57 protein-coding genes (2 of these 57 running past the window's edge) are annotated in these 56280 nt (G+C 67.9%); 34 read left to right on the top strand and 23 right to left on the bottom strand.

All coding sequences use genetic code 11. The annotated features are described in order from the left end of the window. A protein-coding gene (locus ON33_RS34945) for an ABC transporter ATP-binding protein (RefSeq protein ID WP_051153349.1) crosses the window boundary here: on the bottom strand, positions 1–1350 show its 5' portion. The gene continues 432 nt to the left of window position 1, outside the view; the window shows 1350 of its 1782 coding nt (coding positions 1–1350); it begins with the start codon at positions 1348–1350; its stop codon lies off the left edge, out of view. Between the two features lie 85 nt (positions 1351–1435). Here ON33_RS34945 and ON33_RS34950 point away from each other — a divergent pair, with 85 nt between their 5' ends. The 12 genes from ON33_RS34950 (at position 1436) to ON33_RS35005 (ending at position 12426) form a co-directional block, all read left to right on the top strand. Then, positions 1436–1927, top strand: a complete 492-nt coding sequence (locus ON33_RS34950) for a MarR family winged helix-turn-helix transcriptional regulator (RefSeq protein WP_051153368.1) — start codon at positions 1436–1438, stop codon at positions 1925–1927. Positions 1928–2031: 104 nt separating this feature from the next. Then, positions 2032–2676 (top strand): pentapeptide repeat-containing protein, encoded by a 645-nt coding sequence (locus ON33_RS34955; RefSeq protein WP_040863436.1) that lies wholly within the window; start codon positions 2032–2034, stop codon positions 2674–2676. A 40-nt stretch (positions 2677–2716) separates the two neighbouring features. After that, positions 2717–4969 carry a molybdopterin-dependent oxidoreductase gene (locus ON33_RS34960; RefSeq protein ID WP_040863437.1) on the top strand — a complete coding sequence of 751 codons (2253 nt, stop codon included), beginning with the start codon at positions 2717–2719 and terminating at the stop codon, positions 4967–4969. After that, positions 4966–5469: a winged helix-turn-helix transcriptional regulator gene (locus tag ON33_RS34965; protein WP_051153350.1), complete on the top strand. Its 504-nt coding sequence runs from the start codon at positions 4966–4968 to the stop codon at positions 5467–5469. The genes ON33_RS34960 and ON33_RS34965 overlap by 4 nt, the downstream gene beginning before the upstream one ends. Before the next feature lie 84 nt (positions 5470–5553). Then, the gene (locus ON33_RS34970; RefSeq protein ID WP_040863438.1) at positions 5554–6096 is read left to right on the top strand and encodes a YaeQ family protein; all 543 of its coding nucleotides are present in this window, start codon (positions 5554–5556) and stop codon (positions 6094–6096) included. Between the two features lie 79 nt (positions 6097–6175). Beyond that, on the top strand, positions 6176–6838 hold the full coding sequence (locus tag ON33_RS34975; protein WP_245551089.1) for a L,D-transpeptidase family protein: 663 nt from the start codon (positions 6176–6178) through the stop codon (positions 6836–6838). A gap of 288 nt (positions 6839–7126) precedes the next feature. Then, positions 7127–7852: a response regulator transcription factor gene (locus ON33_RS34980; RefSeq protein WP_040863526.1), complete on the top strand. Its 726-nt coding sequence runs from the start codon at positions 7127–7129 to the stop codon at positions 7850–7852. A gap of 109 nt (positions 7853–7961) precedes the next feature. Continuing rightward, positions 7962–8498, top strand: coding sequence for a diaminobutyrate acetyltransferase (gene ectA, locus ON33_RS34985; RefSeq protein ID WP_051153370.1), 537 nt, complete (start codon positions 7962–7964; stop codon positions 8496–8498). A 2-nt stretch (positions 8499–8500) separates the two neighbouring features. Beyond that, positions 8501–9775, top strand: coding sequence for a diaminobutyrate--2-oxoglutarate transaminase (gene ectB, locus ON33_RS34990; RefSeq protein ID WP_040863439.1), 1275 nt, complete (start codon positions 8501–8503; stop codon positions 9773–9775). A gap of 1 nt (position 9776) precedes the next feature. After that, positions 9777–10166 carry an ectoine synthase gene (locus ON33_RS34995; RefSeq protein WP_040863440.1) on the top strand — a complete coding sequence of 130 codons (390 nt, stop codon included), beginning with the start codon at positions 9777–9779 and terminating at the stop codon, positions 10164–10166. Positions 10167–10175: 9 nt separating this feature from the next. Beyond that, entirely contained in the window at positions 10176–11060 is an 885-nt protein-coding gene (thpD, locus tag ON33_RS35000; protein ID WP_040863441.1) for an ectoine hydroxylase, read from the top strand. A gap of 286 nt (positions 11061–11346) precedes the next feature. Next, entirely contained in the window at positions 11347–12426 is a 1080-nt protein-coding gene (locus ON33_RS35005) for a calcium:cation antiporter (protein WP_245551109.1), read from the top strand. Between the two features lie 6 nt (positions 12427–12432). Here the strand turns inward: ON33_RS35005 and ON33_RS35010 are convergent, their stop codons facing one another. After that, a complete protein-coding gene (locus ON33_RS35010; RefSeq protein WP_157184906.1) occupies positions 12433–12831 on the bottom strand; it encodes a hypothetical protein in 399 nt (132 codons plus the stop codon). Between the two features lie 66 nt (positions 12832–12897). After that, positions 12898–13113, bottom strand: coding sequence for a hypothetical protein (locus ON33_RS38880; protein ID WP_051153351.1), 216 nt, complete (start codon positions 13111–13113; stop codon positions 12898–12900). A gap of 550 nt (positions 13114–13663) precedes the next feature. Between ON33_RS38880 and ON33_RS35020 the strand changes: the two genes are divergently transcribed. From ON33_RS35020 to ON33_RS35045, 6 genes are all read left to right on the top strand, one after another. Further along, positions 13664–13948 carry a hypothetical protein gene (locus ON33_RS35020; protein WP_040863528.1) on the top strand — a complete coding sequence of 95 codons (285 nt, stop codon included), beginning with the start codon at positions 13664–13666 and terminating at the stop codon, positions 13946–13948. A 142-nt stretch (positions 13949–14090) separates the two neighbouring features. Continuing rightward, positions 14091–15461, top strand: coding sequence for a cytochrome P450 (locus tag ON33_RS35025; RefSeq protein WP_083869541.1), 1371 nt, complete (start codon positions 14091–14093; stop codon positions 15459–15461). Continuing rightward, positions 15458–16360 carry an alpha/beta fold hydrolase gene (locus tag ON33_RS35030; protein WP_040863444.1) on the top strand — a complete coding sequence of 301 codons (903 nt, stop codon included), beginning with the start codon at positions 15458–15460 and terminating at the stop codon, positions 16358–16360. Before ON33_RS35025 ends, ON33_RS35030 begins: the two co-directional genes overlap by 4 nt. Continuing rightward, complete coding sequence (locus tag ON33_RS35035; protein WP_040863445.1) at positions 16344–17201, top strand: SDR family NAD(P)-dependent oxidoreductase; 858 nt, start codon at positions 16344–16346, stop codon at positions 17199–17201. Before ON33_RS35030 ends, ON33_RS35035 begins: the two co-directional genes overlap by 17 nt. Beyond that, on the top strand, positions 17198–18691 hold the full coding sequence (locus ON33_RS35040; protein WP_040863446.1) for a flavin-containing monooxygenase: 1494 nt from the start codon (positions 17198–17200) through the stop codon (positions 18689–18691). Before ON33_RS35035 ends, ON33_RS35040 begins: the two co-directional genes overlap by 4 nt. A 17-nt stretch (positions 18692–18708) precedes the next feature. Further along, positions 18709–19332, top strand: coding sequence for a TetR/AcrR family transcriptional regulator (locus ON33_RS35045; RefSeq protein ID WP_083869542.1), 624 nt, complete (start codon positions 18709–18711; stop codon positions 19330–19332). A 3-nt stretch (positions 19333–19335) separates the two neighbouring features. Here ON33_RS35045 and ON33_RS35050 read toward each other — a convergent pair whose 3' ends face one another. After that, a complete protein-coding gene (locus tag ON33_RS35050; RefSeq protein ID WP_085996891.1) occupies positions 19336–19920 on the bottom strand; it encodes a helix-turn-helix domain-containing protein in 585 nt (194 codons plus the stop codon). Between the two features lie 82 nt (positions 19921–20002). Between ON33_RS35050 and ON33_RS35055 the strand changes: the two genes are divergently transcribed. After that, a complete protein-coding gene (locus ON33_RS35055; RefSeq protein WP_040863448.1) occupies positions 20003–20968 on the top strand; it encodes an NAD(P)/FAD-dependent oxidoreductase in 966 nt (321 codons plus the stop codon). Positions 20969–21000: 32 nt separating this feature from the next. Here ON33_RS35055 and ON33_RS35060 read toward each other — a convergent pair whose 3' ends face one another. Continuing rightward, positions 21001–21348 (bottom strand): SecDF P1 head subdomain-containing protein, encoded by a 348-nt coding sequence (locus tag ON33_RS35060; protein WP_040863449.1) that lies wholly within the window; start codon positions 21346–21348, stop codon positions 21001–21003. Between the two features lie 90 nt (positions 21349–21438). On the opposite strand from ON33_RS35060, the gene ON33_RS35065 reads away from it, so the two are divergent. Then, the gene (locus tag ON33_RS35065; RefSeq protein ID WP_040863450.1) at positions 21439–22320 is read left to right on the top strand and encodes an alpha/beta fold hydrolase; all 882 of its coding nucleotides are present in this window, start codon (positions 21439–21441) and stop codon (positions 22318–22320) included. Positions 22321–22360: 40 nt separating this feature from the next. Here ON33_RS35065 and ON33_RS35070 read toward each other — a convergent pair whose 3' ends face one another. Beyond that, positions 22361–23383, bottom strand: coding sequence for a nucleotidyl transferase AbiEii/AbiGii toxin family protein (locus ON33_RS35070; RefSeq protein WP_218001559.1), 1023 nt, complete (start codon positions 23381–23383; stop codon positions 22361–22363). A gap of 301 nt (positions 23384–23684) precedes the next feature. On the opposite strand from ON33_RS35070, the gene ON33_RS35075 reads away from it, so the two are divergent. Continuing rightward, positions 23685–23966, top strand: coding sequence for a hypothetical protein (locus tag ON33_RS35075; RefSeq protein WP_040863451.1), 282 nt, complete (start codon positions 23685–23687; stop codon positions 23964–23966). Positions 23967–24131: 165 nt separating this feature from the next. Then, positions 24132–24668 carry a hypothetical protein gene (locus ON33_RS38885; RefSeq protein WP_157184907.1) on the top strand — a complete coding sequence of 179 codons (537 nt, stop codon included), beginning with the start codon at positions 24132–24134 and terminating at the stop codon, positions 24666–24668. On the opposite strand, the gene ON33_RS35085 is transcribed toward ON33_RS38885, so the two are convergent. The 3 genes from ON33_RS35085 to ON33_RS35095 all read right to left on the bottom strand — a co-directional run bounded on the left by ON33_RS35085 (position 24641) and on the right by ON33_RS35095 (position 27970). Continuing rightward, on the bottom strand, positions 24641–25489 hold the full coding sequence (locus tag ON33_RS35085) for a ParA family protein (RefSeq protein ID WP_051153356.1): 849 nt from the start codon (positions 25487–25489) through the stop codon (positions 24641–24643). The two genes, ON33_RS38885 and ON33_RS35085, sit on opposite strands and share 28 nt — an antisense overlap. Positions 25490–25713: 224 nt before the next feature. Then, entirely contained in the window at positions 25714–26781 is a 1068-nt protein-coding gene (locus tag ON33_RS35090) for an alcohol dehydrogenase catalytic domain-containing protein (protein WP_040863452.1), read from the bottom strand. Between the two features lie 4 nt (positions 26782–26785). Then, positions 26786–27970, bottom strand: coding sequence for an LLM class flavin-dependent oxidoreductase (locus tag ON33_RS35095; protein WP_040863453.1), 1185 nt, complete (start codon positions 27968–27970; stop codon positions 26786–26788). Positions 27971–28212: 242 nt separating this feature from the next. On the opposite strand from ON33_RS35095, the gene ON33_RS35100 reads away from it, so the two are divergent. Together ON33_RS35100 and ON33_RS35105 are read left to right on the top strand one after the other, a co-directional pair. After that, positions 28213–28860 (top strand): TetR/AcrR family transcriptional regulator, encoded by a 648-nt coding sequence (locus ON33_RS35100; RefSeq protein WP_040863454.1) that lies wholly within the window; start codon positions 28213–28215, stop codon positions 28858–28860. Positions 28861–28933: 73 nt separating this feature from the next. Next, positions 28934–29146, top strand: coding sequence for a hypothetical protein (locus ON33_RS35105; RefSeq protein WP_040863455.1), 213 nt, complete (start codon positions 28934–28936; stop codon positions 29144–29146). A gap of 37 nt (positions 29147–29183) precedes the next feature. Here the strand turns inward: ON33_RS35105 and ON33_RS35110 are convergent, their stop codons facing one another. Continuing rightward, entirely contained in the window at positions 29184–29603 is a 420-nt protein-coding gene (locus ON33_RS35110; protein WP_040863456.1) for a MarR family winged helix-turn-helix transcriptional regulator, read from the bottom strand. Positions 29604–29674: 71 nt separating this feature from the next. On the opposite strand from ON33_RS35110, the gene ON33_RS35115 reads away from it, so the two are divergent. From ON33_RS35115 to ON33_RS35125, 3 genes are all read left to right on the top strand, one after another. Then, positions 29675–30403, top strand: a complete 729-nt coding sequence (locus ON33_RS35115) for an alpha/beta fold hydrolase (protein ID WP_051153371.1) — start codon at positions 29675–29677, stop codon at positions 30401–30403. Positions 30404–30650: 247 nt separating this feature from the next. Then, complete coding sequence (locus tag ON33_RS35120) at positions 30651–31832, top strand: lipase family protein (protein WP_083869543.1); 1182 nt, start codon at positions 30651–30653, stop codon at positions 31830–31832. 201 nt (positions 31833–32033) lie between these two features. Further along, the gene (locus ON33_RS35125) at positions 32034–33719 is read left to right on the top strand and encodes an enoyl-CoA hydratase-related protein (protein WP_040863459.1); all 1686 of its coding nucleotides are present in this window, start codon (positions 32034–32036) and stop codon (positions 33717–33719) included. A 281-nt stretch (positions 33720–34000) separates the two neighbouring features. On the opposite strand, the gene ON33_RS35130 is transcribed toward ON33_RS35125, so the two are convergent. Beyond that, positions 34001–37192 (bottom strand): helix-turn-helix transcriptional regulator, encoded by a 3192-nt coding sequence (locus ON33_RS35130; protein WP_281033269.1) that lies wholly within the window; start codon positions 37190–37192, stop codon positions 34001–34003. A 173-nt stretch (positions 37193–37365) separates the two neighbouring features. Between ON33_RS35130 and ON33_RS35135 the strand changes: the two genes are divergently transcribed. The 4 genes from ON33_RS35135 (at position 37366) to ON33_RS35150 (ending at position 40410) form a co-directional block, all read left to right on the top strand. Then, positions 37366–37893 carry an LppU/SCO3897 family protein gene (locus ON33_RS35135; RefSeq protein WP_040863534.1) on the top strand — a complete coding sequence of 176 codons (528 nt, stop codon included), beginning with the start codon at positions 37366–37368 and terminating at the stop codon, positions 37891–37893. A gap of 85 nt (positions 37894–37978) precedes the next feature. Then, positions 37979–39100, top strand: coding sequence for an ABC transporter permease (locus ON33_RS35140; RefSeq protein ID WP_040863461.1), 1122 nt, complete (start codon positions 37979–37981; stop codon positions 39098–39100). Continuing rightward, a complete protein-coding gene (locus ON33_RS35145) occupies positions 39097–39786 on the top strand; it encodes an ABC transporter ATP-binding protein (protein ID WP_040863462.1) in 690 nt (229 codons plus the stop codon). Before ON33_RS35140 ends, ON33_RS35145 begins: the two co-directional genes overlap by 4 nt. Before the next feature lie 24 nt (positions 39787–39810). Next, positions 39811–40410, top strand: coding sequence for a TetR/AcrR family transcriptional regulator (locus tag ON33_RS35150; protein ID WP_040863463.1), 600 nt, complete (start codon positions 39811–39813; stop codon positions 40408–40410). A gap of 104 nt (positions 40411–40514) precedes the next feature. Here the strand turns inward: ON33_RS35150 and ON33_RS44190 are convergent, their stop codons facing one another. The 3 genes from ON33_RS44190 to ON33_RS35160 form a co-directional block, all read right to left on the bottom strand. Beyond that, on the bottom strand, positions 40515–40643 hold the full coding sequence (locus tag ON33_RS44190; protein ID WP_281033266.1) for a hypothetical protein: 129 nt from the start codon (positions 40641–40643) through the stop codon (positions 40515–40517). Next, the gene (gene ctaD / locus ON33_RS35155) at positions 40640–42379 is read right to left on the bottom strand and encodes an aa3-type cytochrome oxidase subunit I (protein WP_083869544.1); all 1740 of its coding nucleotides are present in this window, start codon (positions 42377–42379) and stop codon (positions 40640–40642) included. Before ctaD ends, ON33_RS44190 begins: the two co-directional genes overlap by 4 nt. A gap of 133 nt (positions 42380–42512) precedes the next feature. Continuing rightward, entirely contained in the window at positions 42513–43706 is a 1194-nt protein-coding gene (locus ON33_RS35160) for a 3-ketosteroid-9-alpha-monooxygenase, oxygenase component (RefSeq protein ID WP_040863465.1), read from the bottom strand. A 208-nt stretch (positions 43707–43914) separates the two neighbouring features. Here ON33_RS35160 and hsaA point away from each other — a divergent pair, with 208 nt between their 5' ends. Then, positions 43915–45078: a 3-hydroxy-9,10-secoandrosta-1,3,5(10)-triene-9,17-dione monooxygenase oxygenase subunit gene (gene hsaA, locus ON33_RS35165; protein ID WP_040863466.1), complete on the top strand. Its 1164-nt coding sequence runs from the start codon at positions 43915–43917 to the stop codon at positions 45076–45078. Between the two features lie 25 nt (positions 45079–45103). Here hsaA and ON33_RS35170 read toward each other — a convergent pair whose 3' ends face one another. Beyond that, positions 45104–45424 (bottom strand): DMT family transporter, encoded by a 321-nt coding sequence (locus ON33_RS35170; RefSeq protein ID WP_040863467.1) that lies wholly within the window; start codon positions 45422–45424, stop codon positions 45104–45106. Between the two features lie 47 nt (positions 45425–45471). Beyond that, complete coding sequence (locus tag ON33_RS35175) at positions 45472–45840, bottom strand: DMT family transporter (protein WP_040863468.1); 369 nt, start codon at positions 45838–45840, stop codon at positions 45472–45474. 143 nt (positions 45841–45983) lie between these two features. Here ON33_RS35175 and ON33_RS35180 point away from each other — a divergent pair, with 143 nt between their 5' ends. Continuing rightward, positions 45984–46433, top strand: coding sequence for a MarR family winged helix-turn-helix transcriptional regulator (locus tag ON33_RS35180; RefSeq protein ID WP_040863469.1), 450 nt, complete (start codon positions 45984–45986; stop codon positions 46431–46433). Positions 46434–46473: 40 nt separating this feature from the next. Here ON33_RS35180 and ON33_RS35185 read toward each other — a convergent pair whose 3' ends face one another. From ON33_RS35185 to ON33_RS35200, 4 genes are read right to left on the bottom strand one after another with little or no spacing between them, the layout of a single operon-like run. Further along, the gene (locus ON33_RS35185; RefSeq protein ID WP_040863470.1) at positions 46474–47394 is read right to left on the bottom strand and encodes a glucosyl-3-phosphoglycerate synthase; all 921 of its coding nucleotides are present in this window, start codon (positions 47392–47394) and stop codon (positions 46474–46476) included. Continuing rightward, a complete protein-coding gene (locus ON33_RS35190; RefSeq protein ID WP_083869545.1) occupies positions 47391–49046 on the bottom strand; it encodes a glycosyltransferase family 39 protein in 1656 nt (551 codons plus the stop codon). Before ON33_RS35190 ends, ON33_RS35185 begins: the two co-directional genes overlap by 4 nt. Beyond that, positions 49043–50671, bottom strand: a complete 1629-nt coding sequence (locus tag ON33_RS35195) for an MFS transporter (RefSeq protein WP_040863471.1) — start codon at positions 50669–50671, stop codon at positions 49043–49045. The genes ON33_RS35190 and ON33_RS35195 overlap by 4 nt, the downstream gene beginning before the upstream one ends. Continuing rightward, positions 50668–52092, bottom strand: a complete 1425-nt coding sequence (locus ON33_RS35200; protein ID WP_040863472.1) for a condensation domain-containing protein — start codon at positions 52090–52092, stop codon at positions 50668–50670. Before ON33_RS35200 ends, ON33_RS35195 begins: the two co-directional genes overlap by 4 nt. A 223-nt stretch (positions 52093–52315) precedes the next feature. Between ON33_RS35200 and ON33_RS35205 the strand changes: the two genes are divergently transcribed. Next, positions 52316–53380 carry an alpha/beta hydrolase gene (locus tag ON33_RS35205; RefSeq protein ID WP_245551093.1) on the top strand — a complete coding sequence of 355 codons (1065 nt, stop codon included), beginning with the start codon at positions 52316–52318 and terminating at the stop codon, positions 53378–53380. Here ON33_RS35205 and ON33_RS35210 read toward each other — a convergent pair. The 3 genes from ON33_RS35210 to ON33_RS35220 all read right to left on the bottom strand — a co-directional run. Next, complete coding sequence (locus ON33_RS35210) at positions 53341–54627, bottom strand: PucR family transcriptional regulator (protein WP_040863473.1); 1287 nt, start codon at positions 54625–54627, stop codon at positions 53341–53343. The genes ON33_RS35205 and ON33_RS35210 overlap by 40 nt on opposite strands. 155 nt (positions 54628–54782) lie before the next feature. Next, positions 54783–55982: a cytochrome P450 gene (locus ON33_RS35215; RefSeq protein WP_040863474.1), complete on the bottom strand. Its 1200-nt coding sequence runs from the start codon at positions 55980–55982 to the stop codon at positions 54783–54785. Between the two features lie 83 nt (positions 55983–56065). Next, on the bottom strand, positions 56066–56280 hold the 3' end of the coding sequence (locus ON33_RS35220) for a TetR/AcrR family transcriptional regulator (RefSeq protein ID WP_040863475.1). Its footprint extends 376 nt past the window's final position; only the last 215 of its 591 coding nucleotides appear in the window; the start codon falls outside the window, past its right edge; the stop codon is at positions 56066–56068.

The raw sequence follows: 56280 nt of genomic DNA on the forward strand, positions 1-56280 counted from the left end.
ATGCAGTTCCGCGTCTGTCGCATCGGGTTTCGCGAAGCGCAGATTGTCGGCGACCGAGGAGTGGAACAGGTAGGTCTCCTGGGAGACCACGCCCACCGCCGAGGACAGGTCGGCGAAGGCCAGGTCCCGCACATCGACGCCGTCGACGGTGACCCGTCCGGACGTCACGTCGTAGAGCCGCGCCACCAGATAGCCGAGAGTCGTCTTCCCCGAACCGGTTTCGCCGACGATCGCCAGACTCGACCCGGCGGGAACGTCGATATCGATGTCGCTCAGCACATCTCGATCCGCGTCGTAGGCGAACCCGACCCGCTCGAACCGCACCGCTCCGGTCACCTGCCGCGGCAGGTGAGTGGGACGCTCCGGCTCCTCGATATCCGGTCGCAGATCCAGGTATTCGAAGATCCGCCCGAACAGCGCCAATGAGCTCTGAACATCGACGCCGGTCGACAACAGCATGACGGTCGGCCGCAGCAGGCCGCTCTGCAGCGTCGTGAACGCGACCAGCGTGCCGATCGACACCAGCGGATGCCCGTTGGCCACGGTCATGCCCGCGGCCCAGTAGATGACCGCCGGCATGGCCGCCATCACGATCGAGATGGTCGACTGCCGCCACCGCCCGGCCATGCTGGAGCGGATCTCCAGATCCACCAGCCCCCGCGATTCCCGCGTGAAATCCTCGACCAGCGCGGGCGAGCGGCCCATGGTGCGCGACAACAGGATTCCGCTCACCGACAGCGATTCCTCCACGATCGCCGACATGCCCGCCAGCTTGCGCTGCTTCTCCGCGGTGATGCGCCGGCGCTCGGAGCCGACCCGGCGGCTGATCCACACGAACAGCGGCAGCATGACCAGCGAGACCAGCGTGAGCCGCCAGTCCAGCGCGAACATGGCGATGACCGCGGCGACGACGGAGGTGAAGTTGGAGACCAGCGAGGTGATGGTCGAGGTGACCGTGGACTGCATGCCGCCGATGTCATTGGCGATGCGCGACTGCACCTCGCCGGTCCGGGTGGTGGTGAAGAAGGACAGCGGCATGGCTTGCAGCCGCGCGTAGACCGCCGACCGCAGATCGTGCATGACGTCCTGACCGACCGCGGTCGAGATGTAGGTCTGGAACACGCCGAACACGCTGTTCAGCGCGGCCACCGCGATCATGCCCACGGCCAGTACGGTCAGCAGTCCGGTGCGACCGTGCGGCAGGGCGTCGTCGATGATGCCGCGGAGCAGGAACGGGGAAGCCAGGCCGGCCAGCGAGGCCAAACCCACCAGGGCCGCGACCAGGGCCAAGCGCCCGCGATACGGATGAAAGAGCCGGACGATCCGGCGAAGTTCAGGTTGTGAAGCCATCAGCGCCTCCTTTCGCAGGGAGTCACGCGCTATAACTGAGTTTGGCTCATAATTGTTCCGAGGACAATGAGTTATGCTCGGGATCATGTCGAGCAGCCCCGCGGACGAGCCGCGCGCGACCGCCGAGGATCGTGCCGTCCCCGACGACGACCTCGCCGAACTCTTCCTGCGCACGACCAAACGCCTGCGCCGCACCCAGTCGGCGCGGCTGTCCCCGCTGGGCCTCACCCCGGCCCAGGCCCGCGCGCTGCGCATCATCGGCCGGGCCGACGAGCACGGCGACGAACCGCTGCGCATGTCCGCTCTCGCGGAGCTGCTGGGCATCGTGCCGCGCTCGGCCACGACCGTCGTCGACGCGCTGTTCGCGGCGGGTCTCGTTGATCGCGAACCGGATCCGGTCAATCGGCGTGCCACCCTGGTCACGCCGACCGCGGCGGGCCGCCGGGTGCTGACGCGGATGTCCGAGGCGCGCCGCGACGCGGCCGAGGAGATCTTCGCCGCGCTCTCGCCCGACCAGCGCCACACCTTGCGGGAGCTGCTCGCCGCGCTGGCCGCCGACGACTGCGCGCCGCGCTGATCCCCTTCGGCGGTGCGAGGAACGGTGGGGACGTCGGGGCCTCGACTACCGTCGGAGAGCGATGCGCTGATCCGCTATCCACCTCGACCCGATCAGGAGCCGATATGCCGCGTGAGCTGGCCGACCTGCCCTTCGCGCGTTTCCTGGAGCCCCAGGACGCGCTGCTCGACGAGGGCGCCTACGACTGTGCCCACTTCGAGGGCCTATCGCTCGACGACCCGCGGTTGCGGGGCGTGACCTTCACCGAATGCGCCATCTCGGCCACCACGGTGACCGGCGGCTTCTTCCGGTACTCGCGGTTCAACGATGTCTGGCTGGGCAGCACCCGCTGGATTCGGACCGATCTCTCCGAAACCACCTGGATGGACGCGGAATTCGTGCTCGCGGCCATGTCGGGGGTGGAGGCGTTCGGGTCGACGCTGCGGCGGGTGAGCTTCCACAACTGCAAGTTCGATTCGGTGAACCTGCGCGGCGCGGTGCTGACGGACGTGTCGTTCGTGGATTGCGTACTGCGCGATATGGATATCAGCGAGGCCAAGCTGACCTCGGTGACCTTCCCCGGTTCGGAGGTCTCCGGGCTGTCGCTGCGCAATGCCAAGTTGAAGAAGGTGGACCTGCGTCAGGCCCGGTCGGTCGGCATCTCCGGTGGGGTCGAGTCGCTGTCCGGCGCGCTGGTCACCAATACACAGCTGCTCGAGCTGGCCCCGGTGTTCGCCCACGCCTTCGGTATCGAGGTCAAAGATCTCTAGTCAGTAGCGCTAGTGAACTGACTCGAGTTACGCTCCTCACATGACGGAGTGGCGGCCTACGGCGTGCATCCTGTGCGAGTGCAACTGCGGCATTCAGGTGCTGCTCGGGCCGGACGGCCGGTCCTTCGAGAAGATCCGCGGCGACAAGCTGCATCCGGCGTCGGAGGGCTACACCTGCAACAAGGCCCTGCAGCTGGACCGCTACCAGAACGGGCACACCGGGCGGCTGACCTCGCCGCTGCGGCGGCGGGCGGACGGCAGCTTCGAGGAAATCGATTGGGAGACCGCGATTTCCGAGGTGTCGGCCCGGCTGCTCGAGGTGGGCCACCGCTTCGGTGGAGAGTCGATCTTCTACTACGGCGGTGGCGGGCAGGGCAACCACCTGGGCGGCGCGTACGCCCCGGCGACCATGGCCGCCTACGGCATGAAGTACCGGTCGAGCGCGCTGGCGCAGGAGAAGACCGGTGACTTCTGGGTGGGCGCGCGGATGACCGGCTATCCGATGCGCGCGGATGTCGAGCACGCCGAGGTGGCGTTCTTCATCGGCAAGAATCCGTATCAGTCGCACGGGTTTCCGCGGGCGCGCACGGTGCTGAAGGAGATCGCCAAGGACCCGGCGCGATCGATGATCGTGCTCGATCCGGTCCGCACCGAGACCGCCGAGCTGGCGGACTTCCACCTCCAGCTGCGGCCCGGCACCGATGTGTACCTGCTGACGGCCATGGCCGCGATCCTGGTGCGCGACAACCTGATCGACGAGGCTTGGCTGGCCGAGCACACCAGTGGCCTGGACGCGGTGCTGCCCGTGCTGCGGGCGGTACCGATCGAAAAGTACTGCGCCATCGCCGATGTCGACCTGGATCTGGTGACCGCCGCGACCCGCCGGCTGGCTCGCGCGGAGTCGGTCGCCGCGCTCGAGGATCTCGGCGTGCAGATGAACCGGTACTCGACGGTGGTCAGCTATGTCGAAAAACTGGTGTGGCTGCTCACCGGCAATGTCGGAAAGCCCGGCACCCAGTACGCTTTCACCGGTCTCACCAACCTCGGCCACGACCGCGGGCATCCGGCGGGCGAAGGACCCAAGAGCCCCGTGGCCGGCGCGCAGATCGTGAGTGGGCTGGTGCCGTGCAATGTGATCAGCGAGGAGATCCTCACCGATCACCCCCAGCGCTACCGGGCAATGTTCATCGAGAGCGCGAATCCGGCGCACTCGCTGGCGGATTCGGCGCGTATGCGGAAGGCACTGGAAGCCCTCGAACTGGTGGTCGTCATCGACGTCGCCATGACCGAGACCGCACGCCTGGCCGACTATGTGCTGCCCGCGCCCACCCAGTTCGAGAAGTACGAGGCCACGTTCTTCAACTTCGACTTCCCGCGCAATATCTTCCACCTGCGTCATCCGGTGCTGCCCGCCCCCGAGGGCGTGCTGCCCGAGCCCGAGATCCACGCGCGGCTGGTCGAGGCCGCGGGCGTGCTGAGCGAGGCGGACTACGCGCCGCTGCGGGCCGCCCTGGCGCAGGGGCGGGACGCGTTCGCCATGGCCTTCCTGGGGATTCTCGGTGATCCGGCACGGTCGAAGCTCGCTCCCGTGCTGCTGTATCGGACGCTCGGGGAGACGCTGCCCGAGGGCGCGGCCTCGGCGGCGCTGCTGTGGGCAGCGGCCTACAACATGGTGCGCAGATTCCCGGCCAGCGTCGAACGGGCCGGCTACGGAACGGGTCTGGAGGCCGGGGAGCGGCTGTTCGAGGCAATTCTGGCGGGCGAGCACGGCATCGTGATCTCCGAGGACGATTACGCCGAAACCTGGAATCGGGTGCGCGACAAGGTGATCCGGCTGGAGATTCCGGAGCTGCTGGAGGTCGTCGCCACCCTGCCCGTGCCGGCCGAGGCCGACAGCGCGGAGTGGCCGTTCATCCTCTCCGCCGGTGAGCGCCGGGCCTTCACGGCCAACACCATCTTCCGAGATCCGGCCTGGCGCAAGCGTGATGCGGCGGGCACCCTGCGCATCAGCACCGGCGATGCCGAGCGGCTCGGGCTCACGGCCGGTGATCTGGTCCAGGTCACCACGCGCCGCGGCACCGCGCAGGTTCCGGTCGAACCCACCGATCGCATGCGCCCGGGCCACCTGTCGCTGCCCAATGGATTCGGCCTCTCGGTCGCCGCGCCGGACGGCACCTCGGTCACCACCGGCACCGCCCCGAACGAGCTGACCTCCTTCGAGGACCGCGACGAGTGGGTCGGCACCCCCTGGCACAAGTACGTTCCGGCCCGCCTGGATACCGTGACCTCATGAAACGAACGAGTTTCGCGAACTGGCCGTGCACCGTCGCCCGCACCGTCGACCTGCTGGGCGACTGGTGGACGCCGCTCATCCTCCGCGAAGCTTTCTACGGCGCCAAGCGCTTCGACGATTTCGAATCCACCCTCGGACTCAGCCGCAATATTCTTACCCAGCGGCTGAACCGATTGGTGGAGGCGGGGCTGATGACCAAGGTTCCCTACCAGGAGCGGCCGGTTCGCCACGAATACCGGCTGACCGATCAGGGGCGCGATTTCTTTCCGGTCATCGCGGCCATGATGGCCTGGGGAGACCGGTACCTGGCTCCGGAATCCGGAGAACCGGTGGTGCTGCACCACACGGCGTGCGATCACGATACGCACGCCGAGGTGGTGTGCTCGCATTGCCGGGAGCCCTTGCGGCACGAGGATATTTCCGCTCGGCTGGGGCCGGGGTTTCCGGCACGACTTCGGAATGCGGCTCTGGCAACCGGTCGTTTCGGCGACGAGGGCTGAAAAAGCCTGTATCACAATGCGATAGTTTGCTCGAGGTGGGGTTCACGGGGTGCTCGAACCTCGGTTGTTTAGGCTGCAGGCACTATGGCCCTGAACGCGACTCTCTACAACGTGAATGTGCAGCTGGCTGACGTGGATCGGGGGGTCTACGAGGAGCTGGAGTTGCGGGTTGCGCGGCATCCCTCGGAGACCGGCGAGTACATGGTGACTCGGATCCTGGCCTACTGCCTGGAATATGAGGAGGGGATCGCGTTCAGTGACGGTGGGGTGTCTTCCACCGATGAGCCGCCGGTCCTCATTCGTGACCTGACCGGGCGTCTCACCACCTGGATCGACGTGGGCGCGCCGGACGCCGACCGCATCCACCGCGCCGGCAAACTGGCCGACCGCGTGGCCATCTACACCCACCGGGACCCGGCCAAGGTGCTCGCCCAACTGGCCGGCAGACGCATCCACCAGGCCGACCGGATCCCCCTCTACGCCTTCGACCGCTCGGTCATCGACGCCGCCACCGCCGCCCTCGACCGCCGCAACACCCTCACCCTCTCGATCACCGACCGCCACCTCTACCTGGACCTGAACGGCACCTCCCTCGCCACCCCGATCGAGGAACACTCCCTCGTCTGAATCGCGACCCGAGCACCCCACCTCAGGCAGACTGACAACCACGATGCCTCGAACCCACCCTCGCCCGGCGATAGCAGCCGTGGCAGCACTAGCCCTGGTCGCAGCCGGTTGCGCGCAGAAGCACACCGCGCAGCCGGAAGAACAGCCCGCCTACACCGGCCCGGCCGACCAGCTCATCACGGTGACCGCTGATTCTCCCACAGCGACCAGGGCGACCCTCACCGCCTGGGATCGCTCCGGCGCACGATGGGTTCGAGCGATCGGCCCCCTCCGGGCGGATGTAGGCGCCCAGGGCATCGGCCGCACCAGCGAACAGGCCACGCGTTCCCCCGTCGGAACCTGGACGCTGACAGAAGCTTTCGGCATCTCGCCCAATAACGGCACCAGGCTCCCGTACCGCCGAGTGACAGCGTCGGATTGGTGGGTCTCCGACACCACCTCGCGCTTCTACAACACCCATTACTCCTGCGCCCCCGGAACCTGCCCGTTCGACGAGTCCGCGGGTGAGGACCTGGGTACGGCGGGCCCGGCCTACGACCATGCGGTGGTCATCGATTACAACCGTTCGCCGGTCGTCCCGGGCGCGGGTTCGGCCTACTTCCTCCATGTCGGCGACGGCACCCCTACCGCGGGCTGTGTAGCGCTGCCGGGCGCGGATCTGGATCGTGTGATGCGCTGGCTCGACCCGGACCGCGGCCCGGTCATCGACATCGAAGCCCTGGATAACCAGCAGAAACACTGATTTCGCGGCCGAAACCGCCTGTGCCTGTTCTCACAATGTCGCAAATGCGACCGAAGCGGCTCTGACGTTCGCGAATGCCGACGGCGAGCGTTGCTGTTCCGCATTTGCCCCGCCTGACAGGCAGCAATCGCGGTGATGTGTGTGAGCTATCGGCTCGCATTCCTGGGATGTCTGGATGTTTCGTTGAACTAAGGTCCGGGTATTCGACCTTGTCGAACGCGATCACCGAGCTCGGTGATTGTCCGCTGGATGTGTTCGGGGCGTCCTTCGGGCGAAAGGATATGGATGATGGGCGCGAGCCTGATGATCGTGGGGGACGACTACCGGGTCCGCAGCGCCCTGCGGGCGGCGATGGAAGGGGAGGGCTACGAGGTCGCCGAGGCCGGCGCGGCCGAGGCCGCCCTGGAGCGGCTGCGCAACCATGGCGCGCCGGATGTCATGATCGTGGACCTGCTGGTCGGCGAGATGGACGCCTTCACCTGTATCCGTGAGGTGCGCCGCGCGCACGAGGTGCCGATCATGGTGGTCAGCGCCAGCGCGGACACCCATGATGTCGTGGCCGCCCTGGAGGCCGGGGCCGACGATTTCGTGACGAAGCCGTTCGAGCTCAAGGAGATCAGCGCGCGCATGCGGGCGCTGCGACGCCGGCCGCACCTGGGCGGACTGCCGGAGGATCCGGCGGCCGAACCCCCGGTGGAGATCGTACTCGACACCGATGATGATGCGCCGCTGGTGCTTTCGCCGGACGGAGGTGTGGTGCGACGGGGCGAGGAGCAAATTCCGTTGACCGTCACCGAGTTCCGGCTGTTATGCGAACTCGCGGCCAACCCCGGTCGCGTGCTCAGCCGCACGCTGTTGCTCGAACGTGCCTGGGACGAAGGCTTCTTCGGTGACGAGCGTCTCGTCGACGTTCACGTGCGCCGGCTGCGCACGAAAATTGAGACCGATCCCTCGGAGCCACGCATCGTGGTGACCGTGCGCGGCCTCGGATATCGCCTCGACATGCCGCGATAGGCGTATTCACGGTCGGTCGTGCGAGTGTTGCGGAGTCATCGGATCGTCATGAGATCGCAATGAGTTCGCATGGAAGACCTCAAAATTTCGCCGTCAGGCTGAAGTGGTCATGCAGATCCCAATCAGCAAATTTGACGCGATATCCCAGCAAACCATCCAGATCCGGGAGCCAGTGCTCGCCGACGGCGCACGTATGTGGCGCATTGCCGAGGACTCCCGGGTCCTCGACACCAACTCCAGCTATGCCTATCTGTTGTGGTGCCGGGATTTCACGGACACCTCGATGGTCGCCGAAATCAACGGCGAGATAGCCGGTTTCGTCATCGGCTACACCAGGCCCGCCTGGCCGCAGATCCTGTTCATCTGGCAGGTGGCGGTCGACCAGCCCCATCGCGGGCACGGCCTGGGCGTGGACATGCTCGACGCGCTGCTCGAGAGCGCCGCGTCGCGGGGAGTCACGCAACTCGAAACCACCATTGCCCCCGACAATCCGGCCTCGGTCGCCATGTTCGCCTCGCTGGCCCGCCGACGTGGCGCGGCTCTGACCCGCACCACGTTGTTCACGGCGGATCAGTTTCCGGGCGGGCATCAGCCCGAGGACCTCTACCGCATCGCACCGGTCACCACTCAGGAGGAATGGCTGTGACCATGACTATCCCCGATATGACAGTTTTCGCGGATCTCGAGTCGAATGTGCGCGGCTACTGCCGCTCCTGGCCGACGGTCTTCAACACCGCGTCCGGTTCCTGGCTGCGCGATGAATCGGGCCGGGAGTACCTGGACTTCTTCGCCGGCGCCGGTGCGCTCAACTACGGCCACAACAACCCGGTGCTGAAGCAGTCGCTGCTCGAGTACATCGCGGGGGACGGCATCACCCACGGCCTGGACATGTCGACGGTCGCCAAGCGTGATCTGCTGCAGTCGCTGCGCGACCGGATCCTGAAGCCGCGCGGCCTGGACTACAAGGTGCAGTTCCCCGGACCCACCGGTGCGAACGCGGTGGAAGCCGCGCTCAAGCTGGCCCGCAAGGTGACCGGCCGCACCGAGATCCTCAACTTCACCAACGCTTTTCACGGTATGACGCTGGGCGCGCTGTCGGTCACCGGCAATGCCGCCAAGCGGGCGGGCGCGGGCGTGCCGCTGCAGCACGCCACCTCGATGCCCTTCGACGGTTATCTGTCCGGCGCGGACGATGATTCGTTCGAGTGGATGGAGCGCGTGCTCGACGACGCCTCCTCCGGCCTGGACAGCCCGGCCGCCGTGATCGTCGAAACCGTGCAGGGCGAGGGCGGTGTCAATCTCGCGAGCGTGCAGTGGCTGCGTCAGCTGGCCGCATTGTGCTCGGCCCGTGAGATTCTGCTGATCGTCGACGACGTGCAGATGGGCTGCGGCCGCACCGGGCCGTTCTTCTCCTTCGAAATGGCCGGTATCACACCGGATATCGTCACGCTGTCCAAGTCCATCGGCGGCTACGGCCTGCCCCTGGCGCTGGTGCTGTTCAAGCCGGAGCTGGACCTGTGGAAGCCGGGTGAGCACAACGGCACCTTCCGCGGCAACAACCCGGCCTTCGTCACCGCCCGTGCGGCGCTGGAGCACTACTGGGCCGACGATGCCCTCGAGTCTGCCACGCGGGCCAAGGGGGACCGCATCGATCGTGCCCTGACCGGCATGGCCGCGGCCTTCGACGGTGTCGGTGCGCGTGGGCGCGGTCTGGTGCACGGCCTGGTGTTCGACGACGCCTCGCACGCGGAGAAGGTGTGCGCCTCCGCGTTCCAGCGCGGGTTGCTGGTGGAGACCTCCGGTCCCGAGGACGAGGTGGTGAAACTGCTTCCGCCGCTGACCATTTCCGACTACGAGCTGGATCACGGCCTGGAGCTGCTGGCCGCCTCGCTGGACGCCGTCTGCGGCGGGCGGGGGCGCTGACATGATCGTGCGCACCACCGCCGAGATCACCGGCACCGACAGGGATGTCGCCGGTCCCGGCTGGCGCAGCAAGCGCATCGTGCTGGGCGGCGACCGGGTCGGGTTCTCGTTCCACGAGACCACGATCGACGCCGAGACCGTCCACGAGTTCCACTATCGGAACCATGTGGAGGCCGTCTGGCTGGTCGAGGGTGACGGCACCCTGGTCGATCTCGACAACGGCACCACCTACGAGCTCGGCCCCGGCTCGATGTACCTGCTGAACGGCCACGAACGGCACCGCCTCTTCGCCCGCACCCGGATGCGCATGCTGTGCGTGTTCAATCCGCCGGTGACCGGGCAGGAGGTGCACGACGAGCACGGTGTGTACCCGCTCGTCGCCGTCGACTAGGAGTTTCGAATGACTGTGTCCGACAACGGAAGAATCGATCGCTACCGCACCCGGACCGTGGTGGGCACCCCGCCGATCGAGCGCGACGACCCGACCGTCTGGGGAGAGATCGGCAGCCATGCCCTCGCCGATTTCGACGACAACGGGTTCGCCGTGGTCGACGAGCTGCTCGATCCGTACGAGGTCGGTGATGTGGCGGCCGAGATCCAGCGGATGACCAGCGATCCCGACCTGGTGCTGGACGAGCGGGTGGTCATCGAGCGCGAGTCGCACCGGGTGCGCTCCCTGTTCGAGGTGCACAAGCTCAGCGCGATGATCGCGGATCTGGTGCGCGAGAACCGGATTGCCGGTCTGGCCCGCGAGATCCTCGGCTCCGAGGTGTATCTGCATCAGACGCGGGTCAACTACATGCCCGGCTTCACCGGCACCGGCTTCTACTGGCACTCGGACTTCGAGACCTGGCACGCCGAGGACGGCATGCCGACACCGCGCGCGGTGAGCCTGTCCATCGCGCTGTCGGACAACTACCCGTTCAACGGCAGCCTCATGGTGATGCCCGGCTCGCATCGCACCTTCGTCCCGTGCCAGGGTGAGACGCCGGTCGATCATCACCGGGTTTCCCTGCGCGGCCAGGAGATCGGCGTCCCGTCGCAGGCGGCCATCACCGATCTTGCTGGTAAGCACGGCATTACGCAGTTCACCGGGCGGGCCGGATCGGCGCTGCTGTTCGACTCGAATCTGATGCACGGATCGGCGGGCAATATCACGCCGTTCCCGCGGTCGAACCTGTTCCTGGTGTTCAACAGCGTCGAGAACACGCTGCTCGATCCGTACGCCGCGCCGCATCCGCGGCCGGAGTATCTGGCCAGCCGGGATTTCACGCCGCTGGCGTGAGCGCGGGAGCGGTCGCTGATTCGTTTCGTATGTCGATGTCGTTCCATGTGGGTGCGATCACAAAACTCTCGGACATACCGTCTGAGCTGGTGATCTGCATGGATTGATCGCGCTCGATGGAACGTCGATGGTTCACCATGATTGCGCAACGTTTCATTTTCCCACTATGGTTTCCAGTGGGTCGAGAGACGGGCACGCACCGGCCGACCGGTGCGTGCCCGTTCGATTCGGCTGTGTCCCAGGGATTTCCGCGCTACCGGATCCCGCGACCACTGAGGAACCCTTGCTGCTGGACAAGATTCGCTGGACCGTCGTCGTACCCCTGCTCGCCGTGGTGACGCTCGCCGCGGTGTGGGGCCGGGAATTGTCGCTGCTGGCCGACATCCCGGTATTCGCTCTCCTGCTGGCTGCCGTGCTCGCCGCGGTGCATCACGCCGAGGTCGTGGCGCATCGCGTCGGTGAGCCGTTCGGCGCGCTGGTGCTGGCCATCGCGGTGACCGTCATCGAGGTCGGACTCATTCTGGCGCTGATGGTTTCGGCCGGCGACAAGGCCGCGCCACTGGCCCGTGACACCGTGTTCGCGGCGGTCATGATCACCTGTAACGGCATCTTCGGGATGGCCTTGCTGGTGGGGGCGTTGCGGCGGCGGGTCGCGGTCTTCAATGCCGAGGGCACGGGCGCCGCGCTGGCCACGGTGGCGACGCTGGCCACCCTCAGCCTGGTGCTGCCGACCTTCACGACCAGCGAACCCGGGCCGCACTTCTCGCCCGCGCAGCTGGCTTTCGCGGCGGTTGCCTCACTCGTGCTCTACGGCTGTTTCATCGCCATGCAGACCGTGCGGCACAAAGAAGACTTCCTGCCGGTCGAGCCGGGGACCGAGGATGCGGACGAGCAGGTCGAGCGGCCGAGCGCACGCCGGGCCTGGCTCAGTGGCGGGCTGCTGATCGCGGCCCTGGCCGGCGTGGTCGGGCTGGCGAAAGCGGTCTCCCCGGCCATCGAATCCGGTGTCGACGCGGCGGGCCTGCCGCGGTCGGCGGTCGGTGTGGTGATCGCGCTGCTGGTGCTGCTGCCCGAGGCGTTGGCCGCGGTGCGGGCGGCGCGGGGCGGCCGGGTGCAGGTCGGCCTGAATCTGGCGCTGGGCTCGGCCATGGCCAGCATCGGCCTCACGATTCCGGCGATCGCGGTCGCCTCGATCTGGCTGGACACCCCGCTGCTGCTGGGCTTGGGCGCGACCGAAATGGTGCTGCTGGCAATAACAGTCGTCGTCGGCATGCTCACCGTGGTGCCGGGGCGCGCCACGCTGTTGCAGGGCACGGTGCATCTGTCGCTCTTCGCGGCGTTCGGTTTCCTCGCGGTCGCGCCGTAGGAACGCCTAGTCCGGCATCCCCTCGGCGAGCTTGCGCCGGAACCGCCGGTTCCGGCGCTCCTCGCTGTCCGGGTGCTCACCCTCTGGCGCTCGCCGCTGCACGGCCCGCCGCTCGCGCTCCACGGCCTCCTCGAGCAACTGCAACATGGGCACCTCGGCGAGCGCGTCCTTCGTTGCAGCATGATCGACGTCGCTGCGGGTGATCAGCCCGGCCGCGATCAACCCCTCGACCGGATTCACTCCGTACGCCCGGGCCAGCTCGATGACCGTATCCGCCACCGGTGGATCCGACTCCTCCAAATGCCGTTTGATCCTGGGCCCGTTGCTGTCCAACCGCTCGGCGATGGCCCGGGTGCTGGCGCCCCGGGTTGCGGCCCGTTTCCAAGCGTCGAACGCTTGCCTCATCGCATCATCCTCGGCTCGATCGGCACGCACGCGAAACCCCAGCCTATCGAATCAAGTCGATTTCGTTCAATCGCGCAACACTGGCGTTTCAGCTCGGCGGTATCGGCGGCATTTGCCGAAGAGTGAGAACAGCCGAACGAGCACGCGCGCAGCGGGTCTCACCAGCATGTCGACCAGTCCCGGCCGATCGAAATGGCCGAGCTTGCGCATCCACTCGGGCAGCGTCGCGATGGAGGCGAACGAGAGCAGTCGCGCGCCGAGCGCACAGGTCCAGCCCCCCATGTCGCGGCGAGGTGGACAGCAGCTGTCGCATGCCGTCCTGGGCGCGCTCCGAGGTGCACAGGCGCGCGCGGATATTCGCGTAGTACTCCTGCACGCCCTCCCGAGTGACCGGCACGCCCTCCGGCTTGCAGGTCTGGAGTTCGGCCGCGATGCGGCACTGCCAATCCCCGGGAGCGCATCGAGGGTTTCGTCCAGGCCACTGTGCAGCTGCTGGTCGGCGGCCGCTGACCCACCCCTTTGGCCAATTGCAGGATCGATGCTCACTCCGATCCGGGTGCTTGTCACTCTTCCCAGCCCTGATGCCCTGATGCCCTGACGGCCGAGGCGGACCTGCGCCGGTGAGCAGGGCCTCGGCGATGGCCAGGCGCTGTTCGATGCGGTCGTAGCGGGAGTCCCGCACATCGTCGACGCAGGCGTCCGCGACCCGGCGGGTCGTGCGGGCGGCGTACCGAGCCGGCGCCGCGACATCGACGCGATCCATACGGCGACTCGCCGAAGTGCGCGTGCGGAACTCGGTCCGGGTGGCACGATGCGGGACTACTATGCCCGCATGACGGTCGGCACTGACCTGCCCAAACCCGATGCCCTCTTCGATCTCGACGTCTGGCTCCATCGTTGGCCGGCCAGTGTGTACGCCACCGAATTGCATTACGGCGTACTGGTTTTCACCGGCTGCGACCAGTTCGATGAGCGTGACGTGGAGATCGCACGGCGGACATATCCGGGGCGGCGCATCCTCATCGACGACACCGGCAAGCTCCAGGTGCATCCGGCGGGCGAGGGTCCGCCGATCTCGATCTTCGATCCCGCACACCCGCTGCGCGCTGCCCTGTAAACGGCGTCGCGGTCCTCGCGCTCACCGGACTCACTGGGGGCTGTCCTGTAGCCCGCATGTCCGGAAAGTGACCCTTGCCACAGCTGGTACAGCCGCGTACCGTGCGATTGGTACACAGATGTACCAGGCTGGGAGATGGCGCATGACCACAGTGACACTGCCCGATGGACCAACCACGCCGCCTTTCGTGCAGGGCATCGAGATCCTGGCCGGGCGCACCCGGGCCTGGCGTCGCCTGCACCAGCGCTACGGATCGGCGTTCATGGTGGCGATGCCCCGCTTCGGGCCGACCCTGGTGCTGTCGGAACCCGCCGAGGTCAAGGCGCTGTTCACCACGCACACCGATCTGGTGGACAACATCGACGCCAACCTCGGCCAATTCCTCGGCCCCGGTTCGCTTTTCGCGTTGCGCGGAGAGGAGCACCGCAAGGAGCGCAAGCTGCTCACCCCGCCGTTCCACGGGCGGCGGCTGGCGGTCTACGAATCGCTCATCGAGGAGGAGGCGGTCCGCGAGATGGCCGGCTGGCCGTCGGGGCGCGAGTTCGCGACCATGGACTCGATGATGCGGATCACCCTGAACGTGATCCTGCGCGCGGTCTTCGGTGCGGAGGGTGCGGAATTCGACCAATTGCGGACGCTGCTCCCGAAACTGGTGCTGGTCGGGTCGGCGCTGGCGGCGCTGCCGGTGCCGCGCAATCTGTTCGGGCGTTTCGGACCGTGGGCGCGGTTCGCGGCCTACCGCGCGCAGTATGACGAGATCGTCGGACGGCTCATCCGCCGCGCGGCCGCCGATCCGCAGCTCAGCGAGCGTGATGACGTGCTGGCCATGCTGCTGCAGGCCCGCTACGACGACGGTTCGGCCATGACCCACAGCGAGATCGCCGACGAATTGCTCACCCTGCTCACCGCCGGGCACGAGACAACCGCCACCTCCCTGGCCTGGACCGTCGAACGGCTACGGCGGCATCCGGACATTCTGAAGCGGCTGGTCGAGGAGAACGACGCGGGCGGCTCCGCGCTGCGCGAGGCGACCCTGCTGGAGACACAGCGGGTGCGGCCGGTCATCGACGCCACCGCGCGCAAGGTGCGGGCGGACTCGCTGCAACTGGGCCGGTGGACCCTCGCCCGCGGGCAGCACGTGATGGTGAGCATCCGGCTCATGCACGACAATCCGGAATTGTTCACCAATCCACGGGATTTCGATCCGGATCGGTTCGTCGGCGCGCGGCCGGGTACCTTCAGCTGGATTCCGTTCGGCGGCGGCGCGCGCCGGTGCATCGGGGCGGCGTTCGCGACCATGGAGATGAACGTGGTGCTGCGGGTGCTGCTGCGCGACTTCACCCTGGAGACGACCGACGCGCCGGACGAGCGCGCCCACTTCCGCGGTGTGGCGCTGGTTCCGGCGAAGAAGGGCCGGGCTGTCGTGTACCGGCGGGCGCCCCGGCCACCGATGGCGGAGACCGCCGGCCCCGCTGCGGCACAGGACGCGCGCGGCGCCGAGGTGACGGCATGAGCGAGCGAGTCGCCGAGGTCGGGCGGGGGATCACCCTCACCTACGAGCGGCAGGGAGCCGGTGTGCCGCTGCTGCTGATCGCTGGGCTCGGACAGCAGAAACATGAATGGCACGACGGGCTGATCGCGCAGCTGGTGGTGCGCGGATACGAGGTGGTGCGGTTCGACAACCGCGATGTCGGGGCCTCCACGCACGCGGGGTTCCGGCCGCCGAGCGGACTGGCCATGGCCCGGAAGCGCTGGGACGCACAGCAATACGACCTCGGCGACCTGGCCGTGGACACCGTCGGGCTGCTCGACACCCTCGGCTGGCGGTCGGCGCATCTGGTCGGCATGTCGATGGGCGGGATGATCGCGCAGACTGTCGCCGCCCGCTATCCGGAGCGCGTGTCCTCGCTGACGTCGATCTTCTCCACCACCGGTGCGGCCCGGGTCGGGCGACCGGCGCTGTCCACCTGGGCGCGCATGTTCCGCAAGCCCGCGAGCACCCGGGCGGAGCACATGGATCGCGCGGTCGGCATGTACCGGCACATCGGGTCGGCGGGATATCCGTTGGACGAGGCCAGGGTTCGCGCCACCGCCGGGACCACCTGGGACCGCGATCCGCGCCCGGCGGCGGGCGTGGGACGCCAGCTCGCCGGAATCCTGAAGTCGGGCGACCGGACCGCCGAGGTGCGCACGATCACCGCGCCGACTCTCGTCCTGCACGGCGACCGCGACCGCATGGTGAACCCGACCGGTGGCCAGGTCACCGCCGCGGCCATCCCCGGTGCGCGCCTGCACACCATCCCCGGCATGGGCCATGATCTGCCCGCCGCGCTCTGGCCCACCTTCGCCGACCTCATCGACACCCACGTCCGCACCGCCGAAACCAGGAGTTCCGATGCCCCGAACCACTAGGCCCCTGTCCGGCCGCCCGGTCATGATCACCGGCGCGGCCTCCGGAATCGGGCGGGGACTGGCCCAATTGCTTTCCCGCCGTGGGTCGCCGGTGGCCATCGCCGATATCGACGAAGACGGGTTGAAGGAGACGGCGGCCTCCCTCGGCGGGCCGGTGCTCACCCGGGTGCTGGACGTGCGCGATGCCGCCGACCAGCTGGCCTTCGCCGACGAGGTGCGTGCCTGGCTGCCCGCGCCCTTGGCGGCGGTGTTCAACAACGCCGGTGTGGCGGTGTCCTCGTCGGTGCTCGACGCCGTGCCCGAGGACGATGAATGGCTGCGGCGGATCAACTTCGACGGGGTGGTGAACGGGACCCGTGCGTTCCTGCCGATCCTGGTCGAGCAGGACACCGGCGTCATCGTCAACACCTCCAGCGTGTACGGGCTGGCGGGGATGCCGTATCAAAGCGCCTACTGCGCAGCGAAATTCGCGGTGCGCGGATTCACCGACTCACTGCGGCAGGAACTCCGGGGGACCGGCGTCTCCGCGGTCACCGTGCATCCGGGCGGGATCCGGACCAACATCGCCCGCAATGCCCGGGTGCGCAAGGACCCGGAGGGCAAGGGACGCACCCAGGCGCAGATGGCCGACGAATTCGAGGCCATCACCATGACCACGCCGGAGCAGGCGGCCGAAATCATCTGCCGCGGAGTCGAACGCGGCAAGGCGCGCATTCTGGTCGGGCCGGACGCCTACCTGTTCGACGCGCTGACCCGGGTCGCGCCGACGCATTACTTCGACGTGCTGTCGGTCATCGTGGGCGTGCTGCGCAACCGGGCCGCGAAAGGAGCGAGGAAATGACCGAACACGTGGACGTGCTGATCGTCGGGGCCGGGCTCTCGGGCATCGGGGCGGCGCATCATCTCCAGGACGCGTTCCCGGGCCGCAGCTACGCCATTCTCGAGGCGCGCGAGGCTATGGGCGGGACCTGGGATCTGTTCCGGTATCCCGGGGTGCGGTCCGACTCGGATATGCACACCCTCGGGTATCGGTTCCGGCCGTGGGTGGCGGAGGAGGCGATCGCGGACGGGCCCGCCATTCTCGGCTACATTCGCGAGACGGCCGCCGACGCGGGGATCGACCGGCGAATCCGATACGGGCACAAGGTGACCGGCGCTTCGTGGTCGTCGGAGGAGGCGTGCTGGACCGTCGGGTTCGAGCACGACGGGATGACCTCGACCATCACCTGCGCCTTCCTGTACCTGTGCAGCGGCTACTACCGCTATGAGGAGGGCTACACCCCCGAGTTCGCCGGTCTCGACGACTTCCGCGGGCAGATCGTGCATCCGCAGCACTGGCCGGCCGAACTCGATTACGCCGGAAAGCGTGTCGTGGTGATCGGCAGCGGGGCGACCGCGGTCACCCTGGTGCCGGCCATGGCCGAGAGCGCCGGGCACGTGACCATGCTGCAGCGGTCGCCGACCTACATCATGTCCGCGCCGAGCGTGGACGCCATCGCCACCAAGCTGCGCGGGTGGTTCGGGACACGCCGGGCGTACACCATCACGCGGTGGAAGAACGTCGCCGTCGGCACGCTGATCTATCAGCTCAGCCAGCGGCGGCCGCAGATGATGCGCAAGTTCTTCCGGGAGCAGACCATCAAACAGCTGCCCGAGGGCTACGACGTCGACACGCATTTCAAACCGACCTACAACCCTTGGGATCAGCGGCTGTGCCTGGTCCCGGACGGGGATCTGTTCCGGTCCATCCGGGACGGCCGGGCCTCGGTGGTGACCGACCGCATCGAGCGGTTCACCGCGGACGGGGTACGGCTGGAATCCGGGGAGGAACTGCCGGCCGACATCGTGGTGACCGCCACCGGGCTGGACCTGCTGGCGCTCGGCGGCATCACGCTGACGGTCGACGGGCGGGAGATCCAGCCGCCGGACACCATGGCCTACAAGGGCATGATGCTCAGCGGCGTCCCCAACCTCGCCTTCACCATCGGGTACACCAACGCGTCCTGGACGCTCAAGGCCGACCTGGTCGCCGAGTTCACCTGCCGGTTGTTGCGGCACATGGACATTCACGGGTACTCGCAGGCCACGCCGTGGCCGGATCCCACGGTGACCACCGCGCCGCTGCTCGACTTCCAGGCCGGGTACGTGCTGCGGTCCATGGACCGGTTCCCCAGGGCCGGATCGCGGGCGCCGTGGCGGTTGGGCATGAACTACGCCCAGGATGTGATCACCTTGCGGCACGGGCGAATCGAGGACGGCACCATCCGCTTCGGGCGCCCGGTCCGCACCGCGGCCGCGGCCGAACGCGGCCCCGAACAGGTGACCGCCTGACCCCGGAAACTACGCTGATGCTCGTGACTCGCGCCGACACCGCCGCCAGCGCCGAACCCGCCACCGACACCGGGTTCCGGCGGCGGCTGCTGGATGCCATGGCCGACGCGGTCCGCGAGCGCGGCTACCGCGACACCACCGTCGCCGACGTGGTCCGCCTCGCGCGGACCTCGCGGCGGACGTTCTACGAGCACTTCGCCGACAAGCAGGACTGCTTCGTGGCACTGCTCACCGAACGCAACAACGACACCGTGCGGCGGATCTACGCGGCCGTGGATCCGACCGCGCCCTGGGACACCCAGATCCATCAGGCCATCGAGGCGTGGATAGGGGCCTCGCGCGAGGACACCTCGATCACGCTGGCCTGGATTCGCGACACCCCGGCGCTGGGGGAGCGGGCGCGGCAGCTGCACCGGGAGGCGGCCGAGTCGTTCATCACGCTCATCCAGGACCTCACCGCCACATCGGGTTTCCAGCGCGCGGGCCTGCATCCGCCGACCCGGCAGATGGCGACCATCCTCTACGGCGGGTTCCGCGAACTCATCGCGTCCACCGTGGAGGATGGGCGCGATGTCATCGAAATCGTCGATGTGGCAGTCGAAACCGCGCTGGCGCTGGTCGGGCCCCGGTACCAGGGGTAGCGGTCAGTCGTTCTTGGGGCGGGCGCGGAAGTGGGCGCGTTCGCCCTGTTTGCCGAAGAGACTGAGGAATTCGACCGGTTCGTCGTCGGCGGCGCCGAACCAATGCGGTTCCCGGGTGTCGAATTCGGCGGCCTCGCCCGGATGCAGGATCAGGTCGTGGGGGCCGAGAATCATCCGGAGCCGGCCGCTGAGGACATACAGCCACTCGTAGCCCTCGTGGGTTTGCGGATTGGGTTCGGAGCGACCGGATTTCGGGCCCAGCACGATCTTGAACGCCTGGATGCCGCCGACGCGGCGGGTCAGCGGCAGCATCTGCATGCCGCCGCGGATGACGGGCCGCATGTGCACGCGCGGGTCGCCGGTGAGCGGGGCGTTCACCAGTTCGTCCAGGGTGACATTGTGGGCGCGGGCCAGGGGGAGCAGCTGCTCCAGGGTGGGCCGGCGCGCACCGGACTCCAGGCGGGACAGCGTGCTCACCGAGATGCCGGTCTCGGCGGACAGCTCCGCCAGCGTGGTTTCGCGCTGTTTGCGCAGCTCACGCAGTCGTAATCCCACCCCTTCCAGGGCTCTGTCGATATCCTCGGTCATGAATTCAGTTTGCCACATCGGCAAAGAAGGTTGCCAGGATCGCGGCCGGGTCCGCATGGTCGTGGGCAGGAGGTGGTCATCAATGACCGATCAGCTGAACAGCAGCTATGACGTGGTGGTAGTCGGCGGCGGCGCGGCCGGCCTGAACGGGGCGCTCATGCTCGCCCGGGCCCGCCGCTCGGTGGTCGTGATCGACGCGGGCAGCCCGCGCAACGCGCCCGCCGACGGCGTGCACGGCTTGTTCGCCCGCGAAGGGGTGCCGCCCGCGGAACTGCTGGCGCGCGGGCGAGAAGAGGTACGAGGCTATGGCGGACACGTGGTGCCGGGCGAGGTGACCGGAATCTCCGCGGACGGTGCGGAATTCGTCGTAACCCTGGCCGACGGCCGCACTGTGCGCGCCCGCCGGCTCCTGATCACCTCGGGCCTGGTCGACGAACTGCCCGACATCCCCGGTCTCCGCGACCGCTGGGGCCACGACGTGATCCACTGCCCGTACTGCCACGGCTGGGAGGTCCAGGACCGCCCGATCGGTGTTCTCGGTTTCGGCCCCATGGGAATTCACCTCGCCCTGCTGTTCCGCCAGTGGAGCGATGACGTGGTGTACTTCGCCCACACCAACACCCCACCCACCGAAGAGGAATCGGAACAGCTGGCGGCCAGGGGAATTCACGTCGTCACCGGCGAGATCGACGCCGTGGAGATCACGGACGACCATGTCTCCGGAGTCTGCCTCTCCGACGGCACCGTGGTCCCGCGCGAGATCCTGGCCGCCCCGAGCCGCATGGTCGCCCGCACCACCTTCCTCGCCGACCTCGGCCTGACCCCGACCCTCCACCCCACCGGCGCAGGCGAATACATCCCCGCCGACCCCACCGGCCGCACCGAAATCCCCGGCGTCTGGGCAGCGGGCAACGTCACCGACATCTCCGCCCAGGTAGGCAACTCCGCCGCCGGCGGCGCCATGGCCGGCGCCCACATCAACGCCGACCTGGTCACCGAAGAAACCCGCCTCGCCGTCGAAGCCCAGCGGGCGCTCGCCAACGCTTGATCGGGAGGCCGGACCGGCCCCGCTGGTCCGGCCTACTCGGTGAATATCGCCGGGAGCGCACCGAACCGCAGCGCGGCCGCCAGATTCTCGGCCGTCTCCTTGGAGAAGTTCCCGGAGATCAGCGTCTGATTCCCGTTGGTCGCGCCTTCGATGACCGGTGCGGACAAAACCTGCGAATCCAGTTCGAATGCGAACTGCTTCCCGATGTTCGCGGCGGTGCAGCTGTCGAACGCGGTGGCCCCGCGATCGGTTAGCGATACGGTCACCACATGCTGTGCCGACCGACTGTCCAACCCGCCCTTCGCATCCGAGATCTCCTGTCCGTCGATCTCCGACGGCCCGAGGACATGAATGGTGTCGCCTTTTGTCGAACAGGTCACCAGCGGATCGCCCGGCGAACTAACTGCATGAGCAGTGCAATTTGTTAGGGTGAAGGCGAATCGACGGCTGTCGCCCACAGGAGGGTAGAGATGGCGGATCTGACCCCACGCGTCGCGGCCTGGCAGCGAGCGGGCACCTTCGAGCAGGTCGGACGCCACCGGATCTTCGTCCGCGAACGGGAGGGCTCCAGGGATCTGCCGCCGTTGCTGCTTCTGCACGGCTATCCGTCCAGCTCCTACGACTGGCGGGACGCCTTCGACTCGATCGACGGTCACCGCCTGCTCACCTTCGACTTCCTCGGCTTCGGGCTGTCCGACAAGCCGCGAGATGTGCAGTACTCGTTGCGCATTCAAGCCGATATCGCCGAGGAGCTCGCGCAGCGGTACTCGGGCGAACCCGTCGTCATGGTGTCCCACGACATGGGCAGCTCGGTCGCCACCGAACTGCTCGCCCGCGACATCGATGGAACACTGTCGTTCACGCTGAAATCGGCTCTGCTGTTCAATGCGAGCCTGGTCCGCGAAAAGGCCAGCCTGCTGCTCGGGCAGAAACTCCTGCTGAGCCGTCTCGGCCCGCTTGTCACCCGGGCGATGAGCGAATTCTCCTTCCGTCGCTCATTCGGCAGCATCTTCTCCGCGGCACATCCCCTCACCGCTGAGGAAGCAGCCGACCAATGGTCGTTGCTGTACCACAACGGCGGTCATCGCATGCTCGACAAACTCATCTACTACAACCACGAACGGGTCACACCCCCGACTGCCGCACGCTGGCACAATGCAATACGCACCTGGCTGGGCCCACTGGAACTCGGCTGGGCGGGTCTGGACCCCATCTGTACCGAGGCCGTACTGCAGGCAATTCTGAACCTCAGGCCGAACACACCGGTAACTCGGCTGCCGGGTCTGGGGCATTACCCCCAAATAGAAGACCCCAAGCCCGTATACGAGCTCATCCAGCGACACGCCGCGTAAAGCTGAGCCAGCTCCTCGGGCCGGTCGGTCGGAACCCGCGTCATCGTGATTCGCTCGGCTGCACCAAATGACGGGTGAGTGCGTGAACGAGCCGTTCGAGCCACTCTCGAACGGTGCCGGTCACCCCTGGATTGTGCTGCTGGAATCTGTCCCAGTTCACCCTCCAGGCCAAGATATCGTCGGCCTCGAAATCGTCTGCGGCTTCCCCGAGTACGCGGCGCAGTAGTGACCAGCTGAGCTGAATACGCGGCGATTCCGCCAAAAGCACGGCGTCGTAGAGATCCTTACCGGCCCCGCCCGCACGGCTATCGCCATACTCATCGCTCTCGCTCGAATCGGTATAGAGCCACAACAGTTTCCATGCCAGCGATACCTCCGGGCTCGCGGTGACGCACGGAGTGGCCGCGTGCCCGTCGCCTCGCGGCACGAGTGTCCAGACGGGGGAGTCGGGCAGCGATTGGTCGGCGGCGAAATCCAATTGCACTTCGCCCGCCATTGTCTCGGGGCCGATCGTGTACCACGGCACCCGAACTCGTAGACCTGGCGTGTCGTAATAGTCGAGCGAGTAGCCGCCATCCGTCCCGCCGTCGATACCGCCGGCGTCGAGAACCACACCCGCCGACCCTTCCGGCCGCTCCCGAATGGTCTCGGTCAGCGAGTCCAGCAGCGGACTCCAGGTGTGATTCTCGCTGTAGTCGTCCGGATCCACCCAGTGCAACCCCTCCGGAGGCAGGATCGGCCGCAGCCCGAACGACTCGAATTCCTCGTCCTCCCACATCTCGTCGCTCACCGCCCCGAACGCGGCCTCGGGCCAATGCTGCACCCACGACAAATCGTCGACAAAGGGGAACGGATCGGCTGGATCGGTGAACGCGACCTCGCTGGGTTCCGGCACGATCCAATCCAGATCGCCCGGCGCTCGCGCCGCATCGCCCACCCAGGCCGCCATCGTCATACTGCCCCGCAGCACGAGTCCCCGTCCCCATGGCGACTCGGCGATCAACGCCAGCATGTGATCCAACGCCGCCCGCTGAGCGACACGAAACCCTGGAGTCCTCTCCACACCTCCGACGCTAGAACAAGGGTGTGACAGACCCGCCCGACGCAATCCCGTTGGCGGACGACCGGATTGCCGGGCGTCGTCATCTGGCTCAACCGTTCTGATCCCGCACTATGCCTGTGGAATTGAAAAACGCCGCCAGACGGCCGAAAGTGCGAGATGCGTCCGGCTCTCCGGTGTTCGGCGTTACGGCGCGCGGGGTGGTGTTCGTCTGACGGCCCGGACGGGGCGATCAGCGTCTGATCGAGATATTTGCACGCCGCTGACAGGCCCCGACGGTCGGTAAGGACTAACGTTGATCGTTATGTCGAGCAGGGACATTGTGGTGACGGTGGGTGAGGATGATTGGCTCACGTTGCGCGATGCGGCGGAATGCGCGGGGATGAGCGTGGAGGCTTACGTTTCGTGGGGCGTTCGGGTGCTGGCACTGCAGGCCCGGCCCGGCGGCGTGAAACAGGGCGGGCGCGAGGGCAGTCCGCGGGCGGGCAGACGCGCCGCCGAACTCCCGGACGAATCGGAATCGGCCGTGTGGACCGAAACCTTCACTCAGCGTCTGTCGCATCGCGCCGAGCGCCAAAAGGACTGATCGGGAGCCACGGCCAGATCCTGGTAGACCGTCTCCACCACAGCTGGCATCGGCGATCACCCCTGGCGACATCGACTGAGCGGACGCACGGTCGGGGCTCACCGAGCGTATGGACGATCTCGTCGCATCGGGGCGGATATGGGAAACACCGCTATCGTGGGATCGGTGACCCGCCTTGGAATCCGCGTGTTGAAGGTGTTTCCCGTTGTCGCGCTGTGCGCCGTGGCCGTCGGCTGTACCGAAACTTCGCACACCGCGCATTCCTCCGAGAAGGCCCGGCCCGTGCCGACCGGTTCACTCGACACGCTGGGGATCACGACCCAGGTGACCACGACCACCCCGGCGATGGTGACCACCACGGCGGCAGCGCCGCAGCCCGCGCCGGTCCAGCCCGCGCTCACCGCGGACGATGCCCGCTACACCGTTCGCCGCTACCTGTCGCGCTGGATCGGGCAGCCTCTCCAGCCCGATGACACCGAGGGCAAGTATCCGCTCGTCTGCGCGGGTTCGGTCCTGGCCAACAACCCCGGAAGACTCACCGGCACAACGGCGTTCGACTCCGACCACATGACCGCCCGCACCGGCGACACCGGCGCGGACGTGACCGTCCCGGTGACGAATTCCTCCGCCGTCACCACCACGCTCACCTTCACCCTGCGGGCCGCGACCCAGGGCTACTGCATCGTGGACATCGCGAGCTGACCCATCGGCCGCCCCGAACGCTTCAGGAACTCCCGTGCCAGTTCCCGATACTGTTCCGCGCCACGGGATTTGGGCGCCCACGCGGTGAGCGGCTCACCCGCGATGGTGGAGTCCGGGAACCGCACGGTCCGTGAGATCACCGTGTCGTACAACTCGTCGCCGAAGGTCTCCGCCACCCGATCCCGTACCTGCCGGGAGTGCAGCAGCCGTGGATCGAACATGGTGACCACGATGCCCGACAGTTCGAGTCGCGGATTGAGCCGTTCGCGCACCTTCTCCATGGTGTCGTTGAGCAGCGCGAGCCCGCGCAACGAGAAGTATTCGCACTCCATGGGAATGATGACCCCGTCCGCGCAGGCGAGCGCGTTCACGGTGAGCAGGCTCAGCGACGGCTGGCAGTCGATGAGGATGTAGTCGTAGCGATCCCGGATCGGATCCAGCACCCGGGCCAGGGAATGCTCGCGCCCGACCTCGTTGACGAGCTGGATCTCGGCCGCCGACAGATCGATATTGCTGGGCAGTAGATGCAGATTGGTGACGCTGGTCTTGATCAGCACGTCGTCGATGGGCGGCGCGTTCCGGCCGAGCAGGTCGTAGACGGTGAGTTCGAGATCGTGGTGCGCGACGCCCAGCGCCGCCGACAGCGCCCCCTGCGGATCGAGGTCCACCAGCAGCACCCGCAGCCCGCACTCGGCAAGCGCGGCACCCAGATTGACCGTCGAGGTGGTCTTCCCGACACCGCCCTTCTGATTGCACAGCGCAATCACCTGGGCTTGGTCTCCGGTCGCCCCGGCCTCCCCAACAGCATTGTTTGCCGACATTTCGCCAGCCTAACCTGTCACGTGGCGGATCGGTCGGACCCTCTCCGGAGCCTTTTTCACTTCCGTGATCGTGCCCAAGTGCGGGGATGGTCGGGTGCCGCGTGGCGAACCCGCATGTCGTACAAGGGGTGAACCAGTCTCACGCTGCTCGTTAGCCACACGCCGATGGGGCGGGGTAGTCGACGACGGCCCCGCCCCATCGAAATCCGGATCAACCGGGCAAATCACTTGTCCGGCAGGACCAGGATCTTCACGTGCTCCTCCGGATCGCGCAGCGCCGTGAACGCGTCCGCCACCCCGTCCAGCCCGACCCGGCCGGTGATCAAGGCTTCGGCGTCGATGACTCCGGATGCCAGTCGCTCCAGCGTGATCTCGTACGCGTTCTCGTACGGCCCGTGCCCGAAATTGACGGCGATCCGCCGGAACTGCCCGACCACGGGAATGATCGGCTCGTCCGCGAACGGCGCCGCCACCACCTGGATCCGCGAATTGAACGGCATGGTCCGCATGAGCGTGCCGAGAATCCCCGCGCGCCCGCTGCATTCGTAGGCGATGAGAATCCCGGTCCCCGAATGGCCCACCACGCTGTCCTGCTGCGCGACCGCCGTCATCCACGCCTCGATCGGATCCTGCTCGCTCGGGTCCACCACGATGTCCGCGCCGACGGCCCGCGCGAGCTCCCGCCGCTTGGGCGAGGGCTCCGACGCCACCACCAGCCGCGCCCCGTGCGCCTTGGCCGCGATGATCGCGCCCAGCCCGATGGTGCCGCAGCCGATCACCAGCGCCGAATCCGCGCCGGTGAGACCGGATTGCTGCACATGCATCTCGCCGACGTGCAGCGGCTCGGCCAGCGTCGCGTGCTCGAGCGAGAGCCCCTCGGGCACCTGCCGCACCCAGAACGCGTCCACCACGATGCTCTCGCCGAACGCCCCGTGATAGTCGTTCGAATACCCGATGATCGTCGGAATGCCGGTGGCCGCCTCGGTCGCCAGCCCGATCCCGGCGACGCGGTCGCCGACCGCGAAATCCGTGACCTCGGAGCCGATTTCGGTGACGGTGCCCGCGTACTCGTGCCCGAGCACGACCGGCCGCTCGGTGTCGAAGGTGGCCAGCGGATACCCGCTGTCCGCCGCCACCTGAACGAACCGGCACGGATCCTTCGACATGGACAGGTCGCTGCCGCAGATGCCGCAGGCGGCCACCGCGATGCGCAGCTGTCCCGGTCCCAGCGCGGGCGGCTCGGCCACCTCGGCGGGAGTGAACTGGCCGTTCAGAAACTGTGTCGCGCGCATGGGATCACGCTCCTGTCGCGGCGGTCTCGCCGTAGTAGTCGGTGTGCGCCTTGGTGATCGCGGTGACCAGCTGCCCGATCAGCAGCTCCCGGTTGTCCTGCGCGAACCGCAGGCTGTCCTCGCGGCGGCGGTTGCGATTCTTGAAGTGCGGGATGACCTCCGAGGCGAACAGCTCGTAGCTGCGCTTGGTGTCCTCCCAGCTCGCCATGTCCACGTGCAGGATCAGCATGGTGCCGAAGCCGCCGGTCTTCTCGATGAGCTTCTCGATGCGCGCGATCGCCTCGTCCGGGGTGCCGATGATGGCCTGGCCGAATTCGCCGAGGTTCTCATCGCGCCACTGGTCGATGATGCCCTTGGGCGTGTCCGCCCACGCGGGCTGCTCGCCGGTCTGCCGGTTCACGTACGCGGCCATCGAGCCGATGCGCCGGCTCACCGCGCGCTCGGCGTCGGAGCGGGTCTCGGCCAGGAAGATCGGATTGACCAGCCGCCAGCGCGAGCGGTCCGCGGTGTGGCCGTTTTCGGCGCACACCTTCTCGTAGACGCCCCAATTGCGGTCCAGCACTTCGAATCCCATCGGGGAGCTGGCCGCCAGCGAAAGCAGCGACAGCCCGTTCTGCCCGGCCAGCACCGAGCCGTTGGGGGAGATGGTCGAGGCGGTGGCGATCTCGATGCCGGCGGGATCGTAGGTCGGCAGTTGGGCGCGGGCGTCGCGCAGGGTGAACCAGTCGGTGGTCGTGTTCACCACCTCGCCGCGCAGCAGCGCGAGGATGGCCTCGAGCGCCTCGCCCTGGCGGCGGCGCTGGTCCGATGGGTTGATGCCCATCATGTGCGCGTCCAGGGGGATCTTGCCCGGCCCGGTGCCGAAGATCAGGCGGCCGCGGGTCTGCAGGTCCAGTTGGGTGATGCGGTCGACGGTGACCAGCGGGTGGTGGTACGGCAGCGAGACCACGCCGGTGCCGAAGCGCAGCCGCTCGGTGCGCTCGGCGGCCGCGGCGATGAAAACGTCTGGCGCGGGTACGATCTCGGCTCCGGTCGAGTGGTGCTCGCCCATCCATGCCTCGTCGAAGCCGAGGTGGTCGAGGTGTTCCATGAGATCGATGTCGCGGCGCAACTGCAGTGCCGGGTCGGCGTCGAGGGGGTGGTACGGGGCCAGGAAGGCCCCGAATTTCATCGATTCAGCGGTCCACACGGATGGATCTCCTTCACCCAGTGCCCCGGGCTTCGTCGCCCGGTGCGGTTCCCCGAGTAAACCTGGATCATGTGATCCATAAATTTGGTTGTCCCGGTGAGTGGGCGCGGTCACAAAAGGCGATCGGCTCAGGTAATTCGACCTCGATAATGTGTCGTTCAACGACTCTGAATTCGGATGCTCGAACCAGTTCCGTACCCCGGGCGCGCCGAGCTCGGCGGCCGGTGTGTCAAGCTCGTGGCGTGACCGTTCAGATGCAGAACCGCCAGGGCAATGCGACCCGCACCCGGCTGGTGAAGACCGCCGAGCGCCTGTTCGCCGCGCAGGGCGTGGACGCGGTCTCGGTGCGCGCGGTGAACGCCGCCGCCGGCCTGGGACCCTCGTCGGTCAACTACCACTTCGGCACCAAGGACGACCTGATCGCCGCGGTGCTGCTCGATCTCGGCGCGACCGTGCGCGACCGCATTCGCGCCAATGCCGACGTGCTCGCCGCGCGCGCCGAGCCACCCACCGCCGAGACCCTGGTGCGCGCTGTCACCGAGCCCTATCGAGATCTGCTGCTGCGGCACCGAACCCGCGGCATGCGCTGGATCAAGATCGTGACCCAGCTCTCCCTGCTCGACCATCCCGCGCTGACGACTGCCGAGCAGGACCTGCCCGATCAGCTGCACGTCCAGCTCCGCCGCGCTTTCCCGCAGTCGGATCCCGCTCGCCTGGAAGCCCGCTGGGCCATCGCCCTCATGGGATTCCTGCAGGCCCTCAGCCGCGCCGACGACTGGCATCCCGCCGCCACCCCGCCGCCCGCGCAGGAACTGGAGTCCCTCTACGAAGACCAGGTCGTCTTCCTGATCGGCGGCCTCGACCGCCTGCTGGGCGGAACGGGCCGCTGAATCGCCGGTAAAGCAAAAGTGGACGAAACATGACATACTTCGCCCACCCCTTTGCTCGGAAAGCGATTGCCCCATGCCCGAAGACCCCGAACTCGCCCAGGCCCGTGTCCTGGCCCGAGAACTCCAGGCCCACGCGGACATGCTCACGCGCGAACTGGAATACGTCTCCCGCCCCGAAGCCCAAACCCGCGCCCAATCCGACCTCGCCGCCGTCCGCGGCCAACTGGACAGCCTCCACCGCCGCTTTCCGGACGTCATCACCGCCCCGGACACCCTCGCCGGCTGATCGCGGATTCGGCGGTCCCGCAATCCGATCGGGCGCGTCAGGCTCGGGAGCCGGCGCCCACCCGCTGGAGTAGCGTCCGCAGCGTCTCGCGCTCCGAAGCCGACAGGTCCGCGAAGGATTCGGCCAGGACATTGTCGGCGATCTTGTTTCCAGCCGCGAGCGTGCGTCGGCCCTCGGGGGTCAGGCGGTGTTCGATGAGGCGGCCGTGGCCGGGTGTGCGATCGATCAGTCCGCGGGACGCCAGACGGTTGGCCAGGGTGCCGAAGGCCTGCTCGCTCTGAAACGTCTCTTCCGCCAAGGCTCGTGCCGATGAACCGGGTTCGCGGTCGATGGCGCGCAGTGCATCCCATTGCGCCAGCGTGGTGCCCACCGTGGTGAGCCGACTGTCCAGTGCGCGATGGTGGCGGTACTGCGCCTGCTTGATGGCTCGGCCCAGGGCCTGCAAATCTCCTGCCATGGACACAGGTTAGCAGCGCGACTAAGGTTGTTTATATAAACATGCTTAGTCATCGCGATTGGGAAGTGATCATGAGTGAATTGGGTAGTGGCGCTGACATTCTCGTCCTGCACGGTGGTGCGGGGCCGAGTAGTGTGGCCGCGATTGCCGCGCATCTGTCGGGGACCGCGAATGTGGTGACTCCGACTCATCCGGGCTGGGATGGCACCCCCCGCCCGGCCGAGGTGAACACCATCGGTGACCTTGCTGAGGTCTACCTGCGATTGCTGGACGAACGGGAGCTGCGCGACGTAGTCGTCGTCGGATCCTCCATAGGTGGATGGATCGCCGCGGAGATGGCAGTTCGGGACTCCGGGGGTCGTCTTGCCGGGCTGGTGCTCATCGACGCGGTGGGCATTCGGGTCGACGACGCGCCGATTCGCGACATCTTCGCGCTGACCCCCGCGGAGGTTGCCCGGTACTCGTGGCACGACCCGGACCGGGCCCGGCGGAATGCGCCCGAACTCACCCCTGCGCAAGCGGCTGTGCGGCAGGCGAATATGCGCGCGTTGCGCCACTATGCCGGTGAGCCGTACATGCACAATCCGGACCTGGCCGCCCGGCTGCGCGACGTCACGCTGCGGACTCTGTTGCTCTGGGGTGCGAGCGACGGAATCGCCACGCCGGCCTATGCGGCCGCCTATGCCGCCGCGTTCCCCGATGCGCGGCTCGAAATCATCGCCGACGCAGGGCATCTCCCGCATCTCGAGCGGCCGGAGTCGACCTTCGCGCACCTCGACACTTACCTGCGCGAGTTGTGAATAACGGCGGGGAGCGGAGATTACTGACAGATCGTGCCGGAATTATCTGGATCGCTGGACCCCTCCGGGTGGTTAGCTGTAGCGTCACTGCACGATTCGCGAGAGGCTTGCTGGCTGCATACTCTTCCGGTTCACAGGCTCGGCTGTGCCGAATGCCAATTCGTTGCTTTATTGGTCGATCGTTCTTTCGCGCGCGGTCGGGAGCGGGATGAGAACGGCTGAAGTGTGAGGGACGTCGTTGTTCGCAGTGTCCGTCAGGGCGGTGGTCCTGGCTCTGAGCATCCTGACCGCGGGGGCGGTAGGCGCCGCCCCGGTGTCGGCTCAACCCCTGTATCCCACGCAGGATTCCGATCCGTTCTACGCGCCGCCGGCAGACCTGGGCGCGCTCGCGCCCGGTGACGTGGTTCGGACGCGCAAGATCGATACCGGGCTGTACGTGGGCACCGAAGGCTGGCAGGTGGCCTTCCGTAGCACCAATTCCCAGGGTCAGCCGATTCTCGGCATGACCACGGTACTGCTCCCGGCGGGGGTGTCCGACCCGCCGCTGGTGTCGTATCAGGCGCTCATCAATTCGCTGGGCGCGCAATGCAATCCGTCGCGATCGCTGTTCAACGGCGAGCTGCAGGACGGGGTCGGCGCCATGCTGCCCATCGGGCGCGGCTGGGCCATCTCGCTGCCCGACTACCTCGGGCCGAATGTCGCCTACGGCGCGGCCAAGCTCAGCGGCATGGTCACCCTGGACAGCGTGAAGGCGGTCCGCAAGGCCACCGAGCTGGGGCTGGGGAAATCGCCCGTCGCCCTGGCCGGGTACTCCGGCGGCGGCATGGCGACGGCCTGGGCCGCGGCCATGCAGCCCGAGTACGCACCGGAGCTGAAGCTCGATGCCGTTGTGGCCGGGGGCATTCCGGCCGATCTGGAGCAGATGGCGCTCTCGCTGGGCTTCGAGCCGCATCCCGGTTTCGGCCTCGCCTTCGCCGCGGCCATGGGGCTGGAGCGCGAATATCCGAACCGCCTGCCGATCTCGGATCAGCTCAATGAGAACGGCCTCTGGTTCCGTGAATTCACCCACGACGCCTGCCGTCGCTTCCTGCTGTTCCACGGCGCCTTCCGCAGCGCCGATCAGATGGCGGCGTCCAAGAGCCTGATGGACAGTCCGGAGGCGCACGCGGTGCTGCGGGAGAACAGCCTGCGCTACTACCCGGGTACGCCGGCGGTCCCGACCTACTTCTGGCAGGGGCGGTTCGACACGCTGACCTTCTTCGATCCGGTCGCCGAGGTCGCCGACCGGTACTGCAAGGCCGGCGTGCCGCTGGTATTCCGGCCCTTCGAGATCGCCGAGCACATGACCACGGCCGTCGCCGGCTTCGCCGACGCGTGGAACTATGTCGAATCGCGTTTCCGTGGGGACCCGGTTCCCGTCTCCTGCTGATAGATTGCTGTTCATGTGCTGGTGGCCATGACCAGTGTCGTATTCGTGCCGTTTTCCAATAGATCTCGAGTATTTCCTTTCTGAAACTTGCTCGGCAACAGCCTTATTCCGGTACTTGTCAAGCCGAGTCTCATGGGTTACTTCTATATGGAAGCAATTAGCTGGTTCAATGCCGAACCATGTCTCAGGGAGGGATCCCGGGTGCGAATTCTGCTGGTCGCCAGCGCCTTCGACAGCTTGACGCAGCGCGTCCGGACCGAGTTGTGCGAGCTGGGCCATCGGACCGGGGTCGAGCTCGCGCTCGGTGACGAACCGCTCCGCGCGGGGGTGGGGCGGTTCGCGCCGGATCTGATCGTGGGGCTCATGCTCACCGTTCCGATTCCGGCGGACATCTGCGCGCACCGGGTCGCGCTGGTCGTGCATACCGCGCCGGACGGGGATCACGGGCCGTCCTCACTGGATTGGGCCATCGGGACGAATGCCGCGCGCTGGGGCGTGACCGTGCAGCGCGCGAGCGGCGCACCGGGCGCCGGCCCGGTCTGGGCGTCGGAGTCCTTCCCGATGCGCCTGTGCGGCAAGAGCGAGCTCTACCGCACCGAGGTCGCCGACGCGACGGTGCGGGCGCTGCTGCGCGCGATCGGCCAGTTCGAACAGGGCGGTGTCGAATCGCTCGAAGCGCGCGCCGAACTGGCCGGACTGCCGCATCCGGAGTACGCCCAGCAGTTCCGGCGCATCCACTGGGCGCACGACAGCACCACCACGGTGCTGCGCAAACTCCGTGCCGCCGACTCGAATCCGGGGGTGCTGGACGAGCTGTTCGGCGAGGCGTACTTCCTCCACGGCGGGCACATCGAGGATCGGCTGCGCGGGGCGCCCGGGCAGGTGATCGCCACCCGGGATGGCGCGATCTGCCGGGCGACCGTGGACGGCGCGGTCTGGATCCCGCAGCTGCGTGCCGCCCGGACGCCCGGCGGCGCACCGACTTTCAAACTGCCCGCGGCGACGGTGCTCGGTCCCGAACGACTCGCCGGGGTGCCGGACGTGCCGGTGAGCCCGTCCGACGCGGCCGTCCGCGTCACCTGGTCGGAGCTGCGCTACTACGAATACGACGAGGTCGGTTATCTCGGCTTCGCGCACCCCGGCGGGGCGATGAGCACCGAACAGTGCGAGCGGCTGCTCGCCGCCTACCGGCAGGCGTGCGCCCGCCAGGTGCAGGTACTGGTGCTCGGCCCGGGCCGGGACTTCTTCTGTAATGGCATCCAGCTGAACGTGATCGAGGCGGCCCCGGATCCGGCGACCGAATCGCTGCGCAATATCAACGCCTTCAACGACCTCGTCGAGGCCATCCTCACCACCACCGACAAGATCGTCATCTCGGCACTGCCAGGAAATGCCGCCGCGGGCGGAGTGATGCTGGCCCTGGCCGCCGACGAGGTCTGGTGCCGGGAATCAGTGGTGCTCAACCCCCACTACCGCCGGTCGGGCCTGCGCGGCTCCAAATACTGGACCTACACCCTGCCCCGCCGAGTCGGCGCCGCATGCGCCGACCGCCTCACCGCCGAAGGCCAGCCCATCGGAGCCCGCACCGCCGCCGAACTCGGCCTGGTCGACCGGGTCGTCCCCGGCGACCCCGCCGAGTTCCGGACCTGGGTCCGCCGCGAGGCCGCCGCCCTGGCCGCCGCCCCCGACCTCCCCGCCCGCATCATAGCCAAACGAGTGCAGCGAGCCGCGGACGAAGCGGCAAAGCCCCTGGCCGCCTACCGCTCCGAAGAACTGGAGCATCTCAACCGCGAGGTGTTGAACCCAGCCTCCCCCTTCCACCGCCTCCGCCGAGACTTCGTCACCAAGTCATCCCCCCGAACCACCCCGGACCACCTCCTGGGGTAAGCGGTCACCTCACGGCGCTGCGAGCGTTCTCGGTAGTGAGCAGCTCGAGACGTTGCGCCAGATCGGCACGGCGTTGTCGGTCGTAGCGTCGTTGCCGCAGTTGACTTGGCGGATCAGCCCGGCCCGGCGTTCCACAGCGGGGCGCGCGACTGTTACCTCGAACTCCCGCATATGCGTGACGCCGGGATCGGGGGACCGAACGTCCCGGGAACGATCCCGAAACCCGCATGCACAGCCCAACTTCCGGACCGCGCCTGTTCTGACGTGATCGACCTCGCCGGTCAGTCGGCCAGTTCGGCCAGCCGGGAGGCGATTCCGGCTCGGCTGGTGAGGCCGAGTTTGCGGAGGATGCGGCCGAGGTGGTCTTCGACGGTGCGGGTGCTCAGGAAGAGCTGGGCCGCGATCTCCTTGTTGGCGAGGCCCTTGGCGGCGAGCTCGGCGACCTCGCGCTCCCGCTCGCTCAGCTTCGTCGCACCGGTGACCGTCCGGTGGCCTGCCAGCCGACGCTGGACAGCCGTCGCGGCCCGCTGTAGTTCCGCGGCCCCGGCGGCGGCGAATTCGGTCCGCGCCGTGGCGATTCGGGCGGTGGCGGCGGTGAAGTCGCCGCGCCGGCCCGCGATCTGCGCGGCCACCAGCAGCGCCTGTGCGCGGAACACCGGCATATCGGCCCGTGCGTATGCCTCGGTGGAGACTTCCGCTGCGCGCTCAGCGGCGATGAGATCTCCGCGGGCACACAGGTATCCGGCCCGAGCGCGCGCTGCCGCCGCCAGTGCACCCGGCAACCCGAGGCGCTCGGCCGCGCTATCGGCTTGGGCGAGCAGGGTTTCGGCGGCGCTCAGGTCACCTCGATCGACTGCGTTCAGGCATGCGACGGAGAGCTCGGCCGCTCGCATGGGATGTAAGCGGTCTCCCGGTGCGGCGGCTTCAACCGGAGGCGCTACCCGTCCGGCCGGCTCGCGGTCGTTTCGAGGCGACTGTCCCGGCGAAGGCTCGGCCGGCGGTGGGCCGGGATGTTGGTTCGTCGCTTCGATTGTTGTGGCCGAGGGCGTTTGGGAGAGCGGTTGTTGTGTGGACGGATCGTCGAGGTTGAGGCGGGCGGCGAGTTCGAGCAGGGCGGCGTCGACTGCGCTGCGCCACCAGCGGACGGCGGGGCGGGGGAGGGCGTCGAGGTCGCGCCAGCATTGGAGGACGGACTCGCGAGGTGAAGTTGCTTCCAGGACACGGAGTTTGAGGGCGGCGGCGAGTGGTGCGATGCCCGGATAGGCATAGAGTTCGGCGGTTTCGGTGGCGTCGTCGGCTGCGGCGAGGGCGTCTTCGTAGCGGCCCAGCTTGGCCAGGGAGTAGGCGTGCACCGTGAGGAGCTCGGGGAGGATGAAGCTGCGGCCGCGGCGGCGGCTGACCTTGATGGCACGCTCGATGTGGGTGAGGCCGGTGCGCTGGTCGTCGAGGAAGTACGCCATCCAGCCGAGGGCGGAGGCGGCGTGCACGGCGTCGAGTAGCTGAGTGTCGGTGAGTTGTGCGAACTCTCGCTCCGCCACCCGGTAGTCGGCTGCGGCGGCATGCAGGTCCAGGCTGTTGAGCAAGCCCATACTGCGCAGCGTCAGCGCGGCAGCGCGCATGGCGGGATCGTGCACCGCTTCGGAGGCGAACAGCTGCCGAACCCGTTCCGCGCCTTCGCCATCGCGATTGTCCTGGATCTCCAGGATGGCCAACTCCAGCCGCGCGGGCCCGTGTTCGTGACTGCCCGGCCGATCGACGAGCTGCGTCAACAGGTTTCGCGCGCTGTCCACCCGTCCGAGAATCCGTTCACAACGCGCATAGAGGAGAGTCGCTTCCACCTGCTCCGGGCCGGGAACCTCCTCGTTCCCCGGCAGCAGGGTTTCGAGCGTCTCCCGTGCGGACTCCGCGGACCCGGACAGCAGCAGCGCCCGCCCGAGAAGGACACGAGCGGCAATCTCAGTGCCAGTGCCAGTGCCAGTGCCAGTGCCAGTGCCAGTGCCAGTGCCAGTGCCAGTGCCAGTGCCGATGCCGATGCCGGTGCCAGTGCCGGTGCCAGTGCGAGTGTCAGTGCCGGTGCCGGTGCCGGTGCCGGTGTCAGTGTCAGTGCCAGTGCCAGTGCGAGTGCCGATGCCGGTGCCAGTGCCGGTGCCAGTGCGAGTGCCGGTGCCGGTGCGAGTGCCGGTGCCGATGCCGATGCCGGTGCCAGTGCCGGTGCCAGTGCGAGTGTCAGTGCCGGTGCCGGTGCCGGTGCGAGTGCCGGTGTCAGTGCCGGCGCCGGTGCCATCACGAGCGATTGCGCTCGCACCCGTCTCTGACCGGGCAGCGAGGGCTGCGGCGATCCAGCGGGCGCTCGCGGCCGGAGCGGTGCCGAGGGACTGCTCTGCGGCGCAGAGTAGTTCGGCCGCTGCGAGGTCGTCGCGGCCGAGGGCGTGTTCCAGGTGGCGGGCTCGGGCGAGGACGGGTGCGCCGGAGGTGCGGAGTGCCCGGGCCGCGCGAGCGTGCGCGGCTGCCCGCCATCCGTGCCCGGCCAGGCGGTATGCGGCTGCGCGAACCAGGGGATGGCGGAAGCTCACCGTGCCCGCGGTGACGTCGACCCAGCCGCGGTGAGTGAGGTCGTCGATCGCCGTGTGGAGCTCGGCCGGCGCGACTTCGGCTGTGGCGCAGAGCAGTTCCACGTCGTCGGTGCTGCCGCAGACGCCGAGCGCCTGCGCTACCAGGCGCTCCCGGGCGGGCAGGTGGGCCAGCTCGGCCCGGATCGTCCGGTCCAGCGCCGTCTGATCCGCCACCGCCGCCAGATCCCCGGCGCTGATCGTGGCATCGAAATCCGCCGGGCTGAGTTCGGCGAGCAGCCGCAGATACAGCGGATTGCCGTGTGCCGCCGCCACGACCCGAGTGCACCTGCCCGCGGGCAGCTTCGGGAGCAGCGACGCCGCTTCGGCATCGGACAGCGGCGGCACCGCGAGGTGCGCACTCGCGACACCCGGTGCGCGCAGTGCGGATACGAGCGATTGCGGGAACTGTCCGTCGCGATAGGCCAGCACGATCCGCACCGACTCCGGTCGCTGCCGAATGAGCAGAGCCAGTACGCGCAGGGAGTCGGCATCGACCCAGTGCGCATCGTCGATGACGAGCAGCGTCGGTGCGGCATCGAGTCGGCGCCGAATCCACCGGGCAGATTCCCGGATATCGGTCCCCGGGCCACTTTCCGTGCCCTCCGGTCGATCCGGGTCGCCGTCCAGTCGATCCGCGATCTCGAGCACGAGATAGAGCGGGGTGGGTTGTTCGTATTCGGCGCCCGCGACTATGACCGTCCGCCATCCGCCCGATTCGAGCCCGCACGCGAATTCCGAAAGCAGTCGCGACTTTCCGATTCCGGCGGGGCCTTCCACGAGGAATACGCCGCTGCCTCCGGGAGTGTGGCAGGCCGCGTTCAGGGCGGCGAGTTCGCGGGTGCGGCCGACGAATGGCTGGATCGCGCACTCCTTTCCGAGCGAACGGCCTTTAGGTCAGCCTAACTCGATGCCGCGCGGTCCTGATCGCCGCCCCGATCCCGTGGTTTCACGGATGCTGTGCGGCCGGGAAGCGGGTTGGGTGGTCCGGGTTCGTTCGATTGCCGAGTGGGAGAGGTACGTAGCTTCAAATGCAGATGAATTCGTCGAGTGCGCGGCGTCTGGTCCCCGTGCTCCTGACCATTGCCGCCCTGGCCCTGGCGGGGTGTTCCGCCTTGCAGAAGGGCGCCGATGTCGTCAAGGACGCGGGCAAATCGGATACCGGTCGCTCGAAGGTCGGCGATTGCATCAATGTCATCAAGGGGTCGATGATCGATTCTCAGACCGAGCCGGTGGACTGCGCGTCGCCGAAGGCGGTGTACCAGGTCGCCAAGGTGTACAGCAGCAAGACCGATTGCGCGTCCGACTACACCTCGTACGAGGAAACCCTCAACGGCACGTCCATGGCCTTCCTGTGCCTGGCCCCGAATTTCCAGCAGGGCGCCTGCTATCACGAGAGCATGCTGACCGGCTACCAGTACGCCGAGTGCGGCACCTCCGAGGCCAGCTTCCAGGTTCTGACCCGCATCACGGGCCAAGCCGACGAGTCCCTGTGCGGCGAGGACGCGGACAGCGTGATCACCCTGGCCGACCCCCGGACCACCTTCTGTCTGAAGAAGATCTGACCCCGCCAAGATTTCCCGACGCAGTGTCGGTAACATCCCGACGGTGCGTCGGTAAAAGTGTCCGGCGCCGGAAAAGGGAGTTCGGATGTTCTTGGCGGTGCGCGAACTGTGGTTCGCGCGAGCGCGATTCGGGTTGATGGCCGCGGTCGTCGCCCTGATCGCGGTGCTCATCGTGATGCTGGCGGGCCTGTCGTCGGGCCTGGTCGACGACGGTGTCTCGGGATTGAAGGCCATGCCCGTGGACGCCTTCGCCTTCGCGCCGAAGACGGAGACCGAATCGGCCTTCACCCGCAGCACGGTCGATGACGGACAGGTCGCGGCCTGGCGCGGCCGCGGCGATGTGGCCGATGCGGCACTGTTCGGAAACACGCTGGTCAATGCGAAGACCGGCGACGGAGTCGCGATCGATCTCGCGCTCTTCGGGGTCGAGCCGGGGTCGTTTCTGGCCCCGAGCCCGGCAGAGGGGTCCGGGCTCGGGTCGCCGGACGGCATCGTGGTCAGCCCGACCACCCTCGACAAGGGCGTCCGCATCGGCGATGTGGTGATCATCGACCGCATCGGGACCACCATGCGGGTGGTCGGCGCGACCGCCGAACAGCGCACCTTCGGGCACGTGAACGTCGCCTATGTGCCGCTGCGACTCTGGCAGGAGATCCATGCCGGACTGCGGCCCGGCGACGTCGCCCGGCCGGAGATCTATCACGAGGCCAACGCCGTCGCGCTGCGCGGGCGAACAGGCGGCATCGACCTGGCCGCCGGCGACCGCGCCGCGGGTACCCATGCCATGACGTTGACGGCCTCGTTCGACGCCTCGCCCGGCTACTCGGCCGAGATGTCGACCATGACGCTCATCCGGGTCTTCCTCTACGCCATCTCGGCGCTGGTGGTCGGCGCGTTCTTCATGGTCTGGACGGTGCAGCGCACCCACGAGCTGGCGGTGCTGCGCGCGCTCGGCGTCTCCACCGGATACCTGTTGCGCGACAGCCTGATCCAGGCCGCCATCGTGCTGGTCGCGGCGACAGCCGTCGGGGTCGGCGTGGGCGTGGGCGGCAGCCGGTTCGTCGGCGGCATGCCCTTCGCGCTCGAACCCGGCGCGGTCGCGGTCGGCGCGGTTCTGCTGATCCTGATGGGCATGCTGGGCGCGGTGCTGACCACGCTGCGCGTCACGCGGGTCGATCCGCTCGAGGCACTGGGAGCGCAGCGATGACCGTCGAATCGATTGTCCATCAGGGCATCTCGCTCAGCGATGTCTCGCTCACCTTCGGCAGCGGCGAATACGCCGTGGGCGCGCTGGACCACATCGACCTGACCGTGCGGCCCGGCGAGCTGCTGGCCGTCGTGGGCCCGTCCGGATCCGGCAAGTCCACGTTGCTCGCGGTCGCGGGCGGCCTGGCGCGGCCCGACACCGGTCAGGTGCGCGTGCACGGCGCCGAGCTGACGACCCTGTCGCGGCGTCAGCTGGCGCGATTCCGGCGCGAGCACATCGGATTCGTATTCCAGACCGGGAACCTGATTCCCGCCCTGACCGCTCGCGACCAGGTGCGGCTGCTGGAACGCACCGGCGGCCGGAAGCGCGGCGCCGCAACGGATCCGAGCGCCCTGCTCGCCGCCGTCGGCATGGACGCCAAGGCGGACCGCCGGCCGCATCAGCTCTCCGGCGGCGAGCGGCAGCGCGTCGGCATCGCCCGCGCGCTCGCCACCGATCCGACGCTGCTGCTGGTGGACGAGCCCACCGCGGCCCTGGATCGTGCCCGCAGCCACGAGGTGATCGAGCTGTTGGCCCGCCAGACCCGGGAGCGGAAGGTGGCCACCATCATGGTCACCCACGACCACGACATCCTGACCCACTGCGATCGGGTGCTCACCCTGGTGGATGGGAGACTGAGCGGGTAACCCGCCCAATGAGGAGATCGACCGGTGCCGAGGATCCAAGCCGCCACGCTCGCCGAACACCGCGAGGCGCAACGCCGCGCCCTGCTCGACGCCGCGCGCGCCATCCTCATCGGGGACCCGGCTCGCCCGCCCACACTCACCGAGGTGGCGGCGCGTGCCGGGCTCGCCCGGTCCAGCGTCTACCAGTACTTCTCCTCGCGCGACCAACTGCTCGCCGAGCTGCTGGCCGATACCTTCCCGCAGTGGGCGCGGCGGGTGTCGGAGCGGATGGCGGCCGCGTCGGGCCCGGCCGAGCAGGTACTCGAATATGTCCGCGTCAACCTCGAATTGGTCGCGAGCGGCGAGCACGCCCTGGCCCGGGTGCTCTCCACGGTCATCGACGACGACATCGCCGCCTACAGCCACGAACTGCACGAAGAACTCCGTACCCCGCTCATCGCCGCGCTCGGAACGGTCGGCGCACCCGACCCGGCGGCCACCGCCGGGCTCATCGACGGCATCGTGTACGCGGCTTCCCGCATGCTGGAGAGCGGCCAGGACGTCGACCGGACGGTTACGGCCGCAACGGAATTGGTCGCGCCGTACCTGTCGGCCCTGTTGCCGAGCGAGGCCGCGCGACGCTGACCCGTGCGAATGAAAAGACCGGTGAGGCCGCGCGGGCGGAGGCGCGACCTCACCGGAGTGCGAACCGCTGCAAGGGGAGACAGCGTTCGCACGATCGGGGACGGTCAGTGACCCTGTGCGAGGTGCGTCAGCAGGATCATGCCGCCGATGACCGCCAATCCGGTGAGCAGGACGAGGACGCCGTAGGGCAGCCGCGGGATCCGGAAGGTCGACAGTTGCTGGGGCCTGGTCATTTCGCCTCCACGGGCAGTGTCTCGGTGACGTGGTGGGACGCCGCGCCCCAGCCCACGTGGGATTCGGCGCGCATGCGCTCGACCATGTGCGGGTAGTGCAGCTCGAACGCGGGACGCTCGGAGCGGATGCGCGGCAGCTCGTAGAAGTTGTGCCGCGGCGGCGGGCAGGAGGTCGCCCACTCGAGTGAGTTGCCGTAGCCCCACGGGTCGTCCACGGTCACGACCTCGCCGTAGCGGTAGGACTTGAAGACGTTCCACAGGAACGGCAGCATCGACGCGCCGAGCAGGAAGGCGCCGATGGTGGACACCTGGTTGAGCAGTGTGAAGCCGTCGGAGGGCAGGTAGTCGGCGTAGCGCCGCGGCATGCCCATATTGCCGAGCCAGTGCTGGGCCAGGAAGGTCAGGTGGAAGCCGATGAACGTGGTCCAGAAGTGCCACTTGGCCAGACGTTCGTCGAGCATGCGGCCGGTCATCTTCGGGAACCAGAAGTAGATGCCCGCGAAGGTCGCGAACACGACCGTGCCGAACAGCGTGTAGTGGAAGTGCGCCACCACGAAATAGGTGTCGGATACGTGGAAGTCCAGCGGCGGTGACGCGAGGACGACGCCCGACAGACCGCCGAACAGGAACGTCACCAGGAACCCCAGCGAGAACAGCATCGGGCTCTCGAAGGTGAGCTGTCCCTTCCACAGGGTGCCGATCCAGTTGAAGAACTTCACCCCGGTCGGCACCGCGATGAGGAAGGTCATGAACGAGAAGTACGGCAGCAGAACGGCTCCCGTCGCGTACATGTGGTGCGCCCACACCGCGATCGACAGCGCCGCGATGCCCAGCGTCGCGTACACCATGCCGGTGTACCCGAACAGCGGTTTGCGGCTGAACACCGGGAAGATCTCCGACACGATGCCGAAGAACGGCAGCGCGATCACGTACACCTCGGGATGCCCGAAGTACCAGAACAGATGCTGGAACAGCATGGTGCCGCCGCTGGCCGGGTCGTAGATGTGCCCGCCCAGATGCCGGTCGTAGTACAGCGCCAGCGCCGCCGCCGTCAGCAGCGGGAATACCAGCAGTACAAGGAAACTCGCGACGACCACGTTCCAGGTGAAGATGGGCAGCCGGAACATGGTCATGCCCGGGCAGCGCAGGCACACGACGGTGGTGAGCATATTGACCGCGCCCAGGATGGTGCCCAGGCCCGAAACTCCCACACCCAGAATCCACATGTCCGCGCCGACGCCGGGGGAGTGGATGACGTCCGACAGCGGCACATACGCGGTCCAGCCGAAATCGGCCGCGCCGCCCGGGGTGATGAAGCCCGCGGTCGCCAGGGTGGCGCCGAACACGTAGAACCAATAGCTCAGCGCGTTGAGCCGGGGAAACGCCACATCTGGCGCGCCGATCTGCAAGGGCAGCAGGATGTTCGCGAATCCGAAGATAATGGCGGTCGCGTAGAACAGCAGCATGATGGTGCCGTGCATGGTGAACAGCTGATTGAACTGTTCCGGCGAGAGGAACTGCATGCCCGGCTGTGCCAGCTCCGCACGCATGATCAAGGCCATCAGCCCGGCGATCATGAAGAACGCCATCGAGGTCACCAGATACATCTGCCCCAGCATCTTGGGGTCGGTCGTGGTGACCATCCGGTAGAGGAACGACCCCTTGGGCGAGCGACGCACCGGATGGGGACGCGTGATCTCCGGTGCTACTGGGGGTTTCGGTGATATCGCGGTCACCCCGCGGACGCTAGTGAGCCGGATGGCCGCCGGTGAATCCCCGAGGGACCGGTCGAGGACCTTCGACGAATGATCGATGACCTTGGACCGTGACCCCCGGGGACCTTCGAATCAAGATCGGCACCAAGGCCGGTCAGCGGGCGCTCGCGTCCGCTGACTCGGCCGCGTTGCGCAGGTTCTCCGCGACCTCCCGCTCCCAGACCTCATTGGCCCGCGAGGTGTCGACCTCGAACTCGAAGCGCCGTACCGACTTCGGATCGATGTCGGCGACGTCGACATAGAACTGCTCGTACCAGCGGCGCAGCTGGTAGATGGGTCCGTCTTCGTCACAGAGCAGCGGATTCTCGATCTTGGACTTGTGTTTCCAGATCTCCACGTCCTGCAGGAATCCCTCGCCGATGCCCTCGGTCATCTTGGCCGCCAGCCGATCGGCGGCGGCGTCGGGCAGGCCGCGGGGCTTCTCCAGGGTGATGCCGTACTGCAGCACGAAGGAGTCGTGGGTGACCGGGTAGTGGCAGTTCACCAGGACGCTGCGGACTTCGAAGCCGCCGTAGACGTTGAGCAGCGGATTGATCATGTACGCCGGCCCGAAGTACGAGGCCTCGGACTTCAGCAGTGAGTCGCCGCCGTACTTGGTGGCCATGCCGATGTCGGGACGCCCCTTGGTTTCCAGATACTGTGTCGCCACATGGCCCTCGAAGACATTCTTGAAGAAGGTCGGGAAGGCGTAGTGGATGTAGAAGAAGTGCGCCATGTCGACGATGTTGTCGATGATCTCGCGGCAGTTCGAGCCCTCGATGAGGATCGAGCGCCAGGTCCACGGGGTCCAGTCGGCGGAATGCGCGGTGGTGGGTTCGCCCTCGGCATCGGAATACGGTCCGCTGATGGTCGGGACGGTGATGTCGTCCGGCGGTGGATTGCCCTCATGGTCGTGCCAGACCAGCAACTGGCCGTTGCGCTCGAGGGTGCTCCACGCGCGGGTGCGGGCCAGCGGCGGTACGCGCCGCGCGTAGGGGATGTCGGTGCATCGGCCCTCGCCGCCCCAGCGCCAGTCGTGAAACGGGCAGGCGATCCGCCCGTCCTTGATCCGGCCCTGCGACAGATCGCCGCCGAGGTGGCGGCAGTAGGCGTCCAGTACCCGTAACCGGCCGGTATCGTCGGCCCACACGACCAGTTTGGTGCCGAAGGCGTTGATCGCGTGTGGTTCTCCGTCCCGGAAGGTCTCGGCGAGGCCCAGGCAGTGCCAGCCGCGGGCGTAGCGGGCGGGCATATTGCCCACGTCGATCTCGCGGATCTTCCCACCGCGTCCGTGCGGGGTCGTTGCCATGACATTCTCCAGATTGCTAGAACAAGTTGCAGAACAATGCCAGCTTCGGTGGGGTGATGGGTCTTCGGTAATGGCCGAAAGTCCCTTCTTTTAGGTATTTCTGTCCGCTTGCTGTGGCCGCTCCGCTGCTCAATAGTCCATAGAACCTGTTCTAGTTTTGTGGCGGCCTACGCGATCGCCACCTGATCGGTCTGGAGTATTCGGCGAGATGACCCGTGAAATCACCGAGCGCGTCGAGGCTTTGCTGCCGGCTCTGCGCGAGCGCGCGCAGCGAACCGAGGACCTGCGGCGCATCCCGGAGGAGTCGATCGAGGAGCTGCGGGAGGCGGGCTTCTTCACGCTGATGCAGCCGCGGCAGTGGGGTGGATGCGCCGCCGATCCGGTGGTCTACTACGACACCGTGCGCACCGTGGCGAGCGCCTGCGGATCCACCGGCTGGGTGGCCGGGATCCTGGGAATCCACAACTGGCACCTCGCACTGTTCGATCAGTCCGCGCAGCAGGATGTCTGGGGTCACGACGTCGACGCGCGCATCGCCTCGTCGTATGCGCCCATGGGCGCGGGCACCGTGGTCGACGACGGATATCTGGTGAGTGGCTCGTGGGCGTGGTCCTCTGGCTCGGACCACGCCGACTGGGTCCTCGTGGGCGGGCCGGTGCTCGACGACGGCAAGCCGATCGACTTCGGATCGTTCCTCGTCCCGCGCGCCGACTATCGCATCGACGACGTATGGAACGTGGTCGGCCTGCGCGGCACGGGATCCAACACGGTCGTGATCGAGAACGTCTTCGTCCCGCGTCACCGCTTCTTGAGCTTTCGCGCCATGAATGCGATGAAATCGCCTGGTCTGCACCACAATTCCGAGCCGGTGTACCGGATGCCCTGGGGAACGATCCACCCCACCACCATCGCCACCCCGATCGTCGGCATGGCCTACGGCGCCTATGCCGCGCACGTCGAACACCAGGGCACGCGTGTGCGGGCGGCCTACGCCGGCGAGCACGCCAAGGACGATCCGTTCGGCAAGGTCCGTATCGCGGAGGCGGCCAGTGACATCGATGCCGCCTGGCGTCAGCTGTCCGGGAATGTCGCCGACGAATACGCGTGTCTGCTCGCGGGCGGGGACATCCCCTTCGCGCTGCGTGCCGCTGCCCGGCGCGACCAGGTGCGCGCCACTGGCCGGGCCATCGCCGCCGTCGACCGGCTCTTCGAGGCCTCCGGGGCCACCGCCCTCGCCGACGGCACCGCGCTGCAACGCTTCTGGCGTGATGCCCACGCCGGGCGCGTGCACGCGGCCAACGACCCCGAACGCGCCTACGTCATGTACGGCAACCATGCCTTCGGCCTTCCGGTCGGGGACACGATGGTGTAGCCGGCGAGGGGCGGGCCGCCGCCGTTCAGGCGCCGCCGGCGACACGGAGGACCAGGGCGCCCGCGATGATCGAGGCGAAGGCCACGATCTTGGGGGCGGTGATCTTCTCCTGGTAGATGAGCGCACCGAGCACCACGGTGCCGATGGAGCCGATGCCGGTCCAGATCGTGTAGCCGACACCGACATCCAGGGTGCGCAGAGCCAGGCTCAGGGTGTAGATGCCGGCCGCGGCGGCGGCCAGGGTGAAGATCGACGGCCAGAGGCGGGTGAAGCCCTTGGTCGCATTGGTGCCCAGCGCGAAGGCGACCTCGAAGACGGCGGCGATGAGCAGGTAGACCCAGGACATGGCGGAACTCCTCGAAAGCTGTTGAGCTGGAACGTGGAACGGGGTGGTCAGGCGGCGGCGGAGGCGTGGTCCGCGGGTTGCTCGTCGGACTTGGCGGCGAGCTTGTCGGCCATCTTCAATCCGAGGACGCCGCCGATGATCAGCGTGAACGCCAGCACCTTCGCCGGCGTGAAGGCCTCGCCGAACACCACCGCGCCGAAGATGACGGTGCCGACCGACCCGATCCCGGTCCATACGGTGTAGCCGACACCCACATCGAGGGATTTCAGCGCGAGACTGAGAAAGAAGATGCCGCCCGCTGCCGCGGCGGCGGTGAGCAGCGACGGGCCGAGCAGGGTGAATCCGTGCGTGGCATTGGTCGCCAGGGCGAAGACGATTTCGAACACCGACGCGATGAGCAGGTAGACCCAGGCCATGGGAATCGCACTCCTTGGTTCTGTAGTTGTATGTATGTGCAAGTACTAAGCTTGCGTTGAAGAGCATGCATGTACAAGTAAGGTTGTGTCAAGTCCGCGCCCGGCCGCGGCGCCGGCCACCCGCCAGTTCAAGGAGTTGATCGATGTCGTCGCAGGGCGAAGCCGCGAAAATCGGTGCGGACGCACAGCTTTGGAATCGGATGCTGATCCTGCACAGCCAGGTCGAGAACCGCCTCGCGACCGCCCTGCAGCGCCGCCACGGCCTGGGTCTGTCGGAATACCGGGCCCTGAGCTTCCTCGACCAGGCCCCCGACAGCGAACTGCGCATGCAGGAACTCGCCGACAAACTCGGCCTGAACCAGAGTTCCGTCACCCGTCTGGTCGGCCGCCTCAATGCCGCCGACTTCACCTATCGCGACCTCTGCCCGGACGACAAGCGCGGCGTCTACACCGTCCTCGCGGACCCCGGCCGCACCCGCTACCGCGAGGCCCGCACCACCTACGAGGAAACCCTCACCGCCGCCCTCGACGAGATCGCCGCCACCGACCCGGCCATCGCCGCCATCCTGACCACCGCCCGCGAGGTCGCCTGACCGATCGCCGCGGGAGGTGTCGGCGCGGTGGCGGTCGTGGTCAGGTCAGCAAGGATCCGACGAGCTGGTCCGACATCGGGGGCCGGTCGGCCGGGCCGATTTCGCTGACGGTCCGCTGCCAGGTGGAGCCGTCGAGGGCGAACTGGGGGAGGGGAGCGCCGGAGTCGGGGATTCCCAAGCGCTGCAACAGGGTTGCGATCACCTGGCGGCTCATGGCGGCCAGTTCGTGGGTCGGGCGGTTGCGGTGGACGCGGATACCCAGGTCCACCTCGGCGAGCGCGCGCGGGCCGTGACGCTGCCAGCAGTCGAGGAGTATGCCGATCTCGACGCCGTAGCCGGGGGCGAAGGGGATGGTAGTGAGCAGGTCGCGGGTGGCGGCGTACTCGCCGCCGAGCGGCTGCGCGAGTTCGGCCAGCGGCGGCGCCAGCGCGGCCAGTAGCGGGCGGGCCACCAGCTGAGTGACGCGGCCGCCGCCGTCGAGGTCGTAGGTCGCGCCGGTGCGCAACGGGCGGCGGTAGCAGCCCTTGATCAGCCGCAGCTCGTCGTCGAAGAGCAGCGGGGCGAGCAGGGTCGGCACGATCATCGGGCTGGGGGCGACCAGGTCGGAATCGACGAAGACGATCAGGTCGCCCGCGGCCACCGCCAGCGAGCGCCACAACACCTCGCCCTTGCCGGGGCGCGGCGGCAGCTCGGGGAGCGCTTCCTCCCGGGTGTACACGATCGAACCCGCGTCGCGAGCGCGTTCCCGGGTGCGGTCGGTGGATCCGGAATCGATGACGAGCAACTGGTCGACGAGCCCGCCGACCAGCGGCCGGATCGACTCGATCACACCGGCGATGGTGTTCTCCTCGTTCAGCGCGGGCAGCACGACCGACACCCGGCGGTCGCGTTTGTTCCGGACGAGTTCGGGGACCGTCCAATGGCGTTCGAATCGGAGAAGGTCGACGGCGGGCGGGGTCATGGCAGGCTCCTGTCATCGAAGACATAGGTGGTCACCTCGGCCCACAGGGTGGGCCAGGGGCGTAGGGGGCGGTCGCAGCGCCAGACGGTCACACCGCGGTCGATGCCCGGGAAACCGAGCCGGTCATCGAGATGGATGAGCGGTGTGACATCGGAAAAAGACCGGCGCAGTGAGGCTTCGGCGGAACCGGTGGTCACGTACAGCGCGGTGGTGGCGGTGTCGGAGGGAATGCCGAACATGGCGAAGCCTCGGTTGGGGCTGTAGACCGGCAGCGTCGGCGTCGCGAGATTTTCCAGAGCGGCTGCCTGCCAATAGTTTTGGGTGATGACGACGGTGTGCTCACGCCGCTCGGTCGGGATCTCGCCATAGGCCGTGATGACGGCGGCGGCCAGGTGGGTCCAGCCGGTGGTCCCGAACAACCGCATGCGCGTGGACAGTTCGGTCCGGGATTCGGTGGGGTCGTGCAGCCGTGAGGCAGGCAGCGGCAGGACGCAGATGATGGCGATCGCCAGGACTGTCGTCAGCGCTGTGAGCCCCACGAGTACCGCGCCGGGCGCGCTCGAGCGGATCCGGCGCATCGATGAGCAGACCTGCGTCGTGCCCGCCGCGAACAGCACCGGAAGGAACCCCGCCAGGTAGTAGGGGCGGCCGTCCACCACGAGAACGAACACGAGGTCGGTCGCGGCGGCGATCGCCACGAAGCGATAGGGCCTCCGGATCGGCGCGGTCGACAGCGTCCAGAATCCGATGAGCGCCAGGGGAACACCGAGCAATCCCGCCAGCAGCGCGAACTGGATGGGCAGTCCTCCGACGCCTCCCGTGGCCGCGCGCTGCTCCTGATCGACCACGGCCCCCATGGCCAGCTGGGGCCAGCCGTGGTCGAACTGCCACCACAGCAGCGGGGCCGCCGAGACGATCACGAGGCTCGAACCCGCCCACAGGGCGGGGCGGCGCAGCATCGATCGGGGCCCCGCGACCAGGACGCCGATGCCGAGCCCGGTGAGCAGTACCACGGACAGGAGCTTGACCTGGAGGTCGACCGCGACGACCAGCGCCGCCGAGACCAGCAGGCGGTCGCGATGTCCCCACCATCCCATGCTGCGCTGACGATCTGCTGGAGAGCCCGCGCCCCACCGTGATTCCGGATGAGCGGTCCAGCGGATCAGTAGCCACACCGCCGTCGCCGACAGCGTGGAGTCGAACGCGAAGGTCGACAGTGTCGCGGTCTGGGTGATCAGGAACGGACAGCCGGCGTAGGCGAGCGCCGCGAGCGCCTGCGCGGTCCGGCCGCCGCCCAACTCCCGTGCCGTCGCCGCGGTCACCGCGATGGCCGCGGCACCCGCAAGAATTGACGGGATGCGCAGCGCAAGAAGCGAATTCGGTGCGATCAGGTCTGCCGTCCGTGCCAGCAGCGGCACCACCGGGCCCTGATCGACGTACCCGGGGGAGAGCCGCCGCCCGGCTGACAGGAAGTACAGCTCGTCGCCGAAGTAGTCGTAGCGGGCGCACCTGGCCAGCAACAACAGGGTGGTCACGGCCATGATCGCGAGGACCGGGCCGGCGGCGGAGCGGACTTCCGGGTCCGTCACCCGCGGGCGGTTCCGATCGGTGTCGCGAGAACTACCGGGACGCAGCTTGTCCGACGAAGTCATGCCGCATTCCCGAGATCCCGGGGCATCGCCAGGGTCAGAGCCCCGAGAGCGAGGGCGATTCCGGCCACGGTCAGCAGCACGGTGCCGCACGCCGCAATGTAGGTGTGCGCCAGCGTCATCGATGTGGCGGCGGCCGTGGGGTCCGTCGCCGCGCAGGTCGTCGCGTCCAGCGCCGGAGTGGCGGAAGACAGCGCGGCGTGCGCGCAGTCGCCGAACCGCTCGACCACCACGGCGCGCTGATCCGAGGGCATACCCTGCCGGGTAAGTGCCTGCGCCAGAGCGCCTTTCCCTTGCGCGACACCCGATCCGCTGCCGATCCGCGCGAAGAACAAGGTGCCCAGCGCCGCGGCTCCGATGGCACTGCCCAGTTGTTGAATCGTCGGCAACAGACCCGAGGCCGACCCGGTCTCCGCCGCCGTCACCCGGGCGGTCATGAGGGCCGGCAGCGGTGTGGCGAACCACCCCATCCCCGCGCCGGCCAGGAACACCGGCCCGCTCAGCATCCGCGTGTCGATGCCGGCCCGGGCCGGATCGAGCGAGGTCGCGATCATCGCCAGCGACAATCCGAACAGCACGATGCCGACCGTCAGGGCCCGGGAACCCATGCGCGCCACCAGGATCGGCGCGGTCACCGCGGCCGGGACCGCGCCCAGCGCGAAGGGCGCCATAAGTCTCGCAGTTTGCAGCGCGGTCATACCGAGTCCGGATTGGGCGGCCACCGACACGGTGAACAGGAAGGCGGTGAAGATCCCGTAGAAGACCAGCAGCAGGATCGAGCCGACGGCGAAGGCCCGGTCGGCGAAGATCCCGGTCCGCAGCAGTCCGGTGCCCCCGGCCCGCCGCTGCTGCCACCCGAAGGCCGCCAACACCCCGCAGCCAATCGCAAGGAGGGCGAGAAGGTGCGGCGGCCAGCCCCTTTCGCGACCGACGGTGATCGGATACAACACCAGCAACAACCCCGTGGACGCCAGCAGCACCCCCGGTACATCGGCGCGCGACGGGACGGCCGCGGCGCCGATATGCAGGTAGCGATACGCCAGGACGAAAGCCGCCAGTCCGACCGGCACATTGAGCAGGAAGATGCCGTGCCAGCCCAGTCCGAACGGGTCGGCCGCCACCACCGCCCCACCCACCAGCGGACCCGCCAGCCCCGCCAATCCGGCCACGGCGCCGTAGATTCCGAAGGCCAGCACCCGACGCCCGGCCTCGAATCCGGCATTGACGATGGCCACGGTTTGCGCGGCCATCCCAGCCGCCGCCACCCCCTGCACGAGCCGCCCGCCGATCAGCGTCACGGCCTGATCTGCGGCGCCGCACCACAGCGACGCGGCGACGAATCCGGCCATCGAAACCAGGAAGAGCGTGCGCCGACCGTGGATATCGCCGAGCCGCGCGGCCACCGGCAGGCTGCACGCGAAGGCCAGGCTGTACCCGGCCACGACCAGCAGCTGCGCCGAGCCCGGAGCGGCGAGGTCGCGGCCCAGGACCGGCAGTGCCGTATTGACGATGGTCAGGTCCAGCATCTGCAGGAAGACCGCGATCAGGCACGCCGCGAAGGCTCCCCAGGCCGCGCGGGCGGGGACGGCCGGGGCGTCGTTGCCGTCGGCCGAAATCGGGGTGATCATCGCCGGATGTCGGCCCGGACACGGTAGTCGCCGTCCGCGGCCACGGCCGAGGTGATCGAGGTCAGCGTCTTGATATAGTGATCGATCGAGGCGTGCGCCTCGGGGGTGTCGGGGAAGAGCAGGCTGAGCGTGGTCACGTCGGGGAATCGGTTGACCCACAGGTAGACCGCGCCGGCGGCCGCCCGGTTCCCGAACATGCCGCCCTTGATCTTGTCGAACATCTCGACGCCGGGGATCTTGCGCACGTCGACGTAGGACATCATGGTCGCCGCCCAGCCGGGTTCGGCGCGGACGCCCTGATCGGGGGTGGCGAGTTCGAGCACCCGATGTGGCGAGATATCGGTCAGTTCCTTGGCGGCGTCACCCGCCAACTGTGCCGCGGCCACCAGGGTGGTGAAGCTGTCGTCGGGGTCCAGGTCGAAGGCGACCGGGACGAGGTTGGTGTACCAGCCGATCGACGCGTTCTCCTGGGCGGTCGTCCGCGTATTGACCGGTGTGAGCACGAAATACCAATCGCGCCCGGCCAATTCGAGTTCGGTCAGCGCGAGGACCGCGAACAGGCCGCCGAGGAAACGCCCGCCGTGCTCGGTGCACGCCTGCTCGAACCGGGCCGCGGTGTCCGCGTCGAACAGGGGAATGGTGATCTGTGCGCCCTGCCGGAAGCCCGGCCCGGCATCGGCGCCCAGATCCACCGGCAGTGCCGGCATGACACCGCCGTTGCGCTGCAACAGTTTCGTCCACATCCGGACGGGGCGGGAGCCCGCCCGCAGCGCGGTGTTGACGGCCCGCTCCCGCCCGCAGTAGGCGATGTGACTACCGGCGGGCGGGAGTTCCGCAGCGCCGCCGGACAGTTCACTGCCGTAGATCATGATCAGTTCCGTGCAGGTCAGGGCTTGCGCGACGCCGTCGGTGTGCAGGTGATCGATGGCCGCGAACACGGTGTAGGAGTCCTCGTGCTCGATCACGCCGAACCCGAAGCAGTCCCAGTGCAACGCATTCGGGACCAGTGACTGCACATGCTCGCGAATGTCGGCGCTGGACTCGAAGTGCCGGTAGTCCTGGGTGGTCACGGTGATCATCTCGGGCGCCACGGTCCGCCGCACCACGGAACCACAGGGTTCGTGGGTGAACCAGCTGGCGAAGGTGTCGTGCCGGCGCAGAAATCGGGCGACCGTGCGCGCCATGGCGGCCAGGTCCGGGCGGCCCGGAATCTCGAAGGAGATCATGGTCAACCGCGAGGCGCGCACCCCCGCATCGATATTGCGCAGCGTCGCCCGCAGATACTGCTCCTGCTGGTACGAGGGCGGGGCCGGATGGGGTGGGGCGGCGAGCATGGCCGCGTGCGACTCCGGGGCGAGCGTCCAGCCGGTGACCCGGCCCGGCGCCGGATGCCAATCGTCGATGAAGCCGAAGTCGACCACGGGTGCCTCGATTCGCAGCGGGAAATCCCGAGAACTGATGTCGCAGCGCAGTCAACGACATCCCGCCCACCCCTGGCTGCGGAGATCGCGGAATATTGTGAACAGTGCCAATCGGCCGGCCGTCCGGCTGCCGCGACGTCACAGGTTATCCAAAGGCATTGCCGCTCAGCCGAGTTCACTCCTACCGTGGCCGGTCACAAGGACGGACGAGCCGGGGAGACACGTGAGAGACCATCCTGTGCGGCGGACGCGCCGAAGACAAATCCGCCTGCGCCGGCTGCTGCTGACGGTGGCGTCGGCCCTGCTGCTGCCGAGCATCGCCACGGCGGAGCCGGCGGGGCCGATCGCGGTGCCGGAGGTGCTCGCGAAGGCGGTCTCCGCCGTGGACGGATCTCGACTCGTCGACGCCACCGAGGCAGGCGGTCGCATGCTCGATCTTCGGGTGCACTCGGCGGCGATGAACGCCGATATCGCACTGAAAGTGCTTCGCGCACCGGATGGTTCGGCGCCCGCCCCGGTGCTGTATCTGCTCAATGGCGCCAATGGCGGAGTCGATGCGAGCAGCTGGTTCGAGCAGACCGATGTGGCGGACTTCTTCGCGGGCAAGCAGGTCACCGTCGTGATCCCGCTGGGCGGGCGTGGCAGCTACTTCACCGACTGGCGCGCCGACGACCCGGTACTCGGCCGGCAGCGCTGGACCACGTTCCTGACCGCCGAACTACCCCCCATCGTCGATTCGGCGCTACGCGGCACGGGCGCCAATGCCATAGCCGGGATTTCGATGGCCGGCACCTCGGTCTTCCAACTGGCCCTGGCCGCACCGGGCCTCTACAAGGCGATCGGCTCGTACAGCGGCTGCGCGCGCACCAGCGATCCGCAGGGGCAGGCCTTCGTCACCGCCGTGGTCACGCGCTGGGCAGGCAATGTCGCGAATATGTGGGGCCCGCCCGGCGATCCGCAATGGAGCGCCACCGACCCGTACCTGCACGCGGATCGCCTGCGCGGCACCGCGATCTACGTCTCCGCCGGGACCGGGATCCCGGGCGCCCTCGACACCCTCGACGGACCCGGCATCCAGGGCAATGCGCTGAAGTTGTTGGCGCAGTTGACATCCGGTGGAGTCCTGGAGGCCGTGGCCGATCAGTGCGCGCTCGCCCTCCGCGACCGGTTAGCCGCGTTGCGGGTGCCCGCCACCTTCGATCTACGGCCGGTCGGCACCCATTCCTGGGGTTACTGGCAGGAGGATCTTCACAATTCGTGGACGCTGTTCGACCGCGTGCTCCGATAGGTGCGCGCCACCAGGGCCGAGCGCAGATACCAGACCCCCGAGGTGTGGGTCGGATCGAATCCGGTGAGCTGGCCGATTCGTTTGAGCCGGTAGTCGACGGTATTGGTGTGCACGTGCAGGGTTCGCGCGGTGCGCTGGCGGTTCAGGTTGTTGCTGATGTGCAACTGCAGCGTCTGCAGCAGCTCGGGATACTCGTCCAGCGGATCCAGCAGCGTCCCGAGATGATCACGGCCGGGACCGGGCCGGGTGAGCTGGTATTCGAGCGAGAGATCGTCGAAGCGGTACAGCCCGCGCACCAGCTGCAGGCGCTGCACCATGTCGAGCAGCTCGTGCGCCTGCTCGGTCGCGGCCGGAATCTGCTGCGGCGCGGCCTGAGTGACCGCGGCGGTGATCGGGACCTGCGCGGCCTTGGAGAGATTGACGACGAATTCGTCGAGTTCGTCGTCGGGCAGCCCGTGTTTCGGGATCAGGATGGTGCCGCCGTCGACACTCAGCAGCGACAGCACCTTGTCCGGGTAGCGGGTCGCCAGCTCGGCCTGCGTCCGGCGCAGTTTGCGGCGCGCGACCACCTGGGAGTCGAGTGCGCGGTTCTTCTCGTCCGGATGCGGCGGAATCGAAACCGCCAGCACCCGATACGATTCCGCGATCTCGATGCCGCACTCGCGGGCCATGGTGGAGGTGCTGTGGCCGCCGAGCAGCGCCGAGGTCAGGGTGTGCACCGCGGTGTGGTGCTCGCTGATCACCGCGCGCAGCTCCCGCACATACGCGACGGACACGGCCGCGGTCATCCGATCCAGCAACTCCACCACCAGTTTCGCGCCGTCGACCATGGTGTGGAAGTCCGACGCGGTCAGCGCGGACATGGTCGCGTCCGCCTTCGTGTACCTGGTGGTCGACTTGGCCATCACGAGTTCCAGCCCGATCTTGAAACCCTCGTGGATCGCGTGATGGATGGTATCGATCGGGATGCCCTCCCGGGCCCACTGCGCGGCCGCGTCCTCCAGCCGCTTGGTCTTCTCCGGGATGTCGCGTCCGTCGAGCATGCTGACCGCGAGTTCGAGGCAGGTGCGGGTGATGGTGGTGACATCCCCGCGTAGCGCGTCGCCCGGCAGCGTCCCGCACGGGACCACGGTCTCCACGAAATGCCCCACCATGTGCCGCGACAGCTCACGGACATCACGCAGGGCCGAGGACAGGGGCATGCCCGACATGGTCAGGCCGGTACGCGGTGAATCGATCATCGACATCGGCTCATCTCCCTTGCACCCCCCTGCTTCCCGATCCCGAAGCTACCGACCACCCCGACAGCCTGTCCGGGCACTCGTTCTGTGAATAATCGGCAAACTTGACCCGGCCCAGACTGTTAGGTGTCACAACAGCCCAGGTCGGAGTGGGTCGTCGGTCACCAGGCGACGGGGAGTGCCTTCGGGCCGCGGAGCAGCATGCCCTGCTTCCACTCCACCTCGTCCGCGGGAATCGCCAGGCGCAGGTTCGGGAAGCGGCGGAGCAGGGCGGCCAGCGTCACCTGCAATTCGAGGCGGGCCAGCTGCGCGCCCACGCAGTGATGAAAGCCGTGGCCGAAGGCCAGGTGCGAGTTGTGGTGCCGGGCCAGGTCCATGGTGTCGGGATCCGGGAAGACCGTCTCGTCGCGGTTCGCGGTGGCCAGATCCACGAAGACGGCCTCGCCCGCGCGAATCCTGGTGCCGGACAACATGACATCCTCGAGGGCGATGCGCGGGAACGCGCCGCCATTGCCGAGCTGGATGTAGCGGAGCAGTTCCTCGACGGCGGGCGGAACCAGGTCCGGATCGTCGCGCAGCCGCTCCCATTCGCCCTGGGTGAGCAGGATGTAGACGAAATTGGCGATCTGATTGGCCGTGGTCTCGTGACCGGCGACCAGCAGGGTCATGCCGAGCATGATCAGCTCGTCCTCGGTGAGCCGGTCCTCGTCGTCGCGGGCCGCCACCAGCGCGCCGAGCAGATCATCGGCGGGGTGCACCCGGCGCTCGGCGACCTGCTCGGTCAGATACTCGGTGACGGCGGCGAACGCGGCCATGCGCTGCTCTTCGGGGACGGCGGTCGTGGACATGATCGCGTCCGAGAAGTCGCGGAAGCGATGCTGGTCCCGTGGTGGCACACCGAGCATTTCGCAGATGATGGTGACCGGCACCGGGAGCGCCAGCGCCGACACCAGGTCGGCGGGCGAGCCGGCCTCGGCCATGGCCGTCAGCATGCCGTCGACGAGCTCCTCGGCGCGCGGGCGCAGATCCTGCACGCGGTGGGTGGTGAACGCGGTCATGGTCAGCTTGCGGAGCCTGGTCAGCTCCGGCGGGTCCATGCTCATCGGAATGTTCGGCATGGCCGGCGTCTCGCGGACTCGCGGCACATCATCCCGGCCGACCGTGGCGGCGCGGCCGAAGCGGGGATCGCTCAGCACCGAGCGCACGTCCGCGTAGCGGGTGACGAGCCAGGCCTCACCGCCGTACGGCAGCCGGACACGGGAAATCGGTTCCTCGCGTAGCATTTTCAGCGCTGTCGGGTGCGGATCGAGCCGGACCGGATCGCCGAACGGATAGTGGCGGACTTCGGTAGGTGTGGTCACGCGAAACTCCTTCCGCTGTAAGCAAATGCTTACAGCGGTCGATCGTAGGAGTGCGTCACCGAACCGTCAACGCTCGATTTCCGTTATGACGGAGGGAAATTCGTGCTCACCCGGTCCAGCAGGACTCGCGCGGCACGCAGGACATGATCGGCCACCACGCCGGGATCGGCGCTCGCCAACGGCTCCCAGTGATAGACCGACCGCAGCAGGCCGATCCCCAGCAACCAGGCCACCACCAGGTCGGCGCGCAGCTCGGCGTCCGGGCCGTCACCGAGTTCGGTCAGCGCCCGGACGTAGC

Origin of the sequence: Nocardia niigatensis NBRC 100131, assembly GCF_000308655.1 — a bacterium.
GTDB lineage: Bacteria > Actinomycetota > Actinomycetes > Mycobacteriales > Mycobacteriaceae > Nocardia > Nocardia niigatensis.

Bases quoted from the DNA above. Each gene is read 5' to 3' on its own strand.
- ON33_RS34950 (WP_051153368.1), top strand. From the start codon at position 1,436: ATGTCGAGCAGCCCCGCGGACGAGCCGCGCGCGACCGCCGAGGATCGT.
- ON33_RS35085 (WP_051153356.1), bottom strand. From the start codon at position 25,489: ATGTCGGCAAACAATGCTGTTGGGGAGGCCGGGGCGACCGGAGACCAA.
- ON33_RS35035 (WP_040863445.1), top strand. From the start codon at position 16,344: ATGCCCCGAACCACTAGGCCCCTGTCCGGCCGCCCGGTCATGATCACC.
- ON33_RS35110 (WP_040863456.1), bottom strand. From the start codon at position 29,603: ATGGCAGGAGATTTGCAGGCCCTGGGCCGAGCCATCAAGCAGGCGCAG.
- ON33_RS34955 (WP_040863436.1), top strand. From the start codon at position 2,032: ATGCCGCGTGAGCTGGCCGACCTGCCCTTCGCGCGTTTCCTGGAGCCC.
- ON33_RS35045 (WP_083869542.1), top strand. From the start codon at position 18,709: ATGCTCGTGACTCGCGCCGACACCGCCGCCAGCGCCGAACCCGCCACC.
- ON33_RS35185 (WP_040863470.1), bottom strand. From the start codon at position 47,394: ATGACCCCGCCCGCCGTCGACCTTCTCCGATTCGAACGCCATTGGACG.
- ON33_RS35210 (WP_040863473.1), bottom strand. From the start codon at position 54,627: ATGTCGATGATCGATTCACCGCGTACCGGCCTGACCATGTCGGGCATG.
- ON33_RS35025 (WP_083869541.1), top strand. From the start codon at position 14,091: ATGACCACAGTGACACTGCCCGATGGACCAACCACGCCGCCTTTCGTG.
- ON33_RS35160 (WP_040863465.1), bottom strand. From the start codon at position 43,706: ATGGCAACGACCCCGCACGGACGCGGTGGGAAGATCCGCGAGATCGAC.
- hsaA (WP_040863466.1), top strand. From the start codon at position 43,915: ATGACCCGTGAAATCACCGAGCGCGTCGAGGCTTTGCTGCCGGCTCTG.
- ON33_RS35170 (WP_040863467.1), bottom strand. From the start codon at position 45,424: ATGTCCTGGGTCTACCTGCTCATCGCCGCCGTCTTCGAGGTCGCCTTC.
- ON33_RS34970 (WP_040863438.1), top strand. From the start codon at position 5,554: ATGGCCCTGAACGCGACTCTCTACAACGTGAATGTGCAGCTGGCTGAC.
- ON33_RS35050 (WP_085996891.1), bottom strand. From the start codon at position 19,920: ATGACCGAGGATATCGACAGAGCCCTGGAAGGGGTGGGATTACGACTG.
- ON33_RS35115 (WP_051153371.1), top strand. From the start codon at position 29,675: ATGAGTGAATTGGGTAGTGGCGCTGACATTCTCGTCCTGCACGGTGGT.
- ON33_RS35145 (WP_040863462.1), top strand. From the start codon at position 39,097: ATGACCGTCGAATCGATTGTCCATCAGGGCATCTCGCTCAGCGATGTC.
- ON33_RS35175 (WP_040863468.1), bottom strand. From the start codon at position 45,840: ATGGCCTGGGTCTACCTGCTCATCGCGTCGGTGTTCGAAATCGTCTTC.
- ON33_RS35135 (WP_040863534.1), top strand. From the start codon at position 37,366: ATGAATTCGTCGAGTGCGCGGCGTCTGGTCCCCGTGCTCCTGACCATT.
- ON33_RS35020 (WP_040863528.1), top strand. From the start codon at position 13,664: ATGACGGTCGGCACTGACCTGCCCAAACCCGATGCCCTCTTCGATCTC.
- ON33_RS35090 (WP_040863452.1), bottom strand. From the start codon at position 26,781: ATGCGCGCGACACAGTTTCTGAACGGCCAGTTCACTCCCGCCGAGGTG.
- ectA (WP_051153370.1), top strand. From the start codon at position 7,962: ATGCAGATCCCAATCAGCAAATTTGACGCGATATCCCAGCAAACCATC.
- ON33_RS34980 (WP_040863526.1), top strand. From the start codon at position 7,127: ATGGGCGCGAGCCTGATGATCGTGGGGGACGACTACCGGGTCCGCAGC.
- ON33_RS35105 (WP_040863455.1), top strand. From the start codon at position 28,934: ATGCCCGAAGACCCCGAACTCGCCCAGGCCCGTGTCCTGGCCCGAGAA.
- ON33_RS35030 (WP_040863444.1), top strand. From the start codon at position 15,458: ATGAGCGAGCGAGTCGCCGAGGTCGGGCGGGGGATCACCCTCACCTAC.
- ON33_RS35065 (WP_040863450.1), top strand. From the start codon at position 21,439: ATGGCGGATCTGACCCCACGCGTCGCGGCCTGGCAGCGAGCGGGCACC.
- ON33_RS34960 (WP_040863437.1), top strand. From the start codon at position 2,717: ATGACGGAGTGGCGGCCTACGGCGTGCATCCTGTGCGAGTGCAACTGC.
- ON33_RS35195 (WP_040863471.1), bottom strand. From the start codon at position 50,671: ATGATCACCCCGATTTCGGCCGACGGCAACGACGCCCCGGCCGTCCCC.
- ON33_RS34965 (WP_051153350.1), top strand. From the start codon at position 4,966: ATGAAACGAACGAGTTTCGCGAACTGGCCGTGCACCGTCGCCCGCACC.
- ON33_RS35180 (WP_040863469.1), top strand. From the start codon at position 45,984: ATGTCGTCGCAGGGCGAAGCCGCGAAAATCGGTGCGGACGCACAGCTT.
- ON33_RS38880 (WP_051153351.1), bottom strand. From the start codon at position 13,113: ATGGGGGGCTGGACCTGTGCGCTCGGCGCGCGACTGCTCTCGTTCGCC.
- ON33_RS35140 (WP_040863461.1), top strand. From the start codon at position 37,979: ATGTTCTTGGCGGTGCGCGAACTGTGGTTCGCGCGAGCGCGATTCGGG.
- ON33_RS35010 (WP_157184906.1), bottom strand. From the start codon at position 12,831: ATGAGGCAAGCGTTCGACGCTTGGAAACGGGCCGCAACCCGGGGCGCC.
- thpD (WP_040863441.1), top strand. From the start codon at position 10,176: ATGACTGTGTCCGACAACGGAAGAATCGATCGCTACCGCACCCGGACC.
- ON33_RS35190 (WP_083869545.1), bottom strand. From the start codon at position 49,046: ATGACTTCGTCGGACAAGCTGCGTCCCGGTAGTTCTCGCGACACCGAT.
- ON33_RS44190 (WP_281033266.1), bottom strand. From the start codon at position 40,643: ATGACCAGGCCCCAGCAACTGTCGACCTTCCGGATCCCGCGGCTGCCC.
- ON33_RS35040 (WP_040863446.1), top strand. From the start codon at position 17,198: ATGACCGAACACGTGGACGTGCTGATCGTCGGGGCCGGGCTCTCGGGC.
- ON33_RS35075 (WP_040863451.1), top strand. From the start codon at position 23,685: ATGTCGAGCAGGGACATTGTGGTGACGGTGGGTGAGGATGATTGGCTC.
- ectB (WP_040863439.1), top strand. From the start codon at position 8,501: ATGACTATCCCCGATATGACAGTTTTCGCGGATCTCGAGTCGAATGTG.
- ON33_RS34995 (WP_040863440.1), top strand. From the start codon at position 9,777: ATGATCGTGCGCACCACCGCCGAGATCACCGGCACCGACAGGGATGTC.
- ON33_RS35055 (WP_040863448.1), top strand. From the start codon at position 20,003: ATGACCGATCAGCTGAACAGCAGCTATGACGTGGTGGTAGTCGGCGGC.